54 protein-coding genes and 3 tRNA genes (2 of these 57 cut by a window edge) are annotated in these 56,345 nt (G+C 60.6%); 17 read left to right on the top strand and 40 right to left on the bottom strand.

Going from position 1 to position 56,345, the window contains the following annotated elements; translation table 11 throughout:
- Positions 1-267, top strand: the 3' portion of a protein-coding gene (locus tag JKG68_RS07105; protein ID WP_202057391.1) for an RES family NAD+ phosphorylase. Its footprint begins 156 nt before the window's first position; the window shows 267 of its 423 coding nt (coding positions 157-423); its start codon lies off the left edge, out of view; the stop codon is at positions 265-267.
- A gap of 679 nt (positions 268-946) precedes the next feature.
- On the opposite strand, the gene JKG68_RS33295 is transcribed toward JKG68_RS07105, so the two are convergent.
- Complete coding sequence (locus JKG68_RS33295) at positions 947-1,156, bottom strand: ParB N-terminal domain-containing protein (protein WP_312890742.1); 210 nt, start codon at positions 1,154-1,156, stop codon at positions 947-949.
- A 196-nt stretch (positions 1,157-1,352) separates the two neighbouring features.
- Here JKG68_RS33295 and JKG68_RS07095 point away from each other — a divergent pair, with 196 nt between their 5' ends.
- On the top strand, positions 1,353-1,568 hold the full coding sequence (locus JKG68_RS07095) for a hypothetical protein (protein ID WP_202057390.1): 216 nt from the start codon (positions 1,353-1,355) through the stop codon (positions 1,566-1,568).
- Positions 1,569-2,084: 516 nt separating this feature from the next.
- Here JKG68_RS07095 and JKG68_RS07090 read toward each other — a convergent pair.
- The 4 genes from JKG68_RS07090 to JKG68_RS07075 form a co-directional block, all read right to left on the bottom strand.
- Positions 2,085-2,330 (bottom strand): hypothetical protein, encoded by a 246-nt coding sequence (locus JKG68_RS07090; RefSeq protein WP_202057389.1) that lies wholly within the window; start codon positions 2,328-2,330, stop codon positions 2,085-2,087.
- A 430-nt stretch (positions 2,331-2,760) separates the two neighbouring features.
- Positions 2,761-2,976 (bottom strand): hypothetical protein, encoded by a 216-nt coding sequence (locus JKG68_RS07085; RefSeq protein WP_202057387.1) that lies wholly within the window; start codon positions 2,974-2,976, stop codon positions 2,761-2,763.
- A 531-nt stretch (positions 2,977-3,507) separates the two neighbouring features.
- The gene (locus tag JKG68_RS07080; RefSeq protein ID WP_202057385.1) at positions 3,508-4,035 is read right to left on the bottom strand and encodes a hypothetical protein; all 528 of its coding nucleotides are present in this window, start codon (positions 4,033-4,035) and stop codon (positions 3,508-3,510) included.
- Between the two features lie 41 nt (positions 4,036-4,076).
- Positions 4,077-4,355, bottom strand: coding sequence for a DUF6894 family protein (locus tag JKG68_RS07075; protein ID WP_202057384.1), 279 nt, complete (start codon positions 4,353-4,355; stop codon positions 4,077-4,079).
- Positions 4,356-5,643: 1,288 nt separating this feature from the next.
- Between JKG68_RS07075 and JKG68_RS07070 the strand changes: the two genes are divergently transcribed.
- The gene (locus JKG68_RS07070; protein ID WP_246515162.1) at positions 5,644-7,257 is read left to right on the top strand and encodes a peroxidase family protein; all 1,614 of its coding nucleotides are present in this window, start codon (positions 5,644-5,646) and stop codon (positions 7,255-7,257) included.
- A gap of 568 nt (positions 7,258-7,825) precedes the next feature.
- Positions 7,826-7,993, top strand: coding sequence for a hypothetical protein (locus JKG68_RS07065; RefSeq protein WP_202057383.1), 168 nt, complete (start codon positions 7,826-7,828; stop codon positions 7,991-7,993).
- A gap of 797 nt (positions 7,994-8,790) precedes the next feature.
- Here JKG68_RS07065 and JKG68_RS07060 read toward each other — a convergent pair.
- Positions 8,791-8,940 (bottom strand): hypothetical protein, encoded by a 150-nt coding sequence (locus JKG68_RS07060; RefSeq protein WP_202057382.1) that lies wholly within the window; start codon positions 8,938-8,940, stop codon positions 8,791-8,793.
- Positions 8,941-9,656: 716 nt separating this feature from the next.
- Between JKG68_RS07060 and JKG68_RS07055 the strand changes: the two genes are divergently transcribed.
- A complete protein-coding gene (locus JKG68_RS07055; protein WP_202057381.1) occupies positions 9,657-12,317 on the top strand; it encodes a cadherin-like domain-containing protein in 2,661 nt (886 codons plus the stop codon).
- A gap of 192 nt (positions 12,318-12,509) precedes the next feature.
- Here JKG68_RS07055 and JKG68_RS07050 read toward each other — a convergent pair whose 3' ends face one another.
- Both JKG68_RS07050 and JKG68_RS07045 read right to left on the bottom strand, forming a co-directional pair.
- The gene (locus JKG68_RS07050; protein ID WP_202057380.1) at positions 12,510-12,995 is read right to left on the bottom strand and encodes a hypothetical protein; all 486 of its coding nucleotides are present in this window, start codon (positions 12,993-12,995) and stop codon (positions 12,510-12,512) included.
- A gap of 325 nt (positions 12,996-13,320) precedes the next feature.
- Positions 13,321-13,572 carry a ParB N-terminal domain-containing protein gene (locus tag JKG68_RS07045; protein ID WP_202057378.1) on the bottom strand — a complete coding sequence of 84 codons (252 nt, stop codon included), beginning with the start codon at positions 13,570-13,572 and terminating at the stop codon, positions 13,321-13,323.
- Between the two features lie 151 nt (positions 13,573-13,723).
- On the opposite strand from JKG68_RS07045, the gene JKG68_RS07040 reads away from it, so the two are divergent.
- Entirely contained in the window at positions 13,724-13,939 is a 216-nt protein-coding gene (locus JKG68_RS07040) for a hypothetical protein (RefSeq protein ID WP_202057376.1), read from the top strand.
- 164 nt (positions 13,940-14,103) lie between these two features.
- Here the strand turns inward: JKG68_RS07040 and JKG68_RS07035 are convergent, their stop codons facing one another.
- From JKG68_RS07035 to JKG68_RS07025, 3 genes are all read right to left on the bottom strand, one after another.
- Positions 14,104-14,373, bottom strand: coding sequence for a DUF6894 family protein (locus JKG68_RS07035; protein WP_202057371.1), 270 nt, complete (start codon positions 14,371-14,373; stop codon positions 14,104-14,106).
- A gap of 90 nt (positions 14,374-14,463) precedes the next feature.
- Positions 14,464-15,201: a Crp/Fnr family transcriptional regulator gene (locus tag JKG68_RS07030; protein WP_202057370.1), complete on the bottom strand. Its 738-nt coding sequence runs from the start codon at positions 15,199-15,201 to the stop codon at positions 14,464-14,466.
- Positions 15,202-15,276: 75 nt separating this feature from the next.
- A complete protein-coding gene (locus JKG68_RS07025) occupies positions 15,277-15,495 on the bottom strand; it encodes a hypothetical protein (RefSeq protein ID WP_202057369.1) in 219 nt (72 codons plus the stop codon).
- 378 nt (positions 15,496-15,873) lie between these two features.
- Between JKG68_RS07025 and JKG68_RS07020 the strand changes: the two genes are divergently transcribed.
- Positions 15,874-17,211, top strand: coding sequence for a family 16 glycosylhydrolase (locus tag JKG68_RS07020; protein WP_202057367.1), 1,338 nt, complete (start codon positions 15,874-15,876; stop codon positions 17,209-17,211).
- 182 nt (positions 17,212-17,393) lie between these two features.
- Here the strand turns inward: JKG68_RS07020 and JKG68_RS07015 are convergent, their stop codons facing one another.
- The 3 genes from JKG68_RS07015 to JKG68_RS07005 all read right to left on the bottom strand — a co-directional run bounded on the left by JKG68_RS07015 (position 17,394) and on the right by JKG68_RS07005 (position 19,544).
- Entirely contained in the window at positions 17,394-18,050 is a 657-nt protein-coding gene (locus tag JKG68_RS07015; RefSeq protein WP_202057364.1) for an outer membrane protein, read from the bottom strand.
- 502 nt (positions 18,051-18,552) lie between these two features.
- Positions 18,553-19,224, bottom strand: coding sequence for a GTP cyclohydrolase I (gene folE, locus JKG68_RS07010; protein ID WP_202057363.1), 672 nt, complete (start codon positions 19,222-19,224; stop codon positions 18,553-18,555).
- 95 nt (positions 19,225-19,319) lie between these two features.
- Positions 19,320-19,544, bottom strand: coding sequence for a hypothetical protein (locus tag JKG68_RS07005; RefSeq protein WP_202057360.1), 225 nt, complete (start codon positions 19,542-19,544; stop codon positions 19,320-19,322).
- Between the two features lie 188 nt (positions 19,545-19,732).
- Between JKG68_RS07005 and JKG68_RS07000 the strand changes: the two genes are divergently transcribed.
- Complete coding sequence (locus JKG68_RS07000) at positions 19,733-20,071, top strand: hypothetical protein (protein ID WP_202057359.1); 339 nt, start codon at positions 19,733-19,735, stop codon at positions 20,069-20,071.
- Between the two features lie 244 nt (positions 20,072-20,315).
- Here JKG68_RS07000 and JKG68_RS06995 read toward each other — a convergent pair whose 3' ends face one another.
- The 3 genes from JKG68_RS06995 to JKG68_RS06985 all read right to left on the bottom strand — a co-directional run bounded on the left by JKG68_RS06995 (position 20,316) and on the right by JKG68_RS06985 (position 23,504).
- The gene (locus JKG68_RS06995) at positions 20,316-20,495 is read right to left on the bottom strand and encodes a hypothetical protein (protein ID WP_202057358.1); all 180 of its coding nucleotides are present in this window, start codon (positions 20,493-20,495) and stop codon (positions 20,316-20,318) included.
- Between the two features lie 1,623 nt (positions 20,496-22,118).
- Positions 22,119-22,790, bottom strand: a complete 672-nt coding sequence (locus JKG68_RS06990) for a transglutaminase-like cysteine peptidase (RefSeq protein ID WP_246515160.1) — start codon at positions 22,788-22,790, stop codon at positions 22,119-22,121.
- A 186-nt stretch (positions 22,791-22,976) separates the two neighbouring features.
- The gene (locus JKG68_RS06985) at positions 22,977-23,504 is read right to left on the bottom strand and encodes a Ros/MucR family transcriptional regulator (RefSeq protein WP_202057357.1); all 528 of its coding nucleotides are present in this window, start codon (positions 23,502-23,504) and stop codon (positions 22,977-22,979) included.
- A gap of 331 nt (positions 23,505-23,835) precedes the next feature.
- Between JKG68_RS06985 and JKG68_RS06980 the strand changes: the two genes are divergently transcribed.
- Positions 23,836-24,153: a hypothetical protein gene (locus tag JKG68_RS06980; protein WP_202057356.1), complete on the top strand. Its 318-nt coding sequence runs from the start codon at positions 23,836-23,838 to the stop codon at positions 24,151-24,153.
- A 634-nt stretch (positions 24,154-24,787) separates the two neighbouring features.
- Here the strand turns inward: JKG68_RS06980 and JKG68_RS06975 are convergent.
- A tRNA-Pro gene (locus JKG68_RS06975) sits at positions 24,788-24,865 on the bottom strand.
- A 375-nt stretch (positions 24,866-25,240) separates the two neighbouring features.
- Positions 25,241-25,750 carry a calcium-binding protein gene (locus JKG68_RS06970; protein WP_202057355.1) on the bottom strand — a complete coding sequence of 170 codons (510 nt, stop codon included), beginning with the start codon at positions 25,748-25,750 and terminating at the stop codon, positions 25,241-25,243.
- A gap of 276 nt (positions 25,751-26,026) precedes the next feature.
- Here JKG68_RS06970 and JKG68_RS06965 point away from each other — a divergent pair, with 276 nt between their 5' ends.
- Together JKG68_RS06965 and JKG68_RS06960 are read left to right on the top strand one after the other, a co-directional pair.
- The gene (locus JKG68_RS06965; RefSeq protein WP_202057354.1) at positions 26,027-26,644 is read left to right on the top strand and encodes a DUF4142 domain-containing protein; all 618 of its coding nucleotides are present in this window, start codon (positions 26,027-26,029) and stop codon (positions 26,642-26,644) included.
- Positions 26,645-26,864: 220 nt separating this feature from the next.
- Positions 26,865-27,446: a DUF1003 domain-containing protein gene (locus JKG68_RS06960; protein WP_312890741.1), complete on the top strand. Its 582-nt coding sequence runs from the start codon at positions 26,865-26,867 to the stop codon at positions 27,444-27,446.
- A 14-nt stretch (positions 27,447-27,460) separates the two neighbouring features.
- On the opposite strand, the gene JKG68_RS06955 is transcribed toward JKG68_RS06960, so the two are convergent.
- The 7 genes from JKG68_RS06955 to JKG68_RS06925 all read right to left on the bottom strand — a co-directional run bounded on the left by JKG68_RS06955 (position 27,461) and on the right by JKG68_RS06925 (position 34,520).
- A tRNA-Val gene (locus JKG68_RS06955) sits at positions 27,461-27,536 on the bottom strand.
- Positions 27,537-27,617: 81 nt separating this feature from the next.
- Entirely contained in the window at positions 27,618-27,896 is a 279-nt protein-coding gene (locus tag JKG68_RS06950) for an HU family DNA-binding protein (RefSeq protein WP_116529905.1), read from the bottom strand.
- 195 nt (positions 27,897-28,091) lie between these two features.
- Positions 28,092-30,518, bottom strand: a complete 2,427-nt coding sequence (lon, locus tag JKG68_RS06945) for an endopeptidase La (protein ID WP_202057349.1) — start codon at positions 30,516-30,518, stop codon at positions 28,092-28,094.
- Between the two features lie 230 nt (positions 30,519-30,748).
- Positions 30,749-32,017: an ATP-dependent Clp protease ATP-binding subunit ClpX gene (gene clpX, locus JKG68_RS06940; RefSeq protein WP_202057338.1), complete on the bottom strand. Its 1,269-nt coding sequence runs from the start codon at positions 32,015-32,017 to the stop codon at positions 30,749-30,751.
- A 223-nt stretch (positions 32,018-32,240) separates the two neighbouring features.
- Entirely contained in the window at positions 32,241-32,873 is a 633-nt protein-coding gene (locus tag JKG68_RS06935; RefSeq protein WP_202057336.1) for an ATP-dependent Clp protease proteolytic subunit, read from the bottom strand.
- A 77-nt stretch (positions 32,874-32,950) separates the two neighbouring features.
- Positions 32,951-34,321, bottom strand: coding sequence for a trigger factor (gene tig / locus JKG68_RS06930; RefSeq protein ID WP_202057464.1), 1,371 nt, complete (start codon positions 34,319-34,321; stop codon positions 32,951-32,953).
- A 114-nt stretch (positions 34,322-34,435) separates the two neighbouring features.
- Positions 34,436-34,520 (bottom strand) — tRNA-Leu (locus JKG68_RS06925).
- A 171-nt stretch (positions 34,521-34,691) separates the two neighbouring features.
- On the opposite strand from JKG68_RS06925, the gene JKG68_RS06920 reads away from it, so the two are divergent.
- Positions 34,692-36,059, top strand: a complete 1,368-nt coding sequence (locus JKG68_RS06920) for a multicopper oxidase family protein (protein ID WP_202057335.1) — start codon at positions 34,692-34,694, stop codon at positions 36,057-36,059.
- Here the strand turns inward: JKG68_RS06920 and JKG68_RS06915 are convergent.
- The gene (locus JKG68_RS06915; protein ID WP_202057331.1) at positions 36,052-37,539 is read right to left on the bottom strand and encodes an NAD(P)H-hydrate dehydratase; all 1,488 of its coding nucleotides are present in this window, start codon (positions 37,537-37,539) and stop codon (positions 36,052-36,054) included. The genes JKG68_RS06920 and JKG68_RS06915 overlap by 8 nt on opposite strands.
- A 179-nt stretch (positions 37,540-37,718) precedes the next feature.
- Between JKG68_RS06915 and JKG68_RS06910 the strand changes: the two genes are divergently transcribed.
- The gene (locus JKG68_RS06910; protein WP_036352735.1) at positions 37,719-38,057 is read left to right on the top strand and encodes a P-II family nitrogen regulator; all 339 of its coding nucleotides are present in this window, start codon (positions 37,719-37,721) and stop codon (positions 38,055-38,057) included.
- Between the two features lie 69 nt (positions 38,058-38,126).
- Positions 38,127-39,536: a type I glutamate--ammonia ligase gene (gene glnA / locus JKG68_RS06905; protein WP_202057323.1), complete on the top strand. Its 1,410-nt coding sequence runs from the start codon at positions 38,127-38,129 to the stop codon at positions 39,534-39,536.
- A gap of 229 nt (positions 39,537-39,765) precedes the next feature.
- On the opposite strand, the gene JKG68_RS06900 is transcribed toward glnA, so the two are convergent.
- The 3 genes from JKG68_RS06900 to JKG68_RS06890 all read right to left on the bottom strand — a co-directional run bounded on the left by JKG68_RS06900 (position 39,766) and on the right by JKG68_RS06890 (position 42,386).
- A complete protein-coding gene (locus JKG68_RS06900) occupies positions 39,766-40,503 on the bottom strand; it encodes an outer membrane protein (protein WP_202057321.1) in 738 nt (245 codons plus the stop codon).
- Between the two features lie 230 nt (positions 40,504-40,733).
- Complete coding sequence (locus JKG68_RS06895) at positions 40,734-41,378, bottom strand: outer membrane protein (RefSeq protein ID WP_202057319.1); 645 nt, start codon at positions 41,376-41,378, stop codon at positions 40,734-40,736.
- Positions 41,379-41,687: 309 nt separating this feature from the next.
- Positions 41,688-42,386, bottom strand: coding sequence for an alpha/beta fold hydrolase (locus JKG68_RS06890; RefSeq protein ID WP_202057317.1), 699 nt, complete (start codon positions 42,384-42,386; stop codon positions 41,688-41,690).
- Between the two features lie 174 nt (positions 42,387-42,560).
- Between JKG68_RS06890 and JKG68_RS06885 the strand changes: the two genes are divergently transcribed.
- Positions 42,561-44,078 (top strand): DEAD/DEAH box helicase, encoded by a 1,518-nt coding sequence (locus JKG68_RS06885; RefSeq protein ID WP_202057314.1) that lies wholly within the window; start codon positions 42,561-42,563, stop codon positions 44,076-44,078.
- Here the strand turns inward: JKG68_RS06885 and JKG68_RS06880 are convergent.
- Together JKG68_RS06880 and JKG68_RS06875 are read right to left on the bottom strand one after the other, a co-directional pair.
- Entirely contained in the window at positions 44,071-44,463 is a 393-nt protein-coding gene (locus tag JKG68_RS06880; RefSeq protein WP_202057311.1) for a TfoX/Sxy family protein, read from the bottom strand. The two genes, JKG68_RS06885 and JKG68_RS06880, sit on opposite strands and share 8 nt — an antisense overlap.
- 4 nt (positions 44,464-44,467) lie before the next feature.
- Positions 44,468-44,848, bottom strand: a complete 381-nt coding sequence (locus tag JKG68_RS06875; RefSeq protein ID WP_202057307.1) for a HesB/IscA family protein — start codon at positions 44,846-44,848, stop codon at positions 44,468-44,470.
- Between the two features lie 171 nt (positions 44,849-45,019).
- On the opposite strand from JKG68_RS06875, the gene ybaL reads away from it, so the two are divergent.
- Entirely contained in the window at positions 45,020-46,915 is a 1,896-nt protein-coding gene (gene ybaL, locus JKG68_RS06870; protein WP_202057306.1) for a YbaL family putative K(+) efflux transporter, read from the top strand.
- Here the strand turns inward: ybaL and JKG68_RS06865 are convergent.
- From JKG68_RS06865 to JKG68_RS06835, 7 genes are all read right to left on the bottom strand, one after another.
- Complete coding sequence (locus JKG68_RS06865) at positions 46,814-48,034, bottom strand: FAD-dependent oxidoreductase (RefSeq protein ID WP_202057305.1); 1,221 nt, start codon at positions 48,032-48,034, stop codon at positions 46,814-46,816. The two genes, ybaL and JKG68_RS06865, sit on opposite strands and share 102 nt — an antisense overlap.
- A gap of 179 nt (positions 48,035-48,213) precedes the next feature.
- Positions 48,214-48,585 (bottom strand): SUF system Fe-S cluster assembly protein, encoded by a 372-nt coding sequence (locus tag JKG68_RS06860; protein WP_202057463.1) that lies wholly within the window; start codon positions 48,583-48,585, stop codon positions 48,214-48,216.
- A gap of 20 nt (positions 48,586-48,605) precedes the next feature.
- Positions 48,606-49,841: a cysteine desulfurase gene (locus JKG68_RS06855; protein ID WP_202057304.1), complete on the bottom strand. Its 1,236-nt coding sequence runs from the start codon at positions 49,839-49,841 to the stop codon at positions 48,606-48,608.
- Positions 49,842-49,879: 38 nt separating this feature from the next.
- Complete coding sequence (gene sufD / locus JKG68_RS06850) at positions 49,880-51,193, bottom strand: Fe-S cluster assembly protein SufD (protein WP_202057303.1); 1,314 nt, start codon at positions 51,191-51,193, stop codon at positions 49,880-49,882.
- 1 nt (position 51,194) lies between these two features.
- Positions 51,195-51,947 carry a Fe-S cluster assembly ATPase SufC gene (gene sufC, locus JKG68_RS06845; protein WP_202057301.1) on the bottom strand — a complete coding sequence of 251 codons (753 nt, stop codon included), beginning with the start codon at positions 51,945-51,947 and terminating at the stop codon, positions 51,195-51,197.
- Between the two features lie 131 nt (positions 51,948-52,078).
- Complete coding sequence (gene sufB, locus JKG68_RS06840) at positions 52,079-53,551, bottom strand: Fe-S cluster assembly protein SufB (RefSeq protein WP_202057299.1); 1,473 nt, start codon at positions 53,549-53,551, stop codon at positions 52,079-52,081.
- A gap of 72 nt (positions 53,552-53,623) precedes the next feature.
- A complete protein-coding gene (locus JKG68_RS06835) occupies positions 53,624-54,796 on the bottom strand; it encodes a cysteine desulfurase family protein (RefSeq protein WP_202057297.1) in 1,173 nt (390 codons plus the stop codon).
- A 235-nt stretch (positions 54,797-55,031) separates the two neighbouring features.
- On the opposite strand from JKG68_RS06835, the gene JKG68_RS06830 reads away from it, so the two are divergent.
- On the top strand, positions 55,032-55,688 hold the full coding sequence (locus JKG68_RS06830) for an alpha/beta hydrolase (RefSeq protein WP_202057296.1): 657 nt from the start codon (positions 55,032-55,034) through the stop codon (positions 55,686-55,688).
- Between the two features lie 84 nt (positions 55,689-55,772).
- Here JKG68_RS06830 and JKG68_RS06825 read toward each other — a convergent pair whose 3' ends face one another.
- A protein-coding gene (locus tag JKG68_RS06825) for a M10 family metallopeptidase C-terminal domain-containing protein (RefSeq protein ID WP_202057295.1) crosses the window boundary here: on the bottom strand, positions 55,773-56,345 show its final stretch. The gene runs 2,157 nt beyond the window's last position; only the last 573 of its 2,730 coding nucleotides appear in the window; its start codon lies off the right edge, out of view; it ends in the stop codon at positions 55,773-55,775.

The following is a 56,345-nucleotide window of genomic DNA, read 5'->3' as shown; positions in this document are numbered from 1 at the left end:
GGTCTGCCAGCCGTCGCCACCGACAGCGCGGTCTCCGCTGGCCCCTGTGGGCCCTGCGGATTGTGGTCAGACGCTCTTTGGGATCACCCGGATCAACCTGATGGGGTCGCGTACCAGTCCCGGCACAACTCGAACGAAATCTGCCTCGCGCTCTTCGAGCGCCCTGACCTGACGTTCGACATCACGTCTACAAGGCCGCTGATGGTGATGCTGCACGAGGTCTCGGTACTTCTGGATGCATATGGCAAATCCCTCTCGCCGACATGAAATGCACCACCAGCTGGTTCGACCCTTTCCACCTGTTCGTCGTCTTAACCTCTTGTGCAGGTATCTGCCTTTTAACCCGGGCCGTCTGCATCCCAATATGGCAGAGCTTGGCGATGACAAGCTCCCACCTCAACCGATTTCTCGGTACATACTGTCTCTTGGCTGCGGGCTCGTCCTCTTCAGCAATCTGGTCCCGACCCACTCCACGGGCCGGACAGAGCCGCCCTAAAAATAGGCCACTGCGTCCTGCGGCCTAAAGCGCGCTCAATGCACCTGATCCGCTGAGGTGGGGAGCGACAGAGGCTCAGTGGTCGGCTGGGCAGCAAGGCAATGGTCGATACGTTCCCGGCCTCGGCTAGTTCCGTAGCCCGCTTGCGCGCCTCGTTCAGGGTGCCGTCAGTGAAATTGTTGAATGGCTGGTAAGCCGGATCAAGGCCCTTTCCGGTCACACCATACAGCCTCCCGATAACCGACTCACGAATGATTTCAATGAGAATGTGCTGCTCCGGATTTGTAGGCTTTTCGCCCTTCGCCAGGAGCATGAAGTCAAACTTGAATTTGTCCTTTCTCAACTCGGCAGACCAATTCTGCACCGCTTCCAGGGATCCTGGTAACCCCACCGTCGGATCAATGAGGGCTATCTCCTCAAGGCTTGCTCCAGCTACGCACCAAGCGGGGATCAATGCCTGCGGGCCTGGGCCAGATAGACGGGGACAGTGGCCTCGCCGAGTGCCTTGCACGCCTCCAGGCGGTGCAAGCCCTCCACCAGAACAAACCGCCTACCGTCAGGCCGCACGAGACTGGGTGCTTCCTGTCGCCTCGCCATGATGCTCTCCGGGAGCGCTTCCACCTTCTGCACATCCAGGATTTGACGCCGCTTTACCGGCACATAGACGTCGTGGATAGCAAGGACTTACCGCTTCATCATCATTCCGACCGCTCTGTGCCGTGTCGTTTCGGCTGAGCTTATGCGCAGGCAGGTGGCTTGCCTAGGAACATGCCGCACTAAGACGCGTTCCCGGAGGGCATCAGCTTAGCAATTGAGTAGAACGTATGCGCTGGTCTCCCCAACCGGAGGCACATGCATGAGCAAGCTCACGGCCCTGATGGGCGTTATTGTCCTATCTGTATCCTATGCCTGGGCACAGACCCCGGCGCCCGCCCCTGCCTGGGGGTACGGCTGGATTGCCACCGCCGGAGATGCCGCAGCAGGCGGCATCAGTGATCACTGGCGGATCATCCCGGTCATTATCGTCGTTGCAGCGGTCATCTACTTCATAAGGCGCGGTCGGCGGGCATAAGGGAATAGGATCTCCACGCATTGAGGATCCAGAACGCGGCTATGAGCTTCGAAGTTGAGCCACAGACGTGCTGATACCTATGCCCCTTTCTGGATGAGACCAGCCTGATGCCGGGTTCATTTTGGCCGTAGTGTTCTACAAGGAGCTCAAATATCCCGGCGTGGGATCCAAAGAAAAGGGCCGCGCCCAGTCCTGTGACCCTGTGCGCGACCCTCCCGGCCCGGAGTTGTCCCTACGGCGAAGCGCGGCTTCATGTAATCTTAAAAGCCGATCAAGACCTGATAGGATCTATGAATATATCAACAAGCGCCGCAATAACGTACATTGCTTATTGACATGCCTCATTGAGGACACAAGTGGACAAAATACTTGATGCTACTGACTTCGTTATTTTGCCCCTACGGGTCGGACCCTAGAGCGTCCCTTGAGAGGGCGCTTTCTTTTTGCCGGATGGCCTGCTCAGGAGAGCGTCCTCACCATTCCGATCGTGATCTGCTGTACCTAGCAATGACCTGCCTAGCAGGAGCCTCGTGCCGCGATCACTGCACGACCCTTCTGAGTGATGACAGCCACGTCCCTGTTGTCATTGCTCACTGTCGCATATCCGCTGCTGAACAGCTTGTGCAGCGTCTGGGTGAGCGCAATGCGGGAACCCTCATGCGTCCAGATGTAATCACCGGCGCGCTTCGAGCGGTGAACGCGGTGAGCGGCTTGCTTGTTGAGAAGCCTGAGCGTGCGCAGTTGCGCCTCACTGATGGTCATTCGGACTGCCCCTAGCTTAGTATTGTTGTTAAATGCTCTTCGAGCGATGCACGCAATACACTTAGGAGCAAAGAAAAAGCCGCGCTCAGGTTTATTCCCGAGTTCACGGCCTTGATCCCACATCCGCCCCCGCCGACTAGGTAGTTGAGCTTCAAATTGTTTTATTGTCTTGTGGCAATTACTTGATCAATGCTCGTTCTTGTAAGACGATTCGGACCTGATCGAAAGTAAGCCATTGTTCTTAGGCCATCTGGTCTAATCCAACAGTGTCCGAGCGCAGCTTTCCTATCGCAAAAAAGTTCGCTTTCGCTGGAACCACGGTGCCAGAAGGGCGTTGATACGCACCTCCGGCTCCATTCTGCCCCCACGGGCCGGCACCTTTGAAGCGCTCCCTTTGTGGGGCGCTTTTTCTTTGTCGGCTTCGTTCGGGCTAATGCTTTGCGTGCGCGCTCGCTTTGCCAGGCCTGAGCAGCCGCTCTGTGGCATCGGCAACGAACAGGTGCCAATAGGCATCCACTTCCTGCTCAATGGCCACTTGGCGCTGCTTCTGGCTCATTCTGATCCGAAACCAAGGCGTGGCCTCGATCCGCTCGCGCAACAGGGCGCGAGCTGTGGATTCAATGAGATTGTTGCTCGCACCCGTCATTGGCTTCCCTCGTGAATCACTAAGTCAAAGGAAGGATAACGGAGCTGTTCTCGATCAATTCTCGTTTCCTGTGGAGGGATCAACTTGTGCGGCTCGATCGACGCTCAGCACGCTGCAACGACCACAGGCCGTGCAAGTAGTGGCCCATCCGACAGCGATTGCGCCAGCCAATGGAATAAATCTTGGTTCCGATCTGTTATCCCTGCACGAAGGCCTCGTATCCCTTTCTACCCTTAAGCCTTCGCCTAACTTCAAGCTCCTTCATCCGATCACGCGTAAGGGGCTTTTTTTGGCCCAAGCTGAAACCTCCTCTAGCTTGATCGGCTGCTCCGATGAAGCTGGTCGACCGCACATCTTCAACCTTCAGGACTGGAAGGTCTCATGACCTAATGGCAAGGAGCAGGTGAGGAGGTCTTGCTTTGCCAGGCGCCGAGCCAAATACTACACAGTACTTGCGGCCATGCAGAGGCGTCGTTGAGGGTCGTCTATACTGAACAGGCGCGGCGTCGTTCCATAAGTCGTCACAAACAATTATGCGAAATCACGCCTTGTCTTAAGTTGGCTGCATATAGCTGAAGTGACCAAGGTCAGGATCGCGCCACAGGACGCAGCAGCCGCCAGTTCACCGAAGACGTGAACGGGAATGTTTTCCGGAATTTGGCTCGTGAGGGCATGCTGAACATGGTGCAGGGAGGCAACCCCAGCGCCAACAAACCCTCCGTAGTGGGCACTGCCGAGCATGTCACGATATGGCGCAGACGTGCCGTTCTTGATGTCCGTAGCTTTACCCAGCGTCCCATGGTTTGGGTGAAGGGCGTTATGGTCATGTCCTTCTGCGGTGACGACCAGGCTGTCTGTCGTTCTGCTCTCTGGTATTTGCCCCGTGCGGCGAAGCTCAGACCAGAACACCGCCTCCTGGAAAAAACGAAGGTCCTCCTGGATGTCAAAGGCTGCAAGCTTCACATCCTCATCCGCCTGATCGTCGGCTTGGATCCGAGTGAGCACGCCATCTAAGAGGCGGCAAAATTCCTGTGCTTGGTGCAGGATGGTCTCGTCCATCGCTCTCTCCTTAGGTGAGAGTTAGGCGAAGTTGCAGGGTCTCAGTTCAAAGGAGAACGACTGCACTCCAGGGCAGGAGTGCCAAGGGCCACGCTGAGGAGTGTCTGACCTGAGCCATCGGTGATCACCACGTACCAGCCCCGCCACTCTGCCGAGGCAAGCATGCCGTTCTGGTGAAAGTCCTCGAAAATGCGAGCGATCAGACCCAGCACGTCACCCTTAGGTGGCAGATCAACTCCTTGCTCATCAGGGATTGTCTCTGCATCAGAGACCAAGTTGAAGAACATCCTGTCTGAGGCGAGTTGTTCCGATACGGTCATGAGAGCCTGCCAGCAGAGGACGCATCAAAGTCGGATCATGGAGTTCACTCGTGCGAAGAATATGGCAGAGAAAGCAGATCAAAGCACTTTAACCGAGTACCTATATTCGCTAACTACTTAGCTAAAGTGGTAGGATTTGATCTTTTTAACCTATCTCGGGTGAGATATTCGCCATCTGATTGACGTCCGATCTCACTCCCAGCTCATCTGATGCTGCGCCCTATGTGGATTGCGAGCGCCCTTCCCTGCCGCAAATTTGTGCCCAAAGCCGGTGAGGCGTAAACTGGTTCAACCACGAAGACGCAACCCCTCTCACGGCCTTCAGGGCTCCCGGCGTGTAGGGCCCTGGACCCACTCGGCGGTCAGGGAGCGTAGGATGTCTCCGAAACAGATCTCACTCGTCGGCGGTCTACCGGTGATTTGGCCTGAGTCGATCCAGGCTCATGACATCTACCAGGACCTGCTCACCTGATCAGGCCCGCCCTGCTGTCATGATGGCGACTGCCGCCCTGTACCCTACCGTCTGGAACCAAAAGGGGTGCAGATGTTCGTTGAGGAGCAGTGGCTCGATATCCTGAGAGGCAGCATCCAGTATCGCACCCCGCGGGTGACCGTGGCGAGACCGGGGGAGCTCATTGGTGCGGGCTGCGAGACGCGATGCGGTCTTTCACCCGCTGTGCGATCTTGCCGCCCCAGTCCGCCGCCGCTCATTAGAACGCACTGTTCTATACCGCAGTCTATGCGGAATAACCTGGCTACTTTTATCGCCCGTTCTCAAGGTCGACTGACCGGCAAACTCCTCCGACAGGACACTGGGCGGCATCAGCCGTTCGTATCCAAGCAGGATGCACTGTTTCTCCAAGTGCGCAGAAGCTTGAGCCCTGAACGTAACGGTCGTAGGTCGTCGACCCTGTGCGCAGCACGACCGCGCCTTGAGAGGCCACGATCCGTCTCGCCTGGGCACAGGTCATGGCCAGGGTTGTGGGTCCCGGCTGTGCCATGGCGCCAGTCGCCGTTCCTGCAATCGCAAGGAACAGAAGGATGGGTCGCATGCTGGCCTCCCAATCTGCCTCAGATCCAGCAACAAGCCCAGCCTGTCTCTGTTCCATGAAGCAACCGATTGCGATTTCCGCTCTGTGCTCCAGTGCACACGTATCATCTTTTCCGAGATCTATAGTAATGTATAGCAGGAGTTGGCGCATAACACCTGAGTCGGCAGGTCAGAGGTAAGTAGAGAGTAGCATGCTGGGAACCATGCTCTGATCCAGAGCAAGAACAGGGGAATCCAATGCCAAACGATGTGATGACACCTGCTTCAAAGACACCTGCAGGCAGAGCGGCAGCTACCCCACCAAAAGAAACGCTCAAAACAACGTCTCTGCCGGCTGATGCCGTAAAGGTCATCCCCGGGCACGGGATCGCCGGTCGACATGCCAAGCGGGACCATCTTGATACTCTGTCCGGCAACAAAGACCCGGGCATGTTTGGCCGTATGTTCCCGAAGCTCCCACCTCTGGAGGTAAGTGACGCCAAGCTGCAGGCCCTTGCCGACGCGATGCTGGATCCAGATCCTGCCGATACCACGCGCGACAACCCGAACGTCCCTGCAGGCTTCACCTATCTGGGACAGTTCATTGACCACGACATCACGCTCGATCTGACGTCCCTTTCCGAGAAGGACAAGGATCCGCTCGGCATTGAGAACTTCCGAACCCCGAGCTTGGATCTTGATGCGGTTTACGGCCTCGGGCCAGATGGCAGTCCGCATCTGTATGCCCGCAACCCTGAGACCACGAGCAAGCACGGCCCCAAACTGCTCATTGGCAAGAACATCAACGTTGACTTTGGTGGTGTCACGGGGGCCTTCCGCAACGATCTTCCGCGCAGTCCTGAAGGCTTTGCTCTCATTGGTGATCATCGCAACGATGAGAACCTGCTGGTTGCCCAGACGCATCTCGCCTTCCTGAAGTTCCACAACAAGGTTTGTGATCTTCTCTCGGAATCCCCTACGCCCCCGGCCGACATCTTCGCTGAGGCTCGGAGAACAGTAACATGGCACTACCAGTGGATGGTGCTTCACGATTTTGTGGAACGTCTCACCGAGCCTGGTGTCGTAGCGAGGATCCTGCACGATGGGCGTAAGTTCTATCGCTTCAAGAAGACGCCCTACATGCCGGTTGAGTTTTCAGCTGCTGCCTACCGACTTGGCCACAGCATGGTCCGACAGACCTACAGCCACAACCGGGTCTTTCATAATCCTCCTGCCGATTTTCGTTTGATTTTCGGGTTCAGCGGCTTGTCGGGTCAGATCATTGGTGACCTTGCGCCGAACCCGCCCACCGGGCCCCTGCCGGTTCCTGTGCTGCCGAGCAACTGGATCATTGACTGGCGCCGCTTCTACGATCTCGGCACCCTAGACGGCACGCCTGGGTTCGCCTTCAACCATGCACGGAAGCTGGACCCGTTCCTTGTTCCGGAATTGCATACCCTGCCTGGCGGCGGTGGCAATCTGGCGTTCCGCAATCTGAAGCGCGGCGTCAACCTCGGACTACCCTCAGGCCAAGACGTTGCCAAGGCCATGCGGATCAAGAACCCCCTCACGCCCGAAGAGATCGCAAGTGGTCCAGACGGACAGGTCGCCAAGAAGCAGGGCCTGCATAAAGAAACTCCGCTCTGGTACTACATCCTGAAGGAGGCGCAGGTCCGCCATAACGGCGAGCGCTTGGGTCCCGTAGGCTCGATCCTCGTCTCTGAGGTTTTCGTGGGTTTGATCCATGGAGACACCAAATCTTTCCTGTGGCAGGCAAAGAACTGGAAGCCAACGCTGCCTTCAGCCAAACCTGGTACGTTTCTGATGACTGACCTGCTTCGTCTGGTGGATGACATCAATCCGATTGGCTAGACTCAGTAACCTAGGAAGGCAGGAGGTTCTCTTTCGCACCTGCCTTCCGGCTTGAGCTGATCGTCTTTTGCAAGGGCAAGTGGCAGCACTCGTCGGTACGGTCATCCGAGAGGGCCTTGCAAGGAGTCCCAAAGGGACACTCCGGAGGGATTCCATACTGGGCGTTATATGGATTACGCGACCGCTATGCTTGGGAGCGAAGTCGGAATTCGTGATCCTCATTAACGCCTACGTTGGCTTAGTCCCGCTATGAGTAGCTAATCGACTTTGCAGTCGCTCAGGGTCATCGCGAGAGGAGGTTTCAGCCTTTTATCCAACTTCGACCTCAGGTAAGTTGTCCTCCGTAATCGGTCTCATCATGAAGCCCTCGCGAGAGACTGCATCGCTGGCGCGACGCTCCATAGTTTGGCCTAAACACTTCCCGAATGCGCCGAAACGCGTTCCACACATACGCCTATGCAAAAGTGCGCGGTAGGTTTGAGGCGCTCGTGCACCAGCATAGACCATTTATCTAAGTTTCTTTTCCTACATAGGTCTGGTATGGCTGGGTTCACTTGAAGGAGAGCCCATGAAGCCCCAAGAGCGCGATGAACTCGCCAAGCACCGGAAGATGGAATCGATCAGCGCCGAACTGGCTCAAAACAAAAGAATGTCCTATGTGGCCTTGCTCCTGCTCGCAGTTGCGAATGTCGTGGTGCTCGCCGTGCTGGTTTACCATCTTTGGAGCCACGACTGAGTATTGGCTGCTCAACGGTTTATACTGAGCCTTATGTAAAATCGCGCTTCGGCTTTTACGTGGGCGCGAGATGGTAAACCTTCCTTGGGCACGAGCACCATGAAACTTAAAAATCGCGATTGGACCGAAGTGGAGCAGAGGTTTGGGGCGGGCGGCTCCCAGATATTGCAGGGTAACGGAATGGTCCGCGCGACCCTACTCGCGATCGTCACCCTTGGGGTTGCGGTTCTCGCTTGGATGGCCGTCTATCTCGTCTGCCTGTCTTCGCCGCTTCAAGATGATCCGGCGGCGAGTGCAATGCGCACATGGAGAAGCGTGTAGGGCCTGAGGGGCAAAGCAGCCAAACTTGGCCGAGCCGGAGCGCCCATGAAAAAGGGCGCGCCCGGTCTTTATGATCGTGTTCGCCGCCCTCGAACCAGCGTTTTTGTCCGTTGGGGAGCCTCCGAATGCTTGCATTGTTGGACGCGCTCAGCATCTACACAAACTCGTAATTGGCTAATATGCTTATTAGAACGGAGAACAAGCAGTGTATTTACTGTCCCTTCTGTCGCATACCCGACTGACAGAGGGGCGTTAGCTAAGTAAACGAACTTCACCGGCTTTGTTATCTTTGCCCCTATAGGCCGATCTTAAAGCGCCCCTCTTCTAAGGGGCGCTTTCTTTATACCAAAGAGAAAACCGCAAGAGGAACAATCTTCCTGCATCGTTGTGGGTACCGTTCCGGACGAATGAAAACAGGCTTTGCCGGCGACTCTGATAAGCTAGCCATGTACGCCGACCGATCGACGTTTGTCCCCTTAGCGCGGACCGGTTGGCAGTCCTCCTGGCCCTGATCCTCCCCCGTGCCCGTAGGCAATCATCACGAACAGCAGCCCGGCCAGGGCAAAAACCAGCCCCATAAAGATAACGATCATGGCGAGCTTGGTCGTGCGACTGTCCTGTTGCATGGGTTGTCTCCTGAACTGAGATGAACCGACAACGTTTGATGGCTGTCAGAAGTGGCGAGTTCCCGATACTCTCGGCTTTCCCACGCTGATTACCAGTATGCAGGAGCAGCCTCCGCCACATTCTCGAGAGAACACGAACTGTTTCCACCCCTCCGAAGCCACCGTCGCCAGTCTCCTCGAAGCGCCTCAGCTTACGCAGCCTCTTGCCTAATATGCAGGTTACGACGATCTCCAGAAGTTAGCGATGTAAGGATTATAATATAATAACATTAGAAAAATCTCATTATTTGCGTAACGAAGGTACAGATCCACAACAGCGAATAGAATAGGGCAGCACACCTTCAGCCGGGCTTAGCCGAGCAAGCTTGGCCTTTATGCGCGGCCAGCCTGTTCTAGTGCGGTCGGCGGATCAAAATGCTCAATTCGGCTCGCACCACAGGTCCTGCGGCCACGATGCTGACGCTCCCAATTTGGCAGAACAAACCCAATCCCTGCCCTGTATGCTCCCGTCTCACATGGCTGTTTGCGCGTTCACGCCAGGGCTAGACTTTTCGTCGGCACCACGATCCCGGCCCGTATGGGTAATAATCCTAATGCGCCAACCGTTTGCCACCGTGTTGCCTCGCTTGGCAGTTCAGTGTCGGCAGCTTTGTGCCAAAGCGCCACTCGCCTTGTTGCGCGCCCACCTGCTCTGACCCTGAACTGGAACCACACGGATGCCGACGATCTCTACTTTGGATTATGGTGCCACACCCAACAACACGACAAACGACTCTGCCGCTATCAACGCTGCTATCCGGGCGGCGAACGCGCAGTACCTGAGGAACCCGTCCGACGGGCCCGTGACTGTTACTCTTCCGGCCGGCACCTTCATCGTCTCAGGGACAGGCGACAAGAGCGACGGAGCGATCAAACTGCTCACCGGCACCATTCTTCAAGGCGCAGGCATGGGCCAGACCATCCTCAAGGTGGCCGACGGCTGGGCCGGCGACATCACCGGTGTCGTCCGCACCCCCTACAACGAGGTCACCACCAAAGCTGGCCTGGTCAACCTCACCATTGACGGCAATCGCGACCAGACAACCGGCAAGATCGACGGTTTCTACACCGGCGTGCGTCCCGGCAGCACCCAGAAGGATGCCGACATCTTCGTTTCCGCCGTGGAGATCCTGGACTGCTCCGGTTATGGCTTCGACCCGCACGAGCAAACCATCCGTCTGACCATCGAGAACAGCGTCGCGCACGGCAATGGCCTCGACGGCTTCGTGGCCGACTACATCATCGACGGCATTTATCGCAACAATATTGCTTATGATAATGACCGTCACGGCTTCAACATCACCACGACGGCCACCAACCTTCTTCTCTCGAACAACGAAGCTTACAGCAACGGCTCAGCGGGCGTCGTCGTGCAGCGCGGTTCCGAAAACATCCCTTGGCCGAGCGACATTCAGATTGTTGGCGGCAAGTACTACAACAATGCTCGCGAGGGCATCCTCACCAGGATGGCGGACGATGTCACCGTCGATGGAGCAACAGTTTACGGCAACCTGCGACAGGGGGTGCGGGTCGAGGGATCAACCGATACGACCATTCAGAACAGCACCATCTACAACAACTCGCAGGCAGGCCAGAACGCCTACGATGAGGTTCAGATCATTCAGCGTGCGGACAGCACGACTGGGCACACCTATTATTCAACCAACACGAAGATACTGAGCAACAATATCTATTCCGATGGCGCAATTGACGCCCGCTATGGCGTCCGTGAAGAACCGACGAACGACGACGCCGGTGCGACCGGCACTGTGGTGTCCGGCAACACAATCACCGGCATGGCCTCAGGCACAGTCTCCACTCCCAGCAGCGCCGACAATCCGGTGGTCGCGGCGGACGACACCTACAATGCCACGGAAGACGCGGTTCTCTCGGTTGGAGCGGCCCAAGGCGTGCTCGCCAACGACACCGCCACCGATGGCGGGAAAGCGGCAGTGGCAGGGCAGATCACCACAGCCCAGGGCGGCACCGTTGCGCTCAGCAACGACGGATCGTTCACCTATACGCCAAAATCCAACTTCTTCGGCTCAGACAGCTTCACCTACGCTGCTATGGACGTGGATGGGGATCGGGACACCGGCACCGTGACACTGAACGTGCGGGATGTAGCGGAAACGGATCCGCAACCCCCGACAAGTGGGCTTCCGGCGATTGGCATCGGCACAACCCAGCTCGAAGCGCTGGCCCTTAGCAGGTTCACCCTTGTCGGCCTCAGCTCGGCAGAGGGCGGCCAAGCGGTGGAGAACCGGAACAAGGATCTCGAGGCTACGGCCAAGGGGACTTTCACGGGAGAGAGTGGCACTTACAAGATCAAGGTGGCCTATTACGACGAGAGCGACGGCGCGTCTCCCATGGGCATTCGCGTCAACGGTGCTACGGCAGCCTCATGGATCGCTGACAAACAGCTCGGTTCCACGGGATCCGACACCCGAACGCTCACCTCCTATGAGGTGCAGCTTCAGCTGACAAAGGGAGCCACTGTCGAAATCTACGGCACCCGCAAGGACGCAGAGCTGGTCCGGATTGATGCCCTCACGGTCGAGCCCGTCGGCAACCCGACGCCTCCTGCCGACAACCCCGTCGTGGCAGCGAACGACACATACAGCGCGACCGAGGATAAGGTTCTGACCGTCAGCGCCGCACAGGGTGTTCTTGCCAACGACACGGCCCTGGACGGCAACAAGGCGGCAGTGGCAGGGCAGATCACCACGGCACAAGGCGGCACCGTAGCGCTCAGCAGCGATGGCTCGTTCACCTATACGCCGAAGGTCGATTTCTTTGGCTCCGACAGCTTCAGCTACACGGCATTCGACACAGATGGCGATCAGGCAACAGGCACTGTGACCCTGAACGTTCAGGATGTTCCAGAGAACACTCCCCCGCCCCCCACATCACAGTTTCCGGCGATCGGCGTCGGCACGACGGAGTTGGAATCGTTGGCGCTCAACAAATTCACCTTGATCAGCCTCAGCTCGGCTCAAGGTGGTCAGGCGGTGGAGAACCGGAACAAAGACGTCGAGGCTACTGCCAAGGGAACGTTTACGGGAAAGACAGGCACCTACAAGGTCAAGGTCGCCTACTATGACGAGAGCGATGGCGCATCGCCCATGGGTATTCGCGTCAATGGCGGGACGGCGGCCTCATGGATCGCCAACAAGCAGCTTGGCTCGACAGGATCTGATGCAAAGACGCTCACCTTCTACGAGGCTCAGATTAACCTGACCCAAGGATCCACCTTCGAGATCTATGGCACTCGCAAGGATGCCGAACTGGTGCGGATCGACAACATCTCGATCAGCGATTGGCAAATGATCGCTTAGAGCATCGACTGCACGCCTGAACCGTCAGGCGTGCAACTTCATCAACGTGCGTGGATCGCGCGCTCAGTCACAGGTCCAAGGCGGAGACCGAATTATACTGCCTCAGGAAAAGCCCAACGCGAACACTCCCGCCGCCTCTTCAAGCCAGAACCTGGGCGCTAACCTGCTCGGCTGAGTTACAGGCGGTTGAACCTACCCAGCCGCTTGGCCGGAATAGCGCGGTCGGCGTGGGGTTTCGCTGGGATGCAGCTCGAAGGTGCTTCTGAGAGGATGCGGGTTCCAGTCCTGGACAGGAGCCGATGCCTGAACAGCAGCTGATGGCGGCGCAGAAGCGGACATCACACGGCCCTGCCCCGACCAGCGGAGTTTGAAATGGGTGGCTGCCTTCAGCTCCGTAAAACCGACCAGCCCCCATCCGCCCGGCAGCTGATAAAAGTCGTACGAACCACCATTTTGTTCGAGCCAACGGATCACCTGAAGCCTGAGCGCTCGCTTGCTCTCGTTCCAGACGTCCCAGTCGTTCACCAGGAACACATAAGGCCAGCGCTTGGCATAGGCTTCCAACTCAGCGCAGGCGGATGATGCCATATCCTCGTCCCGCAAAGCTTTGACGATGAGATTTTTCATCTTGTCCAGATCTGTCATCGTCCGCATCTCACGTTGGGATGGATTGATCATGTTGCGGGCTCGCCGAGCTCCGACCGTTATGGTGCAAAAGGTGTACCTCACCTGAGGTAAACGGAAAACCCTTTCACTGCCTCTGCCGTGGCCGGCGTGGTGCATCGCCCGCCCTGCGTGCTGTTCCCGCCACACCCCTTTCGATGCTTCCCGCCGTTTGAGTATCCCAAGCGCCTGATAACAATCCTTGCGGAGCATACGGCCTCACCAGGATTTTCCCCGGACACCGACACGTGCGGATCGCCTGATCAGAGCTCACAGCCAAGCCGCTCTCGCCTGAGCCGTCAGGGAAACCTCCCCGCTGTCTCAAGCTCTCGGATTTTGTTCAGTGCTTACGCGCCTGGACCAGATAGGCAAAAATCTTAGCATCTCCTAGGGCTTTGCAGGCTTCAAGCCGGTGCAATCCTTCAACAAGAACAAAGCGTTTGCCGTCTGGCCTGACAAGGATGGGCGCTTCCTGGCCTTTTTCCATCATGCTCTCGGCTAGAATCTCAACCTTTCGAGGATCGAGCGTCTGGCGCCGCTGCACGGGCACATAGATATCCTGAATCGCGAGCGTCTGCCGCTTCAACACCATTTCAATGTCTCCATGCCGCCGGGGATTGAGCTTATGCGCAGGGGATTGGTTTGCATAGGAACATGCCTTCTCCCATGGCATACCCTGTCGCGGTCAGCCCGGCACGATGATACAATGAGCATGCTGCCCCCTCTCATCGGGAGACGCGATCATGCGCAAGCTCACAGCACTAAGCGGCTTTATCTTCCTGTTAATGACCTCCGCGAGGGCGCAGGCTCCGGCTCCCTCCCCTGCCCCTGGAGCACCGCCTCCTGGTGACGCCGGAGCAGCAGACGGCGGGATAGCGGACTACTGGTGGCTCATCGTGCTGGCCATCATCGTGATTGCGGCGATCGTGTATTTCTCCCGGCGTCGCCAGAGCATGTAAGCGAGATGATCTCGCAGGAACATATATATAGCATGTTGGCTTCGGCTGTTTCCTGTGAGTGGCTCGGGTCGGCGCATGATCGGGGAGCGCAACCCGTCAGACACCTGGGTCTCTGCTCCTTCAGCCAATGACGAGAGGCAGCGGCGGCGGGTGCCTCAGTCGGATCAGGCACTCCAGGGGTGAGGCCCTTGAGGCGGTGGATCGTGCCGCTCAATCTTCATCGATGCCGTCACGGTGAAGACCCGCTGATTATGCTCGTCCCGCACCTCAATGACTATATCGCTGGTGTCCCCCTTTGCCAGCAGGCTTCGACCGATCTCACCCGCCGAAATGACAGCCCCTTGCACGGCAGCGTCCAGGCTGTCGAACTCGGAGCCCTCATCATCGTGCACCGATTGCTCTCCGTCATGGATATCAAGGTAGTATCGGGCCACGTGCGTCCCCTCCGATGAGAAAGGACTCTGACGCAGCCGGAGCGTTTCGAAACTGCGACCGAGAGCCACTCTCTTGGTCTTGGGGATCTTCTAGCGAGATGGAGCTGGCGGGTAGGTGCCGGGCAACAGGCGTTGGTAGATCCGCCGGATGCGGCTATAGCATTCGCACGCCGTCTCTTCGAGACCGGATCGGTCGATTACCGTAATGCCCCCGCGGCTCTGCTGAATTAGCCCTGCCATCTGGAGCGTACGTGTGACGACACTCACCGAGGAGCGTTGGACCCCAAGCATTTCGCTCAGAAACTCGTGGGTAAGGGGCAGCGTATTCCCCTCTGCCCGGTCGTGCATGGCAAGGATCCAGCGGCAGCAACGCGCTTCGACAGGGTGAATGGCATTGCAAGTGACGTTCTGAAAGGTATGCGCCAGCAGCGCCTCTCCGTAGCGCATGATCAACTGTCGCAGATTCGGGCTGGCATCCCTGACGTCGTTCAAGCGCTCGTAGGCAATCCGCGAGGCCGCGCCTGAGAATTGAACAATGTAGCGCCCAAATGCCTCCCGGGTCACAAGCGCGCTGAGAAGGCCCAGGACTCCCTCACGCCCGAACACACAGACCTCAACAGTGCTGCCATCCTCCATGACATTGACGAGGGAGATGATGGCATCATGCGGGAAGTAGGCGTGGTGCACGATGTCACCCATCTCGTAGAGCACCTGACCGCGCTTGAGGTCGACAATGTCGAGATGAGGCTCAAGCAGCGCGAAATCGTCCGGCTCGAGAGCGGCAAGCAGCCGGTTCGTGCGGTGATCTGCTTTCGGAGCATGGGTCATGGCGATACCCTCACCCCCCTTCATACAACGCCGGTTTGGGCAGATCGTCCCAGCGGGCTCGCTCCGGAAAGGGCCTCATTGACCTTTAACGGAGTTTCCCGGCCGCCGCACGAGCCTGTTGCGGATCACCGCAACGCCGGCGAGCAGGGCAGCGCCAGCCACGACCCGGAAGATGATCGTCCAGAGAATATGCTCGATCACGTGATCGTCGGGATTCTGGCTCCAGAAGGCATGAACGTAGGCGTGTATGATGCCCAGGACGAAGCCGAGCACCGCGCCGTATTGCGCGAGCACTTTGGGATTCCATGGCTTTGTCGGTTTAGGCCTGCTGCTCATTAACGTATGTTAAAGCGCCAAAATCGACTTAACACCAGCTTAACGTGAACTGATCCCTGAGGAACTCCATCCTGAGGCTTACGCGATGTCATTCACCAACATGTGTGCAGGATCAGACACGACCGATCGTTATGCGGAAGCATGGCGTGCCTTTAAGCCGGTTGCAGATGAGACGCGCCCTGTAATTATTGCCGCATCGCAAATGGAAGGCGTTCCTCTGCACGAGGAATAGGGTCATGAAAACCAGATCGGGCCGCATTGGACCCCGATCGACCAGTTATCACTGTTTTAGTAGAGATTTACGCCCATCCTATCTTGGCCCAAAAGGAGGTTGTCATGGCTATCGATCCCAATAACCTCGCTGGCACCGCCTATTTGACGTTTGCAGACGAGTTCAACACTCTCAACTTCAATACGTGGAACACGACGCACGATTACGCGCCAGATGGGTACTCAGCCGACGCCACCTACTTTGTACCCTCTGGCCACAGTTCCGGCATAGCGCCCTGGACGGTAAGCAACGGCGCCCTCAAGATCACGGCGGCGCCAGCCGACGGCCTGCCGCGCCAAATCTCCTCCGGTCATCTCGACACCAAAGGCGCGTTCTCCCAGACCTACGGCTATTACGAAGCACGGATCAAGTTCGCCGCCGAGGGCACGGTGGCCGAGGGGTCACAGACCAACGCCGCGGGTGGCGGCGCCTTCTGGCTGCTGCAGTCTGACGGCGATTGGCCGCCTGAGATCGACATCGTTGAAGCCACAAACTGGGGCTGGACCGGCACCGTGCATACAGGCGCCGGCGGCCCGTCCGCCAAGGCAGGTTGGAAAAACCTCGAAACGCTGGATGAGACCTTCCACACCTATGGCATGAACTGGGCGCCGGACACGATCACGTTCTACATCAACGGCCGGAAGGTCTTTGAGACGGCGACCCCGTCCGACATGCACGATCCGATGTATATGCTGCTCAACCTCTATGCCAATCCGCAGGTGAACAGCACAGCTTTTGGCACCATGGAAGTCGACTACGTGCGAGCGTACAAGGCATACGTTATCGTTGAGGGGAACATCAGCAACGATATTCTTCGCGGACGCAAAAGCCATGACCTCCTGCGGGGCCATGGCGGAGATGATGCGCTCTGGGGCAATCTCGGCAATGACAGGCTTTTCGGTGGCTCCGGTCGCGACAAGCTTTATGGCGGCAGCGGACGAGACAGCATGTGGGGCGATGCTGGGGACGACCGTCTCTACGGCGGCCTTGGAGATGATGCCGTCCGAGGCGGTCTCGGAGCCGACGTGATCGAAGGCGGCCAAGGGCGGGATGTCCTGTCTGGCGGAAGCGGCAAGGACACCTTCGTCTTTCGCAGCGCCAACGATAGCGGACCCACATCTCCCAAGCGTGACACCATCACCGATTTCAGCAGGCAGGACATCATCGATCTGGCCAGGATCGATGCAAACACGAGCCGGGGCGGAAACCAGGATTTCCGGTTCATTGGCAATAACCCATTCACGGGAGCAGCCGGCCAACTGCATTATCACCAAGTGGAGTCAGACGGAAAGAAGTTCACCTTCCTGGAAGCGGATCGCAACGGCGATGCCATGGCCGACTTTCAGATCGCCATTACACGGCACATCCGCATCACCAGCGCCAACCTGTTTGGTGACCTCTGAGTCCCGGGCGGCATCCTGCTGGCACCTTCTAATAGTCAAGCAGGCTCTCGTTCTCACTGTTCCGGGATCGAGCCGACCGGTCAGAAAGGCAACAAGCGGAAGTTCGGACCTTCCTGTTGATCCTCGGAAAACAAAAAGGCCCGGATTTCTCCGGGCCTTTTCTGTCTCGGGAGAGACGCGTCTTAGTAGGTGCCGAAGCGGAAGTTCAGACCAGCGCGCACCACACCGAAATCAACGTCGTTGTCGAAGTCGAAGCCGTCGTCGTTGTCGGCGTCGAGGCTGACATACAGGCCTTCGATCTTGGCCGACAGGTTGTTGGTGAAGGCGTACTCAAGACCACCACCAACGGTCCAGCCGGTCGCGTCGTCAGCAAAGGCGAAACCACCCGTTGCGTAGATCAGAGCCTGGCCGAAGGCCACACCGGCGCGCGCGCGCACCGTGCCGAACCAGTCGCTGCTCTCCAGCTCACCCTCGAGGATGTTGCCATTCTCGTCCGTGAAGTTGAACACGCCTTCACGGCCGAAGTCGGCGTACTGGATGTCGCCTTCGAGACCGACCACGAAGGAGCCGATCTGGTAGTTGTAGCCAACCTGGGCGCCGCCGATGAAGCCGCCGTCGTTGTCGTCGTCAGCAAGGTCGATGGCGTCGTTGTCGTCCTCGCTCCAGCCGTAGCCGGCGTTCACACCGACGTAGAAGCCGGTCCAGGTGAAGATCGGAGCAGCCGCAATAATAGGAGCCGGGGGAGCCGAGCGCATCGGCAGGTCCGCAGCGGAAGCGGCCGAAATGGCAGCAGTCGAAATGGCAGTGGCGGCTAACAGGCCAAGAATACGAGTTTTCATGAGCAATCTATCCCTTGTGCGAGGAGACACGAGAACAGTTTATGGTGCTGGGGAAAAGAATGGCTATGATAAAGATGCAACACTCACCGGGATTGAGACCCAACCTATTTGGCTTACGCTCCGTTCGGCTCAGTTTAGGTTAACAGATGGTATCGATTGACAGCGTAAATGCCACATGCCCTACTATGCCTGTTTTCGGAAGAGCGTCCGAAGGCGAGGAGAACTCAACCCTGCCCTTTGGGCAGGGTTTTTTCATTACAGTCCCTGATGCAGCTTTTGCTGACAAGAGCAGGGCGAGATACGAAAATTTCAGCCGATCAAGTTGTAACTCTGATGCAGGGCGCCGGGCAGCGTGCTTTCAGGGTGGCTGGTGAAGGAGCGCCTCCCCAATCTCGAGGAAGTGGAGCTCAAGCGCGGCGAGAGCCCTGCAGGCAGCAGCTTGGCGCATCGGAGGCGGCAGATGGCGCAACAGAGTTTGCCCCATCTGCCGCAGGACTGTCTCTTAATCCGCCCTGCGGTCCAGGGTAGCGCACTCCTGCAGGAACTCGCTCTTAAGCGCCGTGTCGCTGGCCAACTCGCCCCAGCAGTAGGTGTTCACCATGCGGCTGCGGTGGCTGGCGCGCACCCCGCGTTGGGTCTTGCACATGTGCACGGCGCTGATCCGCACCGCCAGCCCGCGGGGCGAGGTCATGTCCATGATGTACTGGCCGATCTGCTTGACCAGCTCCTCCTGGATTTGCAGACGCGAGGCAAAGTACTCCACGATCCGGTCGTACTTGGACAGGCCGATGATCTTGCCGTCCGCCGCCGGCAAGATGCCGATATAGGCTTGGCCGTAGATCGGCATCAGGTGGTGGGCGCACATGGAGCGCAGCTCGATGGGTCCGGTGACGATCAGCTGATCATAAGCCTGGGCATTGTCGAACTCGGTGATGCGCGGCGGGGCCGTGTAGCGGCCCTCCATGATTTCCTCGACATACATCTTGGCCACCCGCTGAGGCGTGTCGCGGGTATTGTGGTCGTTGACATGATCGATGCGCAGGATGTCGAACAGCTCCTCGATCTTCCTGGCGGCGGCTGCGATCATCGCCTTGCGCTCAACCTCGGTCACCGGCTGGTCAAGCGCCTCGTTGCACAGGCGCGCGAGCCTGAGTTGATGCATATGAAAATTCATGGAAGGCCCCTGCAGTTAGCTTTTTTCAATTGGGTTTGCTTCTTGAGAAGGTAGGTGCTTGCCAAGGCCAGGGTCAACCTAGCCATGCCGCATCCTTAGAGGCTTCTCCAGGTGCGCAGTGCGTTCGCAGCCGGGTCGCTGTCTTGGAACGGCGCAGACAGGCAGACGAGATAGACGGCCACTCCAGCGAGAACCGCCACACCAAAGACGGCAAGGGCAAGCAAGGCGGCGCGTACCGACCTGCTGTCCCGAACGAGCCGGGAGTCGGTCGTTCCGAGCCTCCGCTCCAAGTCGTCCCAATCGTAGTTTTTGAGTTTCATGCTGCCCCCTGGCCGAATAAAGTCCTTATCAGCCCTGCAGGGGGGCCACCATCGACCAGATGGCCTAGTGCGCGCACCTGAAAACCCACGCGAGTTCACAGGAGACCCTGTATGGAACCCACAGGCGCGGCTTCCTCTTGATCCTATGAGGTTTGGTCAGAGGCTAACGTGTTGAGTGAGGGTGTCCCATGCCGCTCCGTCCGCCCCCTGTTGATTTACCCCCGGTGCTTACTCCCTTGCTGCAAGAGGCGCAGTTTGCCTTTGACAGCAACGGCAAACGTGTCTGCCGCATCGATGTCGATGTGGATGCTGGAACCCTGCTGGCTATCCATGAGTTCGAGGCGCATCTGCGTCGCCGCCCGGTCCAACTGAAATTACCAGCGAGCGCCGAATGCATGACAGGCGAGATGGCCTCAACCTTCAGCTTGGGCGCTCCATCCGACCGCAGCCGCTGCATCGCAAAGGTGCGCCTCAGCTTCTATAATCTTCAGGATGGCGAGTGTGTTGATGGCGCGGAGAGCGATTGACGCGTGAGCATGCGGGGGGCGCCCGGAAGGCTCCGTTCAGGACCTCGCGGATGAGCGACCGCTCTCCTTTGACCAGGACTGCACGGGCGGCGTGGAGGCGATAACGTTCTCAGCCATTCAAGACCGAAGGTCAGCACCATTTGGCCGACGATGTTCTTCGGCATACCGCTTGCAAACAGCGACCGGGTTTGTGGCCTGTGATTCCGGATGGCCGAAGGGTGCTCGCCCGAAGCACTCAGCGAGGTTAGGTCGATTGATTACGCTCACGCTCTTTCCGGCGCAGGGCGAGGAGAAGATCGAGCTGCTCCTCCGATATGGGGCTCATATCCGGCGGGAAATAAACGCTGCGCATGAGCTTTGCGATGCGATGCCTAGCATCGTAGCTGATGCTGGGCACTTCAGTCTTTTTCTTTCGGTGCAGCATGTATGCTTATCTTGATATGCAAACAGTGACCCTAAGGATTTAGATAAATATAGTTAATAACTGGTTAAATTAGCATTCATCATGCTGGTTTCGGAGACATCCCCCGTAAAACCTCAGGCGCACCCAAGCGCCGATGGCATGCCCCTACTCTCGGCTACGGCAATCCCGCCGCGGCATTTCGATCGTGCGGCGGCAGCCTAGGGGCGCCCTTTGTTGCGATAGAACTTCCGGTCGAGCACGACCGCCATCGCAAAGACAGTTAGAGCCCTACCACGCATCATTGCACTCCCGAACAGAATGCGCTCACGCTTGGAGGCACAATCGGCTCGCAGCCCCAACGTTCCCGTCAGAACGCATAATGCCAGGCACCTAAGGCGAAGATGATGACCTCGCCCACGAAGATGCTTGCAGCAAGGCGGGCTTCTGCGTCCAGTTCAAGGCTTTTCATGGCAAGACATCTCCTCTGAAGGGAGGCTGCTCTAGCCTTGCAGCCTTAACGACATCTTACCTGGGTGTGGCGAGGATTATTGTCTGTGGATTCCTGTTGTTCGTTTCCGGTCCAGAAGGCGCTCGTCTTTCAGTCACATACCTCCACCGACTTCGGCTCGACTGTTCGCCATAATGCTAACGCTGCGCTTCATGGTGCCCGAACTTGGCTGCCCGAGGGCGAGATGGGTGGGAGCGCACCTGTCTGCCAGTCGGGGCCGTCATTGCTCGTATTGCCCGGTTTTGCTGGAGACGTGCATTCACGACGATCGAGTTACCTCGGAAGGTGCACGGAATGCTCCTGATGGGGACGTGGGCGTTGGATCCGGAGGCTATAGATTTGCGCCCCAAATCTAAATCGAAGATCCAAGGGGCAGGAATTGATTTCCAATAAACCTCACAGCACGATGGCAAATACTCGAAGCAGAATCGGCTATCAGACCCGACAAGCCCTTATGAACCTATACCGAGTCGATCTTAGCTATGAGGTCGACTTACTGCGGATCGAGCGGAGCAATCTTTCCATTCAAGCGAAGGAAGCCAGAAAGGTGATGATTGTTCTAGAACATCGCGAAAAGCGGCGCCCGCACGTCATTCGGCTGACCGAGTCCTGGACGAAAGAATAGGTCAATTGCCTGCCGCTCGATGGGGTAGTTCAAGCATGAAGGATACGCGTGCTGGGGAGTGCCAGCACGTGATCACAGTTCGCCGGAACACAGTTCAGACAACTGCTCCTGACCACCTTGTCTGGCTAACCCTGCAGCAACGGCCCTCCACGCGCTCGGTCCGGAGCCTGTGAGGATCAACGCAGGTTCTCGCTATTTTGAGATGTGGATCTGCGCAAACGGAGCCCAAAAGATCACACCGCCCCAACCATCTTCGATACGACTTGGCAGGGGTTTCTCGCTAGACTGGGCGAACAGGCCGAATGGCTGGTTCACGACGAGGGGCAGTGCAAGACATGGTGGAGAATGCAACCGCACATCGCCTCGTATGGCGGCAACTTCCAATCATCCTTGTCGCTGGACTGCTGGTCGGTGCAGTCTTTGGACTGGCGATCACGGCATTTGTGCCTCAGCCTACTGTGATTGCAGCGAAATCTAAGGTGCGTCGCTAATACAAAGTCTCGGGTACCTTCTAACGATTTGCTGTCGAAAATGGTGGGGGCTGATCTCCAAGAGCAACCCAGGCCCTGCTGTTGGTTCCTTCGCGTTTGACAAAAACATAACCCGTTTGCCGCCAGGGCAGAATGGGATTTCGCTTGTTGTCGAGGATGATATCGCCACGGTCCGTCAAGACCATGAGCACAGCATGCCCCTGCCCCTGCTCGTCAATGACGGCTGCCATCCGCATGGCCCGGTGAGACAGGCCTGCCTCGACCAAGAGCTTCCGCTTCAAAAGTTGAATGTCCTCGCAATCCCCGAGCCCATCATTAGGAAAGTCCCACCGGTCGAGAACACCCCAATGGTCCTGGTCCGTGACGGCAAGGATCGATGCGTTTACACGCTCATTGACCCGCGTAAGGATAGCCCACACCTGAGAATTCAGGGAAATCCGGGCTGGCTGCGAGAGATCGACACGGCATTCGTCAGGGTGGCTCTCGCAGAACTTGATCCAGGCAAGCGTCGGGCCCGCCGGCCCTACCACTTGAATGGGGCCTGTCGTTCGCGCAGGGAGCACGCTCTCGGCAGAGGCGGAGCCTGCAAGTGCCGCAAGCGCCATCCCAATGAACGCTGCTTTCAGAGCACTTCGTTTCGTGCCGCCCTTCAAATCAAGACGGGTGTAGAGGGCCTGATCATCATGATCCATGGCAAGGCTCCAGTCGCGGAGCCCATACGATGGACAATCATGGTAAACACGATCTTAATGCCATCCGCTCAAGCGAAGCGACATAACTGACGCCACGCCTGATAGCGGCAGAGAGAACCCGGCGCGTTTCAGCACCGGGTTTAGCAGGCACCCCGAACGGCTATGGCGGCTCCGCCCTAGGAGCGGTTAGACAGCCTTCTTGGCACGACGGCCCTTGGCAGGCGCAGTCACTTCGTCCGGCGTGGCAGCAGCCCGATTCGGCTTAGCGGCCGCTACATCATCTGGCGCAGCGTCTACAGGTGCCTTGCTCTTCCTGCGCTGCTGGCCAAGTCCCATGGTCCTCGCGAGCTCGGAACGAGCCTTGGCATAGTTGGGAGCGACCATTGGGTAGTCGGCCGGCAGGTTCCACTTGGCCCGGTATTGCTCGGGCGTCATGTCATAGGTCGTGCGCAGGTGGCGCTTGAGTGACTTGAACGATTTTCCATCCTCCAGGCAGATGATTGCGTCTGGAGTAACGGACTTCCGAACGGACACCGCAGGCACCACCTCAGCCTTGGGCTCCTCCTTCTGCCCCTGCGTCTGTGTCAGGGCGGCATAGACGGAGTGCAGCAGAGACGGCAGGTCCGCGGCGGGAACAGAGTTGTTGCTGACATAGGCCGATACGATATCGGCGGAGAGTTCGATATAGTTCGGGGAGGTTACACTCTCACTCATACTTGTTGTCCTTGGCTACACAGTACTGATTCAAGAAAGCTAAATAGAACAATGTGCTGTTCTCCTAGGATCAGCAGGAACAGCCCGTGCAGCACAACAATGCCTGTGATCTCGGCCTCATCTATTATTTGTGCTTTGTCTTGGCAAGCTGTCTCCGCTGGCACAGTCAGGTCTGAGGCGACACCAGTGCTCTTGTCCCCGCCAATTTCGGACGTCGAGCGTTCTTGTTTCGCAACAGTTAGTCAAAAAAGCCAAGCTGAAACGGTTGCGGACCATACCCGTTAATTTGGCAACGGATCGCAAGTCGCGATCGGCTCATGGAGCAGCGGTCATGCGTGTAGAACTGAAGTGTGCTCTTGTCGTAGCCTCCCTCCTGTTCCCAGCCCTGGCAGTGGCAGAGACCGGAGGGGCCGCCGCCGGTGCCGCCGCAGGCGGCGCAGTTGGTGCGGTCGTTGGAGGGCCGGTTGGTGCAGCCGTTGGCGCCGGCGTGGGCGGCGCAGCCGGTGATGCGGCCTCAGGGCCAGACCGGAAGAACGTCGTGATTGAGAACCGCGATGTTGGAACAACCGGTAGCACCGGCTGCTCAACTACAACGAAGCAGACGACAGACGCGACAGGCACTACCACGAAACAGAAAACCGAGTGCTGATACCACTCTGCTCAGGCGGCGCCGCAACCGCGCCGCCTGCTCATCTGTGCTTGGAATGACTTCCTCGAGACGCGAAGGCTCCCGAACGGATGGGCTGCACCCAGGAGACTGTCATTTACTGGTAGTCTTTGTCAGACGATCGATAAGCCTCTGATTTCTAACTCTGTCGCGGAAACGAACGCGAAGGCCACGAGGAAGGTCACGAAGGTCGTGAGAGTCTCGTTCTAAACTGCGGGGCACATGAGACTGCATCAACAGCAAAGCTAGAGTGGGGCGGAAACCCCTTAAGCATCTGCATATTTAATCTTGGTCCAGCTTGAGTGCTGCTGCGCTTATGCTTCCATAATGAGGCGGAAGCTTTACGTGACACATGAAACATTGGAGGCTGAGAAGGGAAGCCTAGTGACAGCTTCAATCGATAATCAAATGCGTGGATTCTATCCGGCGCGGAGGGATTGATTGGGTCTATCGCAACGAGCTTTCAATCACCCGTCGCAGTAACCGGCAGCAGATCCTTAGGACAAGCACAGCAGTGACCGCGACGCCCGATGGGTCAATGGAAAAGGCTCGTGCCGCTGAAGGCCACTCGCCTCATTCTAGGATCGTCTCAATTGTAACCTTCGGCTAAGAATAATGGTCGGAGCGAGAGGATTTGAACCTCCGACCCCTAGTCCCCCAGACTAGTGCGCTAACCGGGCTGCGCTACGCTCCGACTGCCGAAAGGCCTGGTTGATCTAACTTTTTAGAAGCCATCGCGCAACCCTCAAATTTGCTTGGCGAGCAGATAAGGCACAGCATGACCAAAACCTATTCTCGTCGAAGCTTCTTCTGGCCGATGCCGTCTTCTTCTGAGAAAATCCAGTCTACAGGCGAGGGTACAGTTACCTATGCACTACGAAATAACGGCGGCGTATCCTGGAAGCCTGCAGCTGCGTTCGCCCTTAGGCCTCGACTCGTGCTCGTTTCGGCTTCTCTAAAGCGGTTCGGTGTGGCCTATGAAATCTCGACAGCTGACCTCCTCCAGTGAAGGCAGCAGGGAGGCCGATGATGTCTTCCCGCCCTGCTGTTTTTCCCAACCGCTTAACGATCAGAGGTCCTCGACCCAAAAGTCGGTGGAGGACATCTTCCGGCCCGCCCCGATCTTCGCGAATGGGATGGCTTCTTTTGAGCCTGTCCCATCGGCATCATAATAAACAGTACCGTTCTTGGGATTATAAATAATACGGTCGTTGCTGTCGTGAGCCTTGGTGCCTTGCCAGAAAGCGCTGGATTTTAGCCAATTGTTGGCTTTTCCAATGCCCGCGAAAGCATACTTCGAGAGCAGGATCGAGTCGTACTTCTTATTGAAGTCTGTGATGACGTCAGTTGACGTTCCCAACAGGGCTGAACTGCCGAAGAAGAAGCCATCATAGCCGTCCCCGCCCGTCAACCTATCTCGGCCTCTGCTGCCGGAAATGAAGTCGTCGCCGGCGCCACCGTAAATCCGGTCGTTACCCCCGTTGCCCCAAAGCTGGTTCGAAAGCTCGTCTCCATAGATAGTATCACGCCCGTCCGTGCCTGATGCGACCATGGTACCTTGAGCATAGATAACAGCCATCCCAAGTCCTCCCGTTGAAGTCGTTACAAAGCCCCACACATTTCGTCTCGCGTCAGGCTTCAGCCTGATTCTTCAAAATTACTATACGTAATTACACTATGAGAATACAGAAGCTGTGCGGTAGCGCACGTAACTGTGATTCCGGCCCTGCCGACGTCGAACCGCCCAGCTGAAACCTTCCTGGGGCTTTGACGTTCGCCCCGTAACGGCAGCCCAGAGTCGAGCGCTCCCTCAGCGTGTCGCGGCCGAGCCGGTTTTGATCAGCAGGAGACTAGAATGGATCGTCGTGCCCTCCTCGGTGGCCTTGCCGCCGCGCTTATTGTTGCCCCTGCCCTCGCCCAGACCGGTGGGTCCTCCTCGACCATGCCGTCCGGTAGCGCTGGGACCATGCCCATGAGCCGGACAGGCGGCCAAATGGGACAGGCTGAAATGCAGCACATGCAACAAACCATGCAGCTCGGCATGATGGCCATGGAAACGAGCCGCATCGCCATGGACAAGGTCCGGAACGAGGACCTGAAGCGCTTTGCCAACTTCGAGGTGCAGGAGCAGACGACCTTGTCCGAGGTTCTGCGCTCCATGATGGATCCGGGCGCTACGGCTGCCACAGGATCGACCGGAAACCAGCAGGGTCAGTCCGGCATGACCATGCAGATGGACGCTAGCGCCCGCGACATGGTTCAGAAGCTCCAGAACCAGCAGGCCGGCGCCGAGTTCGACAAGATGTACCTGGAGGGGCAGATTCAAGGTCATCGCAACCTGCTGCAGGTCCAGGAGCGCTATCTGCAATCAAATCCGCAGAACCGCGAGCATATGAATGTCGCGAAAATGGCCCGCGGCCATATCAGCGAGCATATCGCCATGCTGGAAGAGATGCAGAAGACCATGCGCTAGCCTTGAATGAAAATGCCCGCTCCAGCCTTGGCTGGAGCGGGCTAAGTCTCAGGGGCAATCCTTGGAGGGATTTTGCTTCAACCCGATGAAAAGCCGAATGTTTCGGAAATGAGGGTGCGGCGTTCCACCTCATCGCCAACCCGGCGAACGGCCCGTCTCGAACTCTTCAGCATACCATTCGTTCTCCTCCCGCCGCATGAGGCGGGATGGGGACGACGCCGTGACGAAGAGCAGCCTGAAACAAGAAACTGACGCACACAGGAGGAGTCCAAGCACTCCCCCGCCCCAGCCCAGTAACTTCACGTCCGTTCTCGAGCGCAACATCGACGCACTCAGGCGCAAGCGACAGGAAGAAGAGCGCAAAGCGACCCTTCAGGATCGCATTGCCGAAGTTATCACCCGCTTCACCGGCAGCATGGCCTTCGTCTATGTTCACTTGGCCCTGGTAGGAGGGTGGGTCGCTGCAAATCTGGGCTTGATACCAGGCGTTCCCGCCTTCGACCCGACCTTCGTGATCCTGGCGACCTTCGCCTCCGTCGAGGCGATCTTCCTCTCCACCTTCGTGCTCATCAGTCAAAACCGAGCTGCGGTGGAAGCCGAGCGGCGATCCGAACTGGACCTTCAAACCAATCTGCTCTCGGAGCACGAGATCACACGCCTTCTCTCCCTGACGAAAGCCATTGCCCAGCATCTGGGGATCAGGGAAGCGGATGATCCGTCGTTAAGAGAGCTTGAGCGGCACGTAGCGCCCGAGAAGGTGCTCGACAAGCTGGCAGAGGATAGGGAAAGCGGCTCTGCCTGACACGACAAGGGAAATGGTGGGCGGTGAGGGGCTCGAACCCCCGACCTGCGGTGTGTAAAACCGATGCTCTACCAACTGAGCTAACCGCCCGACAGGCCTGACATAAAAAGAGAAAGCCAACAACGCAAGCGCTGCCGGCCCTCTTTGCAAGCAAACGTCGCTTAAAAGCGATTACTTCGCGTTCACAGCATCCTTCAGGCCCGCGCCGGCGCGGAACTTCGGGGTCTTGGAGGCAGGAACCTTGACCTTCTCGCCGGTGCGCGGATTGCGGGCTTCACCGGCGGCGCGGTTGGTCACCACGAACGTGCCGAAACCGACGATCTTCACCTCGTCGCCCTGCTTCAGAGCGCCGGTGATCGCCTCGATGGCGGCGTCGATCGCCTCACCAGCCTGACCCCGCGAAAGGCCCACCTTGTCGGCGACGGCCGCAACGAGCTCGCCTTTATTCATCTTGATATCCTCCAGTGATCACGGCGGCTTACGAGAAATGTACCACCGTTTCAGGGAGATCCCGTTTGGCGCAAAGCTTGTCCGTAAGCAAGCCCCGAAGTGGCTGATTTCAGCCGTTTCTTAGAAGTTTTCATCAAAAAAGAGGCCTCCGGATTCGCATCCGGAGGCCTCTTTCGTAACGGAATGTGTCGGGCTTTAGTGAGCGACGACCCCTGTCGGGTCGTCCTCGACCGGGGGCTTGGGCCCCTTGAGCACCGAGGCTTCGTCCCATTCGATCCGCTCCGGCATGCGCACGAGGGCATGCTGGAGAACCTGATCCATCATGGAGACCGGAACGATCTCGAGGCCGTTCTTCACGCTTGCCGGGATGTCGGCCAAGTCCTTTGCGTTCTCCTCGGGGATCAAGACCTTCTTGATGCCGCCGCGAAGCGCCGCGAGGAGCTTCTCCTTCAAGCCGCCAATGGGAAGCACCCTGCCCCGAAGCGTCACCTCACCCGTCATGGCGATATCACGGCGAACCGGGATGCTCGTGATGACGGACACGATAGCGGTCGCCATCGCAATGCCGGCCGACGGACCGTCCTTGGGCGTCGCGCCTTCCGGCACGTGCACGTGGATGTCCCGGCGGTCGAACAAGGGCGGCTCGACGCCGAAATCGAGCGCCCGGGAGCGGACATAGGACGCCGCAGCCGAGATCGATTCCTTCATGACGTCACGCAGATTGCCCGTGACGGTCATCTTGCCCTTGCCCGGCATCATGATGCCTTCGATGGTGAGCAGCTCGCCGCCGACCTCGGTCCAGGCCAAGCCCGTGACCGCGCCGACCATGTCCTCGGTCTCGGCCTCGCCGTAGCGGTAGCGCGGCGGACCCAGGAACTCCGGCAGGTTGTCGGTCGTGACCTCCACTGAAGCCACCTTGGAGATCAGGATCTCCTTGACGGCCTTGCGGATGAGGTTGGCGATCTCACGCTCAAGGTTACGCACGCCCGCCTCGCGGGTGTAGCGGCGAATGAGCATAAGCAGGGCCTCGTCACCGATCTTCCACTCCTTCTCCTGAAGGCCATGCTTCTTCATGGACGACGGGATCAGGTGGGTGCGGGCGATTTCGGCCTTCTCCTCCTCGGTGTAACCCGCGATGCGGATCACTTCCATACGGTCGAGAAGCGGCCCCGGGATGTTCAGGGTGTTGGCTGTCGTGACGAACATCACGTTGGAGAGATCGTAGTCGACCTCCAGGTAATGGTCGTTGAAGGTCGAGTTCTGCTCAGGGTCGAGAACCTCGAGCAGGGCAGCAGACGGGTCTCCCCGGAAGTCCATGCCCATCTTGTCGATCTCGTCGAGAAGGATGAGCGGATTGGACGTCTTGGCCTTGCGCATCGACTGAACGATCTTGCCGGGCATCGAGCCGATATAGGTCCGGCGGTGACCGCGGATCTCCGACTCGTCGCGAACGCCGCCGAGCGACATGCGCACGAACTCACGTCCGGTCGCCTTGGCGATCGACTTGCCGAGCGAGGTCTTGCCCACGCCGGGAGGACCGACGAGGCAAAGGATCGGACCCGTGAGCTTGTTGGCGCGCTGCTGCACGGCCAGGTACTCGACGATGCGCTCCTTGACCTTGTCGAGGCCGTAGTGATCGGCATCGAGCAGATCCTGGGCGGCCTTGAGGTCCTTCTTCATCTTCGAGCGGCGGTTCCACGGAATCCCGAGGAGCCAGTCGAGATAGTTGCGCACGACGGTGGCTTCCGCCGACATGGGCGACATCTGGCGGAGCTTCTTCAGCTCGCCAAGCGCCTTGTCGCGGGCCTCCTTCGAGAACTTGGTCTTCTCGATCTTCTCCTCGAGCTCGGCCAGCTCGTCGCGACCTTCGTCGTCGCCGAGCTCCTTCTGGATCGCCTTCATCTGCTCGTTGAGGTAGTACTCGCGCTGCGTCTTCTCCATCTGGCGCTTCACGCGGGTGCGGATGCGCTTCTCGACCTGGAGAACGGAGATCTCGCTCTCCATCATGCCGAGCACCTTCTCGAGGCGCTGAGCGACGGTCGCGGTTTCAAGGATAGCCTGCTTGTCGGCGATCTTGATGGCCAGGTGCGAAGCGATGGTGTCGGCGAGCTTTGCCGGCTCGTCGATCTGGGTCACGGCGGTCACGACCTCCGGCGACACCTTCTTGTTCAGCTTCACATAATTCTCGAACTCGGACACGACGGAGCGGGCAAGCGCCTCGGCCTCGACTTGGTCACCAAGCGAGTCGGGAAGAGCTTCAGCCTCGGCTTCGTAATACTCGTCCGTGCGGGTATAGGCCTTCACCTGGGCGCGGCTCGCGCCTTCGACCAGCACCTTCACAGTGCCGTCGGGCAGCTTCAGGAGCTGCAGCACGTTGGCCAGGGTTCCAACCTTGTAGATCGCATCCGTTGCCGGATCGTCATCCGTCGCATCGATCTGGGTTGCCAGGAGAATATGATGGTCCCCCTTGACCACCTCCTCAAGCGCGCGGATCGACTTTTCGCGGCCGACGAAGAGCGGCACGATCATGTGCGGAAAGACAACAATGTCGCGCAAGGGCAGAACCGCATAGGTTCCGGTCGAGCCTGGAACGACAGGCTGACGAGGCTTCGATTGTGTCATGAGACGACATCCTTTTGACTGCGTCCGACGCTCCCCTCGAATAAGCTGGATGTCGGACGGATAACCGGAATGCTCAGGCTGTTATTATGGGCTGCATCCGGTACGGGGTGCCCTCCCTCGGACAATGAGCGGACAGCACCGGCGCAAGAGATAATGTGGCGTTGCGGGCTTCCTGTTTCAAGAAGATTGCCCGCAACGGATTGGTTCATAAGAGGGGTCCCTCGACGGCCTTAAGCGCTCGCGCTCGCGGCCTGATCGCTGCGATCCCCGTGGATGAAGAGCGGCTTGGCCTTGCCCTCCACCACCTCGGGCCCGATCACCACCTGCTCGACGGAGTCGAGACCCGGCAGGTCGTACATGGTCTCCAGCAGGATGCCTTCCATGATGGAGCGCAGGCCGCGGGCACCCGTCTTCCGCTCGATCGCCTTCTTGGCGATGAGGGTCAGGGCCTCGTCCTGGAACGTCAGCTGGACGTTCTCCATCTCGAAGAGGCGCTGGTACTGCTTGACCAGGGCGTTCTTCGGCTCCTGAAGGATGGTCTTCAGGGCGTCGACATCAAGATCCTCGAGGGTCGCCAGAACCGGCAGGCGGCCGACGAACTCGGGGATGAGGCCGAACTTCAGGAGATCCTCGGGCTCCACCTCGCGGAAGATCTCGCCCGTGCGGCGGTCGTCCGGAGAGCTCACGGAAGCCGCGAAGCCGATGGACGTGCCCTTGCCGCGGCCGGCGATGATTCGCTCCAGGCCGGCGAAAGCGCCGCCGCAGATGAACAGGATGTTGGTCGTGTCCACCTGCAGGAACTCCTGCTGCGGGTGCTTGCGGCCGCCCTGGGGAGGCACGGAGGCGACGGTGCCTTCCATGATCTTCAGGAGCGCCTGCTGCACGCCCTCGCCCGACACGTCGCGGGTGATCGAGGGATTGTCCGACTTGCGGGAGATCTTGTCGATCTCGTCGATGTAGACGATGCCGCGCTGCGCCCGCTCGACATTGTAGTCGGAGGCCTGGAGCAGCTTGAGAATGATGTTCTCCACGTCCTCGCCGACATAACCGGCCTCGGTCAGGGTCGTGGCATCCGCCATGGTGAAGGGCACGTCCAGGATCCGGGCGAGGGTCTGCGCGAGCAGGGTCTTGCCCGAGCCGGTGGGCCCGATCAGCAGGATGTTCGACTTGGCCAGCTCGACGTCGTTGTGCTTCGTCGCGTGGGCCAGGCGCTTGTAATGGTTGTGGACCGCCACCGAGAGCACCTTCTTGGCGTGCTCCTGGCCGATCACGTAGTCATCGAGAACGCGACTGATTTCCTTCGGGGTCGGCACCCCGTCGCGGGACTTCACGAGAGACGATTTCGACTCCTCGCGGATGATGTCCATGCAGAGCTCGACGCATTCATCGCAGATGAAAACCGTCGGGCCAGCGATCAGCTTGCGAACCTCGTGCTGGCTTTTGCCGCAAAAGGAGCAGTACAGCGTGCTCTTGGAGTCGTTGCCGCCAGCCTTGGTCATTATCACATCTCCAATCCGTGTTGGGACGACCCCTGCCGGCCCAACACTTCTAAGTTATGAGCGACGGAGCTAATAAAATGTTCCGTCGCTAAGAATTGAACGATCAAAATCGCCACATCTCCCGAATCCCTATGCAATCACGCGACGGGCGCGTGATCAATAGGAACGGGGTTACCCGCCAAAAAGACGCACCCGGGAGGAATTTGTCCCCAGGTTTTAAGGGTTAGGCCGGAGTGGCGGCCGGCTCGGGACGCTTCGAGATCACCTGGTCGATCAGGCCGAACTCGTGGGCGGCCTCGGCGGTCATGAAGTTGTCGCGCTCCAGGGCCCGCTCGATCGCCTCGTAGGGCTGGCCGGTGTGCTGGACGTAGATCTCGTTCAGCCGGCGCTTGAGGGCCTCGCTCTCGCGGGCATGGATCATGATGTCCGTGACCTGACCCTGATAGCCGCCGGAGGGCTGGTGCACCATGATGCGGGCGTTCGGGAGGGCAAAGCGCATGCCCTTCTCGCCGGCCGTCAGCAGGAGGGAGCCCATGGAGGCCGCCTGGCCGACGCAGAGGGTCGAGACGGGGCAGCGGATGAATTGCATGGTGTCGTAGATCGACAGGCCCGAGGTCACGACGCCGCCGGGCGAGTTGATGTAGAAGGAGATTTCCTTCTTGGGATTCTCGGCTTCGAGGAACAGAAGCTGCGCCACGATCAGCGAAGCCGAGTAATCTTCGACAGGGCCCGTGAGGAAGATAATCCGTTCGCGCAGAAGGCGCGAATAGATGTCGAACGCGCGTTCGCCGCGGTTCGACTGCTCAACCACCATCGGGACGAGCGTATTGTTAAAGAGCGCTACCGGATCTCTCATTGTCTCACTGCTCCAATTCGGCCGCGCGAATCCGTGGCCGTGCATTTCATGCAAGCAACGAGACGCTTAAGGGAGCGTTACTCGCCCTTGCCGGCTTTCTCTCCGTCCTCGGCGTCCTCATCGCTGAAGAGGGCCTCCTTGGAAACGGTCTCTTCGTTGACCTTGACCTGGGACAGGATCTGGTCGACGACCTTTTCCTCGAACAGAGGAGCCCGGATTTCAGCTAGGGCCTGCGGGTTCTTTTGGTAGAACTCCCAAACCTGGCGCTCCTGGCCGGGGTACTGACGGACCCGCTCGATGAGGGCCTGAGTCACCTCGTCGTCGGAGATCTTGATATCGGACTTCTCACCGATCTGCGCAAGGACCAAACCAAGACGCACGCGACGCTCGGCGATCTTCCGGTACTCGGCCTTGGCCTCGTCCTCGGTGGTGCCCTCATCCTCGAAGGTGCGGCCATTGGACTTCATGTCGCCCATGACCTGCGACCACACGGCAGCGAATTCCTGCTCCACGAGGGTCGGCGGCAGCTCGAAGCTGTACTTGGCGTCCAGCGCGTCCAGGAGGTCCTTCTTGACCTTGCGGCGGGACTGGCCATCGAAGTCGCGCTTGATGGCGTCGCGGATCGCGTCCTTGAGCTTGTCCAGGGACTCCATGCCGAAGCCCTTGGCCATCTCGTCGTCGATCACCAGAGCGCCCGGAGCCTCGACCTCCTTCACGGTTACGTCGAACTCGGCGTCCTTGCCGGCCAGATGAGCGGCCATGTAGTTCACCGGGAAGGCGACCTTCACGAGCTTGGTGTCGCCGGCCTTGAGGCCGATGAGCTGGTCCTCGAAGCCGGGGATGAAGGTGTTCGAGCCGAGCTCGACCCGGATGTCCTGGCCGTTGCCGCCTTCGAACTCCGTGCCGTCGATGCGGCCAACGAAATCGACGACCACCCGGTCGCCGTCAGCCGCCTCGCCGTCCTTCGTCTCGAAGGAGCGGTTCTGCTTGGCCATGCGCTCGAGCGATTCGGTGATCTCGGCATCGGTGACCTCGGCCACCGGCTTCGTGACCGCCACGTCGGTCAGATCGGCAAGCTCGAACACCGGCAGAACCTCGAGGGCAACGGTGAAGGCCAGGTCGCCCTTGGCGTCCATGGCCTTCTCGACCTCTTCCTGGTTCTCGGGGAACTGGACCTGCGGCTCATGGGCGAGCTTGAGGTCGTTGTCCTCGACGATCTTGCGGTTGGCCTCGTTGACCGCGTTCTGGAGAACGTCGGCCATCACGGAGCGGCCATAGACCCGGCGCAGATGCCCGACCGGCACCTTGCCCGGACGGAAGCCGTTGATCCGCACGCGATCCTTGAGGGTCGACAGTTCGCTGTTCAGGCGCTCTTCCAACTCGGTGGCCGGGAGCACGACCTTGAACTCTCGCTTCAAGCCTTGGGACAGTGTTTCCGTCACCTGCATGGTTCTATTCGCCTTCATTCACTCGAAAAAATCTCAAATCCAGGCTCCGGCCGAGGCGGCGTCGCGCCGTCAACCAGGCCACTCGGAGCCTCCGGATGCCAACCCTGACGGGATTGGTGCGGGCGGAGGGACTCGAACCCCCACAACTTTCGTCGCTGGAACCTAAATCCAGTGCGTCTACCAATTCCGCCACGCCCGCACGGGAGCGGCGCGCGAAACGCGCCCCTCTTCCGGGACGCGGCTCTATAGCATGGTTGACGAAGTGTGCATCAAAAAAGTTCGTGTGCGCTCAAATAGCAACCAAACTTGGCCGTTCACGTTCAAGGGTGTAGCTCTAAAGCCCATTCCCCCAGTCCGGACGAACCTTCCGATGATCACCCGCCGCGCCGCCACCGCCGGTCTCGCCACGGCCCTGATCGGCCTCCCTCAGCGGGGATGGGCCCAAGCCCCCCAAGCCGCCACCCCTGCGGGTGCCGGAGACGGCGCCGCCTCCGTTCTGACGGCCAAGCCGACACCTCTGCGGCTTCGACCGTATGCTGCGGCGGAGACCGAGACCTGGACCTTCAATGGCACGTTGAGCCCCGCCTTGAGGGTCAAGCAAGGCGCGGAGCTGCGGCTGACCCTCCGGAACGAGACCGCCCTGCCCTTGTCCCTGCACTTTCACGGCGTTCGTGGACCCAATGCGATGGATGGCGTCGCCGGCCTGGTCCAGCCCCCCGTGGCCACGGGGCAGAGTCATGAATACCGCTTCACCCCTCCCGATGCGGGCACCTTCCTGATCCGCCCCTGCGTGCCGGGCGGGAGCGCCGAACCTCTGGAGCGCGGCCTGTCAGGGCTGCTGATCGTGGAAGAGCCCGATCCCCCACAGGTTGATCAGGACATCCCCCTGCTGGTGGACGACTGGCGCCTTGACGACAGCGGCTCCCTGGCGCCTTTCGAGAAAGCGACGGAGCCTGCCCCGGCCGGGCGGCTGGGGAGCTGGCTCAGCATCAACGGGCAAGCGACGCCGCAACGGATCGAGGCTCCGCCCGGCGGACGCCTGCGCCTTCGGCTTGCGAATGCCTGCAACGCACGGATCATGCGCCTGCGTTTCAATGGGCTGAAAGCCTATGTGATTGCCATCGACGGGCAGCCGACCAGCACATTCGAGCCGTTGAGAGCCTCCCTGCCCTTCGCACCCGGCACCCGCTACGACCTTCTGGTCGACCTTGCCCCTGAAGCGGGCGCCCAAGGCGCCGTGACGGCTCTGATCGGCGATGGGATGCCCCTGGCCGAAATCGTCACGGTTGGCGACAAGCGCCCGGCGCTGCACCCCATCGCTCCGCTGCCGCGGAACATGAAGCTTCCTGAGACCATCAAGCTGCAGAATGCCGCCCGCAAGGACGTGATCATCAAGGGAGACCCGAAGGCTCCCAAAGCCGCCTGGACGATCAACGGGGCAGCGGGCAGCCCCTCCGGCGCTCCCCTGATCAAGGTGAAGCGGGGCAGCCCCGTCGTGCTGACGCTCACGAACCAGACCGCCTTCGTTCAGCCGCTGCACCTGCACGGCCATGTCTTCCGGCTGCTGCATGGCCTCGACGACGGCTGGGAGCCCTACTTCCTGGACACCGTGCAGGTGCCTGAAAACAAGACGATCCGCATTGCTTTCATCGCCGACAATCCCGGCAAGTGGCTCCTGGCCTCGATGGTGATGGAGCGCTTCGATGCGGGCCTGTGGACCTGGATCGAGGTTACTTGAGCAGGTTGCGCAGGACGCCGGGCACCAGCTCCGCCAAGTCCTCAGCGATGAGGCCGGGTCCGAAGCTTGCTCCTGCCTCGGCATGGATCCAGACGCCGGCACAGGCGGCCTCGAAAGCGGGCACACCCTGCGCCATCAGCCCCGCGATGAGGCCACAGAGGGTGTCGCCGGAGCCCGCCGTCGCCAGATAGGGCGTACCGTTCTCGTTGATCGCGGTCCGGCCGTCGGGCGCAGCGATCACGGTGTCCGCTCCCTTCAGCAGCACCACAGCCCCGGTATAGGCGGCGGCACGTCGGGTTTTCTCGATTTTCGATGCAGGGTCAAGGATATCCGGATGGTCCTTGAACAAGCGGCTGAACTCGCCGTCATGGGGTGTGAGCACCGCCGGCGCACCCCGGAAGGCTCCACGAAACTCCGAGGCCATGCCCTCGAAGGAGGTCAGCGCATCGGCGTCGAGAACGAGGCTGCGCCGTGCCTGGACTGCAACGGCCACCATCGCCCGTGTACCCGAATGGATGCCGAGCGCCGGCCCCAAAACCAGGGAATTGAAGCGCGTGTCCTGGAGAATGGCGTGAAGTCCCTCAGGGCCGTCGCAGCCACGCAGCATGATGGCCGTGAGATGAGCGGCATTGACCCCGAGGGCCTCAGGCGGCGAGGCCACCGTGACGAGGCCGGAGCCGACACGAAGAGCGGCCCTGGCCGCCAGCCGGGCGGCTCCCGTGCGGGTGGCGCCGCCGGAGGCCACAAGAGTATGGCCACGCTCATATTTGTGAGACATCAACCCAGGCTTGGGAAGCGCATGCAGCCACAGCGGTGGATGGTTGGCAAAAAGGCTCCCGCCCTTCGCGGCGAGGATCTCCCGGCTGATCCCGATATCCGCAACCTCGACCGTGCCGCTGAAGGCTCGTCCGGGCATCAGGAGATGGCAGGGCTTCCGGGCGGCGAACGTCACGGTATGGGTGGCTTTCACGGCAAGGCCCCTTACCTCACCGGTGCTGCCGTCGATTCCCGAGGGCAGATCGACGGCCAGGATCGGCTTGCCGGACGCGTTCATGCGCTCGACCACGAGCCGGGCTGCCCCTTCAAGGTCACGGGCAAGGCCGGTGCCGAACAAGGCATCGACGATCAGATCCGCGTCATGAAACGAGATCTCTTCGGCTGGAGGGGTCTCGCCTCTCCAGTCCCTTGCCGCCTCGAGGGTATCCCCTGTCAGGTGATCAAGGCTTCCCAGCAAGCCGAGGCTCACCCGATAACCCCGCTCGGCCAGAAGGGCGGCCGCGATGAAGCCATCGCCTCCATTCAGCCCCGGCCCCGCGGCAACAACGATCCTTCCGCCCGAAGAGGCTATTTTTTCGGCAGCATCCGCCACGGCCCGTCCTGCACGACGCATGAGTTCGATGCCGGGAATGCCGCTTGCGATGGCTTCTCGGTCGGCCTGCTTCATTTCAGAGGGGGTCAGAACGAGTTCAGGGGCTGTCATGGCAGAGAAACCGGCTTGCTTTCGGGGATTTGGTGACGTTTTCCGCATCTGCACAAACTTTGATCACGATCTGCCCATCAAGTCGGCAAAATGGCCTGCTTCGAGACGATGAAGCCATGGAAGGCCCCCCATGCTGGTGCTAAAAGCAGCAAAACCCCGAACCGAAACGGTTGATCCGGATGAAGAAGATCGAAGCCATCATCAAGCCCTTCAAGCTCGATGAAGTCAAAGAAGCCCTCCAGGAAGTCGGCCTCCAAGGCATTACGGTCATCGAGGCCAAAGGTTTCGGGCGCCAGAAGGGCCACACCGAGCTTTATCGCGGCGCGGAATACGTGGTGGACTTTCTGCCGAAGGTGAAGCTCGAGATCGTTCTCAACGACGACATGGCGGACGCCGCCATCGAGGCCATCCGCAAGGCCGCCCAGACGGGCCGCATCGGCGACGGCAAGATTTTCGTTTCGACGGTCGAAGAGGCCGTTCGCATCCGCACGGGCGAGACCGGATCCGACGCGATCTGATCCCGCTTTCCCAAGCCAAGGCCTTCGAGCCGAGGACTACTCTCAAGGGCAGAAGAGGACGAGACCACCATGCAGACCGCCAAGGATGTGCTCAAGGCGATCAAAGATAACGACGTTCAATACGTCGACTTCCGGTTCACGGATCCGCGCGGCAAGTGGCAGCACGTGACCTTCGACGTCTCGATGGTCGACGAAGAGATGTTCGCCGACGGCATCATGTTCGACGGCTCGTCCATCGCCGGCTGGAAGGCGATCAACGAATCCGACATGACCCTCATGCCCGACCCGACGACGGCCCAGATGGACCCGTTCTTCTCGGCGTCCACCATGTCGATCAACTGCGACATCCTCGAGCCGGCAACGGGCGAGCCCTACAACCGGGACCCGCGCGGCATCGCCAAGAAGGCCGAGGCCTACCTGAAATCCACGGGCATCGCCGACACGGTCTTCGTCGGCCCCGAGGCCGAGTTCTTCATCTTCGATGACGTGAAGTTCATGGCCGACCCCTACAACACCGGGTTCAAGCTCGACTCCTCCGAGCTGCCGATCAACGGCGACACCCCCTACGAAGGCGGCAATCTCGGCCACCGCATCCAGACCAAGGGCGGCTACTTCCCGGTTCCGCCGCTCGACTCCGCACAGGACATGCGCGGCGAGATGCTGGCTGCCATGAAGGCCATGGGCGTCACGGTCGAAAAGCACCATCACGAGGTGGCTTCCGCCCAGCACGAGCTCGGCACGAAGTTCAACACCCTGGTGAAGACGGCCGACGAGATGCAGATCTACAAGTACTGCATCCACAACGTCGCCCAGTCCTACGGCAAGACGGCCACCTTCATGCCCAAGCCCGTCTATGGCGACAACGGCTCGGGCATGCACGTGCACCAGTCCCTCTGGAAGGGCGGCAAGCCGCTCTTTGCCGGCAACAAGTATGCCGATCTGTCCCAGGAATGCCTGTGGTACATCGGCGGCATCATCAAGCATGCCAAGGCGCTGAACGCCTTCACCAACCCGTCGACGAACTCCTACAAGCGTCTCGTTCCGGGCTACGAGGCTCCGGTGCTGCTGGCCTACTCGGCCCGCAACCGCTCGGCCTCCTGCCGCATTCCGTGGACGACCTCGCCGAAGGCCAAGCGCGTCGAGATCCGCTTCCCCGATCCGACCGCCAATCCGTACCTCGCCTTCGCGGCGATCATGATGGCCGGTCTTGACGGCATTCTGAACAAGATCGATCCCGGCCCGGCCATGGACAAGGATCTCTACGATCTGCCTCCGCGCGAGCTGAAGAAGATCCCGACCGTCTGTGGCTCGCTCCGCGAAGCTCTCGCCAGCGTCGACAAGGACCGCGCGTTCCTGAAGGCCGGCGGCGTGTTTAGCGACGACTTCATCGACAGCTACATCGAGCTGAAGATGACCGAGGTCGCTCGCTTCGAGATGACCCCGCACCCGGTCGAGTTCCAGATGTACTACTCCGTCTGAACGGACAAGCTTTCCTCCCGGCCGCGGATCCGCGGCCTTCCTTCGCCGGGGCTCCTTGGAGCTCCGGCTTTTTTTGTTGGACGGAGGCTCGCCTGCTGGTCAGAGCTATCGCGAAGGCCCCACGGCGAGGGTGCCTGAGACGATAGGTGCACAAGGCACACGTTGGAGCGAGCGAATGACAAAAGGCCCGGGCGAACCCGGGCCTTTTCCGTATCAGGAGAGATGGATCTTAGTAGGATCCGAACTTGTAGCTCACGCCGACACGAACCGTGTGGAAGTCCGGGTCGAAGTCGTAGGTGGCGCCGTCGAAGAAGGCGCGATCATCGCTATTGTCGTTCCGGTAGCCCTCAAACCGCGTATAGCGGTACTCGACCCGAGCCGTCAGGTTGTTGGTGAAGGCATATTCGACACCTGCACCAAGGGTCCAGCCCCACTCGGAATTCTCAAAGCTCCGCCTGGTCACGAGATCGGTTATGCCATCCGTGAACGTGTAGTCGGTCTCGAAGTTGGCAAACGCCAAGCCACCGGTGGCATAGATCAAGGCACGATCGAACGCCACGCCGACGCGGGTACGCAAGGAGCCTTGAAGAGCGACATCGGACTCAGTTCTCAGAGTGGAGCCATCCGAGAATCTCAGGCCGACAAAGTCATCACCATAGCCTACCCCTTCGAAATCGGCCTCGATACCAACCACAAATGATCCGAATTGATGATTGTAGCCGACATGAGCGCCTCCAACGAAGCCTTCGCCTTCAAGCTCTCCAGCGGTAATACCGCCAAGGCCTGTATAGGCTGCCCAGATTGAGCTCCAGCCATAGCCGACCTGCAAACCTGCATAGAAACCGGTCCAGGTGAACACCGGTACGGCAGCAACAGGAGCCGGAACCGCACGGGACGGAAGGTCTGCCGCAACAGCGCCAACCGTGAGGCCAAGGAGCGCAACTGACGAGAGAAGAAGATTTTTCATTGTCAGATCCACCTGTGAGAGCCGCTGCCAATATTCCTACAACAGATTCGCCCAGTGATCTGTGACTTGCAAAACACAATTACGTTGCGTTAGCTTTTGATGGCACCGGATTTGGACCTCTGACGAAACACCTTGGAAGACTGCTTGGGGCTCCCCATTCCTCAGCAAGGCAGACAAACGAAAAAGGCCCGGGTTTCCCCGGGCCTTTTCTGTCTCGGGAGAGACGCGTCTTAGTAGGTGCCGAAGCGGAAGTTCAGACCAGCGCGCACCACACCGAAATCAACGTCGTTGTCGAAGTCGAAGCCGTCGTCGTTGTCGGCGTCGAGGCTGACATACAGGCCTTCGATCTTGGCCGACAGGTTGTTGGTGAAGGCGTACTCGAGACCACCACCAACGGTCCAGCCGGTCGCGTCGTCAGCAAAGGCGAAGCCGCCCGTTGCGTAGATCAGAGCCTGGCCGAAGGCCACACCGGCGCGCGCGCGCACCGTGCCGAACCAGTCGCTGCTCTCCAGCTCACCCTCGAGGATGTTGCCATTCTCGTCCGTGAAGTTGAACACGCCTTCACGGCCGAAGTCGGCGTACTGGATGTCGCCTTCGAGACCGACCACGAAGGAGCCGATCTGGTGGTTGTAGCCGACTTGGGCGCCACCGATGAAGCCGCCGTCGTTGTCGTCGTCAGCAAGGTCGATGGCGTCGTTGTCGTCCTCGCTCCAGCCGTAGCCGGCGTTCACACCAACGTAGAAGCCGGTCCAGGTGAAGATCGGAGCCGCGGCAATGATCGGAGCCGGAGCAGCGCGGCGCGAGGGAAGGTCAGCAGCCATAGCGCCGGTGGCGAGGCCGAGAAGAGCAACCGAAGAGAGGAGAATCTTTTTCATTTGGTTTGGTCCATCTGTTGGAAGGATGTGGTCGAGCTTGTAGCCCAGACTTGACCAAGCGTCTGTCACTTTCCTGCCACAGTTAAGCCCTGAAGCACGGCCGTCCGCATAGACTGCGGAATATCGGGCCGCCTAAAGCTGAAACAGCCTCCCCTTTCGGGCATTCACAAACCCGCAAAGACGAATAATTTCGATTACAATCAATGCCTTATCGTTCTCTCGGCAACAGCATCCGGGACAACCGAAAACCAGTAACCATTCATTGACCATGCTTGCAGGGCGTCTCGCAACAGGCGACTGATGAGGTGGTTAACGCTGCTCCAGCCACAGGCGTAGAGCCTGGTTGACCCGTTCGGGCTGCTCGAGCGTCGACAGGTGACCCGACTCGGGAATGACGACCAGGGATGCCCACTCGACCATCTCGGCCATTTCGCGGGCGACGTCGGGCGGCGTGATCGCATCGCCCTCCCCGACCAGCACCAGGGTCGGGATTTCGATGCCAGGTAAAAGTGGGCGGGAATCGGCACGGGTGATGATCGCGCGCTGCTGCCGTATATAAGCGTCGGCACCGGTTTCCTGCATCATGCCTATCACCAGCTCCTGCAGGACCTCATCCGCCTGATGGGCCGGATGAACAAGGCGGGGCCAGAGCTTGGAATGGATATCCTCGAATCGGCCTGCCTCCGCGAGGGCGATGAGCCGCTCACGATCCCGGCTTGCCTCAGGGCTGTCCGGCCGGGCGCTCGTGTCGAGAAGCGCCAGCCGCTCGACCCGTTGCGGAGCCTGGCGCATCACCTCCAGGGCGACGTATCCGCCCATGGAGAGCCCGGCCAGGGAGAAACGCTCCGGCGCGTCCTGCAGCAGGCGGGCGGCGATGCCCCGAATCGAATCATCCCGGGTATGATCCGCGACGATGATGGTTCGTCCGGGAGACAAAGCGGCCATTTGCGGCTCATAGAGGCGGGATGTGCAGGCCAGTCCGGGAATCAACACGAGCGTTTCGGCCATTGAGCCTTTCCTTGAAGTTCTCTTGGATTGACAAGCGCATAAGCTGTCTTATGGTCCCGCCACACCTTAACTTGAGCCGGAACCTCAAGTGAAACCAGTCTCGCGCCTGTTTGTTGCCGTAGAGCGCGGCCGGCACTTTGGAGCGCGCCTTAGCCCTCAACGGTATTGATATTCATGTCGTTCGCCGAACTCGGACTTAGCGATAAAGTTCAACAGGCTGTCACAAGCGCAGGCTACACGGAGCCGACGCCGATCCAGGCGCAGGCCATTCCGCACGTGCTCGCGCGCCGCGACGTGCTGGGCATTGCCCAAACAGGCACGGGCAAGACGGCAGCCTTCACCCTGCCCATGCTGACCCTTTTGGAAACCGGCCGGGCCCGGGCGCGGATGCCGCGCACGTTGATTCTCGAGCCGACACGCGAGCTTGCCGCGCAGGTCGAGGACAACTTCGACAAGTACGGCATCAACCACCGGCTCTCCGTGGCCCTACTCATCGGCGGCATGTCCTTCGGCGATCAGGATGCCAAAATCACCCGGGGCGTCGACGTGCTGATCGCGACGCCAGGGCGCCTGCTCGATCATTTCGAGCGGGGCAAGCTCCTGCTCACCGGTGTCGAGCTTCTCGTGATCGACGAGGCCGACCGGATGCTCGACATGGGGTTCATCCCCGACATCGAGCGCATCGTGAAGCTTGTGCCCTTCACCCGTCAGACCCTGTTCTTCTCCGCGACCATGCCGCCGGAGATCCAGCGACTGGCCGACGCCTTCCTTCACAATCCCGTGAAGGTGGAGGTCGCCCGGGCCGCCTCGACCGCATCGACGATTACCCAGCGCCTGATTGCGACCGGCCGCGAGGATTTCGAGAAGCGCGAGACCCTGCGGGAGCTGATCCGGAACGCCACGGACCTGCAGAACGCCATCGTGTTCTGCAACCGCAAGCGGGATGTGGCGGTTCTCCACCGCTCCCTGCAGAAGCATGGCTTTGCGGCGGTCGCCCTCCATGGCGACATGGACCAGCACGCCCGCATGGCGGCGCTCGACAGCTTCCGCAGCGGCGAGATGCCCCTGCTCGTGGCTAGCGACGTGGCCGCGCGAGGCCTGGACATCCCGGCTGTCAGCCATGTCTTCAACTACGACATTCCTCACCACGCCGAAGACTACGTTCACCGGATCGGCCGCACGGGCCGCGCCGGGCGCGCCGGACAATCCTTCACGCTGGTGGGTCCGGGGGACGAAAAGTCTCTCACGGCCATCGAGAAGCTGATCGGCCAGCCGGTCGAGTGGGAAGGACCGACCCTTGCCGAGCGCCCGGCCTCCGAGGGCTCCTCGTCCCGCCGCCGGAGCAGTGGAGGACGCAGCGAGCGCGGCAGCCGTGGCGATCGCGGGGAGGAGCGCTCGTCCCGGGCCCGCAAGGTCAAGACGCGCTCATCGTCCGAGAGGGCTCGCCCGGCTCCGAAGGAGACGAGGGAAGAGGCTCCGGCCCCGCGTCCAGCACCGGCTCCCCGCCCGGCACCCGCGCCCCGTGAGGAGCCTGCAGCCCAGAGACCGCGTCCCGAGCGGGACAGGTCGTCGGATCGGGGCTACCAGGGCCGCTCCCGCCGGGACGACGACAATGACGAGCGCGTCATCGGCCTCGGCGATCACGTACCGGCCTTCCTGATGCGGCCGACCACGGTCAAGAAATCTAAGTAAGGGGTTCGGACGGAAGATTCCGAGCCTTCCGGCGCGGGGCGGCCTTGCCGCCCTTTTGCGCCTTGGCGGCTTTGACCCGTCCGGCAGCGGCCACGGCCATCCGTGAGAACCGTGCCGCCTCGTCCAGATCGTCGAAGGCCGCCTCGGGCATGAGCCAGTAGCTCGTCATGGTTGCCTGGCCGTTTCGCATCTCAACCGAGAAGGGACGTGAGCCGAGATCGCGGAAATACGCGACCGTTACGTGGTCCACCTTCAGATACAGCTCGCCGCCGGCTTCCAAGGCGAACATCAGCTCGCCCTGATAGATCCCCTTCCCGCCGAACATCCTGCGAATATGAATCGGACCGAGGCCGTGGAAGATTTCCCGGATGGCCTCGGCGTCCATGGCTTCAGCCTGCCGTTTGCAACGAGGTTGGGGTCGCGGGCGTGATCGCAACCGACTCGCCGCAGCCGCAGGCCGAGGTCTGGTTGGGGTTGTTGAACACGAACTGGGACGACATCTTGGTCGTCTGGAAATCCATCTCGGTGCCGAGCAGGAACAGCACGGCCTTGGGATCGATGAGAACGGTCACGCCTTTGTCTTCCACCACCTCGTCGAGGGGCGAGACGCTCTCGGCGTATTCCATGGTGTAGGACATGCCGGCGCAGCCGCCATTCTTGACGCCGACGCGAACGCCGACGATGGGGCGATCCGCCTTGCCGATGATGTCCTTGACGCGGTTTGCCGCCGCGTCGGTCAAGGTAACGACCTTGAAGCTGGGTAGAGCCATAAGCCTTCTCTCCTGACAGCCGGGTTCAAGGCCCGGGCAGAACGAGTACGATATCCCATAGATAAGAGATGATCGGGCAAACGTCGAGACCATACGGGTTGCCCCTACGGCCCAGGTCGCCCATATCGGGCTTATCCTAAAGCCCAAACACCAGACTCAAAAGGAGAGCAGATGCCGCATCACACGCCGCTGATATCAACCATCGTTGTCGGCCTGGTTCTGGCATTTGCCTTCGGCGCCCTGGCGCACCGCTTCCGCCTGTCCCCCCTTATCGGCTATCTCTTGGCCGGCGTTCTCGTCGGCCCCTTCACGCCAGGCTATGTGGCGGATCAGGGGCTTGCCAACCAGCTTGCCGAGATCGGCGTGATCCTGCTGATGTTCGGCGTCGGCCTTCATTTCTCGCTCAAGGACCTCCTTTCCGTCCGCGCCATCGCCATTCCGGGGGCCGTGGTCCAGATGGCCAGCGCCACGGTTCTCGGCATCGGCCTCGTCTGGCTGATGGGATGGTCGATCGCCAGCGGCATCGTCTTCGGCCTGGCGCTTTCGGTCGCCAGTACGGTCGTGCTGCTGCGGGCCCTGCAGGAGCGCCGCCTCGTCGAAACCGAACGGGGCCATATCGCTGTGGGATGGCTGATCGTGGAAGACCTGGCCATGGTGCTGGCCCTGGTGCTGCTTCCAGCGTTCGCCGATGCCATGGCGAGCGCCTCCGCCGATCTCGGATCCATTATGCTCTCCCTCGGCCTGACCCTCGGCAAGGTGATTGCCTTCGTGGCGATCATGCTGATCGTCGGTCGCCGGGTCATTCCGTGGATCCTCCATTATGTGGCCCATACCGGCTCCCGGGAACTGTTCCGCCTGGCTGTGCTCGCCATCGCCCTTGGCGCCGCGTTCGGGGCGGCGGAGCTGTTCGGCGTGTCCTTTGCCCTCGGGGCGTTCTTTGCCGGCATGGTGCTGAGCGAATCGGAGCTCAGCCATCAGGCGGCATCGGAGACCCTGCCCCTGCGCGATGCCTTCGCGGTGCTCTTCTTCGTCTCGGTGGGCATGCTGTTCGATCCGATGATCCTCATCACTGAGTTCGGACCGGTCGTTGCAACCTTCCTGATCATCGTCGTCGGCAAGTCGCTTGCGGCCTTTGCCATCGTCCGTCTCTTCGGCCACCCGAACGCAACGGCACTGACGATTGCGGCGAGCCTCGCCCAGATCGGCGAATTCTCCTTCATTCTCGCCGGCCTCGGCGTCGAGCTTCAGCTGCTGCCGGAGCGGGGGCGCGACCTGATCCTTGCGGGCGCCATCCTGTCGATCCTGATCAACCCGTTCCTGTTCACCCTGCTCGATCGCTGGTTTGCGAAGCGGGATACCGCAAGGGCCGAGGCGAAGGCCGAGGCTGTTGCTGCGGAGAAGGAAGCAGTCGCAGCGGAGGAAGCCGCCGCTGCGGCAGCCCGAGTGCCTCTCCCGGTCACCGCCCTGACGGATCATGTGGTTCTTGTGGGCCATGGGCGGGTTGGAAAGTTCATCAGCCGGAAAATGGCAGCCTCAGGAACACCGATCCTGGTCATCGAGACCGAGAAGCATCAGGTTGCGGAGCTGCAGAGGGAGGGCCTGCCGGTTATCGTCGGCAATGCGGCCGATCCTGAAGTGGCCGCCGCGGCGAACATCAAGGGGGCCCGGTGCCTTCTGGTAGCGATTCCTGATGCCTTCGAGAGCGGCCAGGTTGTCGAGCAGGCCCGCCGGATCAATCCCGACCTGCCGATCATCGTGCGAGCCCATTCCTCCGCGCAGGAGGATCACGTCATGAAATACGGTGCGACCAGGATCGTCATGGGAGAGCAGGAGATCGCCCGTGCGATGTTCGCCGCGGTGCCCGATGCTCCCCGCGCGCCTATCCTATCGTCTGTCGAGGAGGCGGACGACGTTGTGGCCGACGATCAGGATGAGGTCGAGCCTGACGGGAGCGCCGCAGCGCCCCTATCGCACGTGCTCCGGCCGGAAGCCGATGCCGACGAGGCGGGCAGGAATGCGCCGGAACAGGGGCCACTGGGCCAGCCTGCGGACGATCCAGGGCGCTGAGACGGGTCCCTTGCTGTTGAGGACAGGGTCGATCATTCGCTTCTGCAGCAGAACCTGCATGCCCTGGGTGAGGCGGGTCGGCAGCTCGCGCCGCTTCTGCACGAGGGCAAGCTGCTCCGGCCCCACAGGTCCCTTCCGCAGGTGCGGACCGAGAATGTTAGCTGTTGCCACCGCATCCTGAATGGCGAGGTTGATGCCCACCCCGCCTATGGGCGACATGGCATGGGCCGCATCGCCGATGCACAGGAGGCCAGGGCGGTACCATTGCCTCAGCCGGTCGACCGCGACGGTGAGGAGCTTGATGTCGTCCCAGGACCGGAGCTCCTCGACCCGTTCGCCCAGGAACGGAGCAAGACCTGCGAGCTTCGCCCGGAACGCCGGCAAGCCCTCCTCTTGAAGCGTCTGGAACGTTCCTTTCGGAATGAGATAGGCGCACTGCCAGTACGCGCCCCTGTCGATCATGACGAGCATCTGCCCGGCCTCGATGCGCCCGAGCAGCTGGCTCGGATCGCTCGCGAGCTTAGGTACCCGCATCCAGAGCACGTCCATCGGCGCACCGATATCCATGACCTGAAGGCCTGCCTTCTCACGCACCACGGAGCGCCTGCCGTCGGCGGCCACAACGAGGTCGGCGTGCACATCGAGCGCGCCTTCGCGCGTCGAGACCCGGACGCCGGCCACCCTGCCCTCATGCTCGATCAGATCGGTCACCTGCGCTTGCATGCGCAGCCCGAACCCCGGGTACTCGCGGGCGTGATCCGTCAGGAAATCGAGAAAATCCCACTGCGGCATGAAGGCGATGAACTTGCAGTGCGTGGGCAGATGCGAGAAGTCGCCGAGCTTGAGCAGGCTATCCCCGATCATCAGGCTGACCGTCTGCACTTTCTGGTGCGGCCTGGACAGGAAATCATCGAGCCATCCCAGCTCATGCACCACCTCGAGAGTCGAGGGATGGATGGTGTCGCCTCGAAAATCCCTCAGGAAATCGCCATGCTTTTCGAGAACCAGCACCTCGACGCCCTGCCGCGCCAGCAGAAGACCCAGCATCATCCCGGCAGGTCCGCCTCCGACGATGCAGCAGCGGACGTGGAGGGTTGTGGGGTGCTGAGGCGTGTTCATTCTCGGCCTCCTCGGGACATCCAGCGAATGTCGGTCAGGCAGGAAGAGCTTAGCACAGGTTCGGCAACGATCCTCCCTGTCCTTCAGGGTGGCCCCCGAGCCGGAAGGAAACCCTTTGAAACACGAAAATGGCCGGGACTTGCCCGGCCATGACATTCAAGGAGCAGAAACCAGCCGCCTCACCACATATCGAGCGCAACCCGCGCCTCGTCCGACATGCGGCTTTGATCCCACGGGGGGTCGAAGACCATCTTCACCGTGACGTTCTGGACGCCCTGAACCGTGGAGACGGCGTTTTCCACCCAGCCCGGCATCTCGCCGGCGACGGGGCAGCCGGGGGCCGTCAGGGTCATGTCGATGGCAACATTCCGGTCGTCGTCGATGTCCACGCGATAGATCAGGCCGAGCTCGTAGATGTCGGACGGGATCTCGGGGTCGTAGACGGTCTTGAGAGCCGCGATGATGTCGTCCGTCATGCGGTCGAGCTCTTCCGGCGGGATTGCAGAGCCCGGGGAAACCTGCGGGGCGTTGGGCCCGTCCTGGGGGGTCATGTCGTTCACAGCTTCATCCTTCAGGCAAACAGGGCTTCCGCCCTCTGCAAGGCGTCCGCCAGCTTATCGACTTCCTGCATGGTGTTGTACAGGCCAAACGAAGCGCGGCAGGTGGAGTTCGCCCCAAACCGGTTGAGCAGCGGCATGGCGCAGTGGGTGCCGGCCCGAACCGCCACGCCCTGCCGGTCGATGACCGTCGCCACGTCATGGGCATGGGCGCCCTTCATCTCGAAGGCGATGATGGCGCCCTTGCCCCTGGCCTGCCCGATGATGCGCACCGAGTTCATGGCCCGCAGCCGCTCATGGGCATATTGCGAGAGGGCCTCCTCGTGGGCGCGGATGTTCTCTCGCCCGAGGCTCATCATGAACCGCAGGGCCGCATCGAGCCCGATGGCCTCGATGATGGCGGGCGTGCCCGCCTCGAACCGGTGTGGCGGGTCGTTATAGGTGATGCCCTCGCACAGCACCTCGCGGATCATCTCGCCGCCGCCCTGGTAGGGCGGCATCTTCTCGAGCCATTCGCGCTTGCCGTAGAGAACGCCGATGCCGGTTGGCCCATAGACCTTGTGGCCCGTGAACACGTAGAAATCGGCGTCGAGATCGCGCACGTCCACATCGAGATGAACGGCGCCCTGGGCCCCGTCCACCAGCACCGGCACCCCGTGGGCGTGGGCGATGCGGATGATGTCCTTGATCGGCGTTACCGTGCCGAGCACGTTCGACATGTGGGTGATGGCGACGATCTTGGTGCGCGGCGAGATGAGCTTCTCGAACTCCTCGATGAGGAAGTTGCCCTCGTCGTCCACCGGCGCCCACTTGATCACCGCCCCCTTGCGCTCGCGCAGGAAGTGCCAGGGCACGATGTTCGAATGGTGCTCCATGATGGAGAGGATGATCTCGTCCCCCTCCCCGATGCCCATGCGGCCGAAGGAATCCGCCACGAGGTTGTAGGCTTCCGTGGCCGACTTGGTGAAGACGATCTCGTCGATGGACTCCGCGTTCAGGAACTCCCGCGCGGTTTCGCGGGCGCGCTCGAAGCCTTCCGTGGCCACGTTCGCCATGTAATGCAGGCCGCGATGAACGTTCGCGTAGCCCGTCTGCATGGTGTTCACCATGGCATCGATCACCGCCCGCGGCTTCTGGGCCGAGGCGGCATTGTCGAGATAGACGAGCGGCTTGCCATAGACCTGCTGGCCCAGGATCGGAAACTCCGCCCGGACGGCCTCGATGTCATATGGCTTCACAGGAGCGTTCATGATTACCTCTTTCCCCTCCCCGCAGGGGGAGGAGGGTACTACGCGCGGGCCTTCAGCCAGCCCTCGACCGTGCCGATCAGCGCCTCGCGGGCGCCCTCGTTCTCCACGAACTCGACCGCCTCGCCAAGGAAGGCCTGGACCAGGAGGCTTTCGGCCTCCTTCTTCGGCAGCCCGCGAGCCATGAGGTAGAACAGGAGATCCTCGTCGAGCTGGCCGCAGGTGGCGCCGTGGGCGCACTGCACGTCGTCGGCGAAGATTTCGAGCTCGGGCTTGTTGTTCATGGAGCCGCCCTCCTCCAGGAGGAGCGCCGCCGACATCATGCGCCCGTCGGTCTTCTGGGCATGATGCGGGACGATGATTTTGCCCTGGAAGACGCCGGTCGCCTCGTTGTCGATGACGGTCTTGAACAGCTCGCGGCTCTCGCAGTAAGGGGCCGCATGCTCGACCACCAGGGTCGAGTCGCCGTGCTGCGAGCCCTTCAGCATGGTCGCGCCATTGACCCGCAGGTTCGTGTTCTCGCCCGCGAGAACCGCGAAGACCTGATGCCGGGAGGTGGCCGAGCCCGCCACCACGTTGATGCTGTTGAACAGTGCCTCCCCGCCCACCTTCAGGGCCAGGGTGGACAGGGCCAGCGCCTTGTCGCCTTCCGCATTGACGCGCACGTGCTGCACGTTCGTCCGGTCGCCGGCGATGATCTCCACCACGTCGTTCGGCTGGTGGTTCGCCCCGTCGGTGCTCTCATGGGTTTCGAGCAGGGTCACGGAAGCGCCCTCCTCGACCAGAACGAGGATGCGCGTGGCGGTGGCAACAGCCGATGCGGCAGCGGTCACGAAGCGCAGGTGAATCGGGGTGTCGACGGTGCCTGCAATCCGGATCATCACCCCATCGGCCATGAAGGACGTGTTGAGCTGATAGACCGGGTTTTCGCTCGCCCACTTCACCGGGCTCAGCCGCGCCAGCCAGTCATGGCCGGAGGCCAGGGCCTCGGCCAGCGGCACGATCTCGACGCCTTCGGGCAGGGCGCCCAAGTCGACGGCATTGCGCACGAAATGGCCGTTCACGAAAGGCACCTGAAGCGCCTCGACGCCGGCGAGCGCCTGTGCGGCCTGCAAGGCGGCCTTGGCCTCGTCCGCCGAGGGAGCCGAGGCAAAAGGCGCGATGTCCCGCAGGACGGCGCGCAGATCGGTGTACTTGAACTCCTCCACCCGGCGATGCGGCAGGCCGCGCTGGGTGAACAGCTCGAAGGCTTGGGAGCGCGATTCCACGTTGCCCGGCAACAGGGTCTTGGCGCTTTCGAAAGCCTGCGCCAGCGCGGTTTCCGCCGGCGTCTTCATGAGGGTGACGTCAGCCATGTCAAGCAGCCTCGGTTTCCCGGTAATCGGCGTAGCCGGTTGCCTCGAGCTCCAGAGCCAGTTCCTTGCCGCCCGTCTTCACGATCCGTCCGGCCGACATGACGTGCACGGTGTCGGGCACGATGTGGTTCAGGAGGCGCTGATAGTGGGTGATGACCAGGAAGGCGCGATCAGGCGAGCGCAGGGCATTCACGCCCTCGGACACGATGCGCAGGGCATCGATATCGAGGCCGGAATCCGTCTCGTCCAGGATGCAGAAGTTCGGCTGGAGCAGCGCCATCTGCAGGATTTCCATGCGCTTCTTCTCGCCGCCGGAGAAGCCGACATTGAGGGCGCGCTTGAGCATGTCCTTCGGAATTTCGAGCTGCTGGGCGGCGGCGTTCACGCGCTTGATGAAGTCCGGCGTGGTCAGCTCGGCCTCGCCGCGGGCTTTGCGCTGGGCGTTGAGCGTGGCCTTCAGGAACGTCATCGAGGCGACGCCGGGGATCTCCAGCGGATACTGGAAGGCCAGGAACACGCCGGCGGCGGCGCGCTGGTCGGCCTCCATCTCCAGCAGGTTCTGACCGTCGAGCAGGATCTCGCCGTCGAGGACCTCATAGTCCTCCTTGCCGGCGATCACGTAGGACAGGGTGGACTTGCCCGATCCGTTCGGGCCCATGATGGCCGCCATCTCACCCTTGTTCACGGTAAGATTGAGGCCGTTGAGAATGCGCTTGTCCTCGATCTGGACAACGAGGTTCTTGATTTCGAGCATGGTAGTGTTCCTAAAACCCTCATCCTGAGGAGCGCGCCCTGCGCGCGTCTCGAAGGATGACTTCAGCGAGAGCCCCTCGTCCTTTGAGATGCCGCCTTGGCGGCTCCTCAGGATGAGGGGCTATATTGCGATTAGCCGACCGAGCCTTCGAGCGAGATCGAGATCAGCTTCTGCGCTTCCACGGCGAACTCCATGGGCAGCTGCTGCAGCACGTCCTTGACGAAGCCGTTCACGATCAGCGCCGTCGCCTCCTCTTCCGAGAGGCCGCGCTGCTGGCAGTAGAACATCTGATCTTCGGAGATCTTCGATGTGGTCGCCTCGTGCTCGAACACGGCGGTGGCGTTCTTCGACTCGATGTACGGCACCGTGTGCGCGCCGCACTGGTTGCCGATCAGCAGCGAGTCGCAGTTGGTGAAGTTGCGCGCGCCGGTCGCCTTGCGGTGCGCCGAGACGAGACCGCGATAGGTGTTTTCGGACTTGCCCGCCGCGATGCCCTTGGAGATGATCCGGCTCGTGGTGTTCTTGCCCAGATGGATCATCTTGGTGCCGGAATCGACCTGCTGCATGCCGTTCGACACGGCAATCGAGTAGAACTCGCCGCGGGAGCCATCGCCGCGCAGGATGCAGGACGGGTACTTCCAGGTAATCGCCGAGCCCGTCTCGACCTGGGTCCAGGTGATGACGGAGTTCTTGCCCCGGCAATCGCCGCGCTTGGTCACGAAGTTGTAGATGCCGCCGCGGCCTTCCGCGTCGCCCGGATACCAGTTCTGGACCGTCGAATACTTGATTTCGGCATCGTCCAGGGCCACGAGCTCGACCACGGCCGCGTGGAGCTGGTTCTCGTCGCGCTTGGGGGCCGTGCAGCCCTCCAGATACGAGACGTAGGAGCCCTTGTCGGCGATGATGAGGGTGCGCTCGAACTGGCCCGTGTTCTTCTCGTTGATGCGGAAGTAGGTGGACAGCTCCATCGGGCAGCGCACGCCCGGCGGGATGTAGACGAACGAGCCGTCCGTGAACACGGCCGAGTTCAGGGTGGCGAAGAAGTTGTCCGTCACCGGCACCACCGAGCCCATATACTGGCGCACGAGGTCGGGATATTCCCGGATCGCCTCGGAGATCGGCATGAAGATCACGCCGGCCTTCGACAGCTCTTCCTTGAAGGTCGTGGCCACCGAGACCGAGTCGAACACAGCGTCCACGGCCACCCGGCGCTCCGGCTCGACGCCGGCCAGGATCTCCTGCTCGCGCAGGGGAATGCCGAGCTTCTCGTAGGTTTTGAGAATCTCAGGGTCCACCTCGTCGAGGGATTTCGGCGCCTGGTTCTTTTTCGGCGCGGCATAGTAATAGATGTCGTTGTAGTCGACCTTGTCGTACGACACGCGCGCCCAGGCCGGCTCCTTCATGGTGAGCCAGCGCTTATAGGCGTCGAGGCGCCACTGGAGCATCCACTCGGGCTCGCCCTTCTTGGCCGAGATGAAGCGGATCACATCCTCGGAGAGACCCCTCGGGGACTTCTCCATTTCGACTTCGGTCTCAAAGCCGTACTTGTACTGGTCGACGTCGATCGACCTGACCTGATCGATCGTTTCCTGCACTGCAGGCATCGTGTCTCTCCCACCGCTCACGGCTTCAAGGGCCGCGGGTTGATGACATGGAATTCGAAGCATGACCTGGATTCAGGCCGCGCTCGCCTTCCGCTTATATAAGGTGCCAACCACCCTTTCGCACGCCTCCGCAAAGCGGATTACGTCCTCTTTCGTGGTCGTCCACCCCAAACTCACACGCAAAACGCCCTCGGAGAGGGCCGGCTCCACGCCCATGGCGTCGAGCACATGCGATCGCCTGACCTTTCCGGACGAGCAGGCCGAACCGGAGGACAGGGCCACCCCTGCCAGATCGAAGGCGATCAATGCCGTCTCGGCCTTGAGGCCGGGTATGGCAAAGGCGAAGGTATTAGGCAACCGCTCAGCTTGCGCACCCACAACAACCGCATCGGGCGCGATCCGGCGCACATGCGCCTCGGCCTCGTCCCGCAGCCCCTGGAGCCGCTCGGCTTCCGAAGCCAATTGCGCCAAGGCGATTTCGGCAGCCGCGCCGAAGCCCGCAATCGCCGCCACGTTCTCGGTGCCGGCCCGAAACCCCTTCTCCTGTCCGCCGCCCCGGATCAGCCGGTCGGCGATCTCGAACTGGTCGGAGGCCAGAACCACTGCGCCGATTCCCTTCGGGCCGCCGATCTTGTGACCCGAGAGCGTCAGCACGTCGACGCCGAGCTCCGCCAGATCGACCGGGATCTTGCCGGCCGCCTGAACCGCGTCGGTATGGATGAGGCCGCCATGCGCGCGAACCAGGCGGGCCGCCTCGGCCACGGGCTGGACCACCCCGGTCTCATTGTTCGCCAACTGAACTGAAACAAGAACGCGCGCGTCGCCGATTCCGTTCAAGTGGGCCTCAAGCCAAGACAGATCAAGGATTCCGCTGCCGTCGACGGGGATGATTTCCACCGCATCGGCAGAAAACCGGTGGCCGTTGAGCACGCAAGGGTGCTCGGCAGCACCGAGAAGAAGCCGGGTCGGGCCGGCCTGTCCGAGCCGGCGGAAGCCTGGCGTCAAAACCAGATTGGCGGCCTCCGTGCCGCCGCTCGTGAACACCACGTTCTTGGCCCTGGCGCCGACGAGCCTTGCCACCTTGTCCCGGGCCGCCTCGATCTCGGCTCGCGCCGCGCGGCCCTCGGCATGAACGGAGGAGGCGTTTCCCGGAAGCTGGAGCGCGCGCAGGACCACCTCGGCAACCTCCGGCCGCAGGGGCGAAGTTGCGTTATGGTCGAGATATGTGCGCTGGCCCACTGCCATTGCTGCCTAAAAGCCTCACGAAAACCTTGCAATCGACCCTGGTTGCCGTGCTAAAGCACCGCAACCACATCTGTCCGATGTTTCCTCCGCTGGCCGAAGCCGCCCGGAGATAATGAAACAAAGGAACATTTTAGAATAGTTCTAAGGGTTCTTTTATGAGGATCCGCGACCTGAAGTCAAGGTCGTCCGGGGTTTTCCCTCTCTCAATGGAGAGGCGATCAAGAGGTTCGCGTACATGCCTGAAGTCATCTTCACGGGTCCTGCCGGTCGCATCGAGGGGCGCTACCAGCCCGCCAAGGAAAAGGGCGCTCCCATCGCCATCATCCTGCATCCGCACCCGCAGTTCGGCGGGACGATGAACAACCAGATCGTCTACAACCTGTACTACGACTTCGCGAAGCGCGGCTTCTCGGTCCTGCGGTTCAACTTCCGCGGCGTCGGCCGCAGCCAGGGCGCCTTCGACCATGGCCAGGGCGAGCTGTCCGATGCGGCGGCGGCCCTCGACTGGGCGCAGTCCATGAACCCGGATGCGCGCGCCTGCTGGATCGCCGGCGTGTCCTTCGGGGCCTGGATCGGCATGCAGCTTCTCATGCGCCGCCCGGAGATCGAAGGCTTCATCTCCATCGCCGCCATGGCCAACCGCTACGACTTCTCGTTCCTTGCCCCCTGCCCGTCCTCCGGCCTCTTCGTGCACGGCTCGGAAGACCGGGTGGCCCCGGTCAAGGACGTGGTCAGCGTGATCGAGAAGGTGAAGACCCAGAAGGGCGTGAAGCTCGAACACGCGGTGATCGACGGCGCCAACCACTTCTTCGACGGCAAGGTCGAAGAGCTCATGGTGTCCGTGGACGAGTACCTGGACAAGCGCCTGGGCAGCACCGAGGAAGCGGCCTGAGCCTGCTCGGATCTTCGACCCTCCAATGTGCAACAAAGCCGGCGTGTGAACGCCGGCTTTGTTGTTAAGGTTCGAGGCTGGAGCTCAGGCCCAGACGAGGGCGAAGCTTGCGGCCGACAGTGCCAAGCCTTTGCCGATGGTGGCGAACTGCACCTGGGCGGCGCCGCCCACCCCGTCCGCATCGTACGACACCGCACCCGTGCTGCTGTTGTAGATCAGCCGGTGCGACGCCGCGCTCGCCGCAGCCCCGAAGGCGAGTTGCGAAGCATGAACGGAGCCCTGGCCGGCAAAGGCCGTGAACGTGTTGCGCGTCAGCTGCAACACGTCCGCGCCCACGGTGAAGTCGTTCACCGTGTCCACGTTGCCGGCGCCCAGCGCCCCGTCGAAGCGGAAGATGTCCGAGCCCGTGCCGCCGGTGAGCCAATCGGATCCTTCCCCGCCGACCAGCAGGTCATGGCCGTCGCCGCCGACCAGCCAGTCACCGCTGCCCAGGCCGAATAACTGGTCGTGGCCGCCTTGGCCGAACAGTTCATTGTAGACCGCGTTGCCGGTCAGCGAATCCGCATGAGCCGAGCCGCCGATCGCTTCGATCGACGCATACGTATCGCCATAAGCCTCACCCGAGTTGAGCCAGCTCGCGGAAAGGTTGGCCGTCAC

Source organism: Microvirga aerilata, assembly GCF_016743775.1.
Taxonomy (GTDB): domain Bacteria; phylum Pseudomonadota; class Alphaproteobacteria; order Rhizobiales; family Beijerinckiaceae; genus Microvirga; species Microvirga aerilata.
This window is presented reverse-complemented; position numbering and strand designations above follow the sequence as displayed.

Coding starts and splice junctions, on each gene's coding strand:
- JKG68_RS06910 (WP_036352735.1), top strand. CDS start 37,719: ATGAAGAAGATCGAAGCCATCATCAAGCCCTTCAAGCTCGATGAAGTC.
- JKG68_RS07050 (WP_202057380.1), bottom strand. CDS start 12,995: ATGATCAATCCATCCCAACGTGAGATGCGGACGATGACAGATCTGGAC.
- lon (WP_202057349.1), bottom strand. CDS start 30,518: ATGACACAATCGAAGCCTCGTCAGCCTGTCGTTCCAGGCTCGACCGGA.
- sufD (WP_202057303.1), bottom strand. CDS start 51,193: ATGGCTGACGTCACCCTCATGAAGACGCCGGCGGAAACCGCGCTGGCG.
- JKG68_RS06835 (WP_202057297.1), bottom strand. CDS start 54,796: ATGGCAGTGGGCCAGCGCACATATCTCGACCATAACGCAACTTCGCCC.
- JKG68_RS07030 (WP_202057370.1), bottom strand. CDS start 15,201: ATGACCCATGCTCCGAAAGCAGATCACCGCACGAACCGGCTGCTTGCC.
- JKG68_RS07090 (WP_202057389.1), bottom strand. CDS start 2,330: ATGACCATCAGTGAGGCGCAACTGCGCACGCTCAGGCTTCTCAACAAG.
- folE (WP_202057363.1), bottom strand. CDS start 19,224: ATGAATTTTCATATGCATCAACTCAGGCTCGCGCGCCTGTGCAACGAG.
- clpX (WP_202057338.1), bottom strand. CDS start 32,017: ATGACCAAGGCTGGCGGCAACGACTCCAAGAGCACGCTGTACTGCTCC.
- JKG68_RS07075 (WP_202057384.1), bottom strand. CDS start 4,355: ATGACCGTATCGGAACAACTCGCCTCAGACAGGATGTTCTTCAACTTG.
- JKG68_RS06900 (WP_202057321.1), bottom strand. CDS start 40,503: ATGAAAAATCTTCTTCTCTCGTCAGTTGCGCTCCTTGGCCTCACGGTT.
- JKG68_RS07095 (WP_202057390.1), top strand. CDS start 1,353: ATGAGCAAGCTCACGGCCCTGATGGGCGTTATTGTCCTATCTGTATCC.
- JKG68_RS06920 (WP_202057335.1), top strand. CDS start 34,692: ATGATCACCCGCCGCGCCGCCACCGCCGGTCTCGCCACGGCCCTGATC.
- ybaL (WP_202057306.1), top strand. CDS start 45,020: ATGCCGCATCACACGCCGCTGATATCAACCATCGTTGTCGGCCTGGTT.
- JKG68_RS07045 (WP_202057378.1), bottom strand. CDS start 13,572: ATGGTGTTGAAGCGGCAGACGCTCGCGATTCAGGATATCTATGTGCCC.
- JKG68_RS07060 (WP_202057382.1), bottom strand. CDS start 8,940: ATGCAACAGGACAGTCGCACGACCAAGCTCGCCATGATCGTTATCTTT.
- JKG68_RS07065 (WP_202057383.1), top strand. CDS start 7,826: ATGAAGCCCCAAGAGCGCGATGAACTCGCCAAGCACCGGAAGATGGAA.
- JKG68_RS06915 (WP_202057331.1), bottom strand. CDS start 37,539: ATGACAGCCCCTGAACTCGTTCTGACCCCCTCTGAAATGAAGCAGGCC.
- JKG68_RS07020 (WP_202057367.1), top strand. CDS start 15,874: ATGGCTATCGATCCCAATAACCTCGCTGGCACCGCCTATTTGACGTTT.
- JKG68_RS06855 (WP_202057304.1), bottom strand. CDS start 49,841: ATGAACGCTCCTGTGAAGCCATATGACATCGAGGCCGTCCGGGCGGAG.
- sufC (WP_202057301.1), bottom strand. CDS start 51,947: ATGCTCGAAATCAAGAACCTCGTTGTCCAGATCGAGGACAAGCGCATT.
- JKG68_RS07040 (WP_202057376.1), top strand. CDS start 13,724: ATGCGCAAGCTCACAGCACTAAGCGGCTTTATCTTCCTGTTAATGACC.
- tig (WP_202057464.1), bottom strand. CDS start 34,321: ATGCAGGTGACGGAAACACTGTCCCAAGGCTTGAAGCGAGAGTTCAAG.
- JKG68_RS07055 (WP_202057381.1), top strand. CDS start 9,657: ATGCCGACGATCTCTACTTTGGATTATGGTGCCACACCCAACAACACG.
- sufB (WP_202057299.1), bottom strand. CDS start 53,551: ATGCCTGCAGTGCAGGAAACGATCGATCAGGTCAGGTCGATCGACGTC.
- JKG68_RS07015 (WP_202057364.1), bottom strand. CDS start 18,050: ATGAAAACTCGTATTCTTGGCCTGTTAGCCGCCACTGCCATTTCGACT.
- JKG68_RS07005 (WP_202057360.1), bottom strand. CDS start 19,544: ATGAAACTCAAAAACTACGATTGGGACGACTTGGAGCGGAGGCTCGGA.
- glnA (WP_202057323.1), top strand. CDS start 38,127: ATGCAGACCGCCAAGGATGTGCTCAAGGCGATCAAAGATAACGACGTT.
- JKG68_RS06990 (WP_246515160.1), bottom strand. CDS start 22,790: ATGGATCATGATGATCAGGCCCTCTACACCCGTCTTGATTTGAAGGGC.
- JKG68_RS06830 (WP_202057296.1), top strand. CDS start 55,032: ATGCCTGAAGTCATCTTCACGGGTCCTGCCGGTCGCATCGAGGGGCGC.
- JKG68_RS06950 (WP_116529905.1), bottom strand. CDS start 27,896: ATGAATAAAGGCGAGCTCGTTGCGGCCGTCGCCGACAAGGTGGGCCTT.
- JKG68_RS06965 (WP_202057354.1), top strand. CDS start 26,027: ATGGATCGTCGTGCCCTCCTCGGTGGCCTTGCCGCCGCGCTTATTGTT.
- JKG68_RS07070 (WP_246515162.1), top strand. CDS start 5,644: ATGCCAAACGATGTGATGACACCTGCTTCAAAGACACCTGCAGGCAGA.
- JKG68_RS06895 (WP_202057319.1), bottom strand. CDS start 41,378: ATGAAAAAGATTCTCCTCTCTTCGGTTGCTCTTCTCGGCCTCGCCACC.
- JKG68_RS06880 (WP_202057311.1), bottom strand. CDS start 44,463: ATGGACGCCGAGGCCATCCGGGAAATCTTCCACGGCCTCGGTCCGATT.
- JKG68_RS07085 (WP_202057387.1), bottom strand. CDS start 2,976: ATGACGGGTGCGAGCAACAATCTCATTGAATCCACAGCTCGCGCCCTG.
- JKG68_RS07080 (WP_202057385.1), bottom strand. CDS start 4,035: ATGGACGAGACCATCCTGCACCAAGCACAGGAATTTTGCCGCCTCTTA.
- JKG68_RS06875 (WP_202057307.1), bottom strand. CDS start 44,848: ATGGCTCTACCCAGCTTCAAGGTCGTTACCTTGACCGACGCGGCGGCA.
- JKG68_RS06890 (WP_202057317.1), bottom strand. CDS start 42,386: ATGGCCGAAACGCTCGTGTTGATTCCCGGACTGGCCTGCACATCCCGC.
- JKG68_RS07000 (WP_202057359.1), top strand. CDS start 19,733: ATGCCGCTCCGTCCGCCCCCTGTTGATTTACCCCCGGTGCTTACTCCC.
- JKG68_RS06885 (WP_202057314.1), top strand. CDS start 42,561: ATGTCGTTCGCCGAACTCGGACTTAGCGATAAAGTTCAACAGGCTGTC.
- JKG68_RS06995 (WP_202057358.1), bottom strand. CDS start 20,495: ATGCTGCACCGAAAGAAAAAGACTGAAGTGCCCAGCATCAGCTACGAT.
- JKG68_RS06860 (WP_202057463.1), bottom strand. CDS start 48,585: ATGACCCCCCAGGACGGGCCCAACGCCCCGCAGGTTTCCCCGGGCTCT.
- JKG68_RS06985 (WP_202057357.1), bottom strand. CDS start 23,504: ATGAGTGAGAGTGTAACCTCCCCGAACTATATCGAACTCTCCGCCGAT.
- JKG68_RS06865 (WP_202057305.1), bottom strand. CDS start 48,034: ATGAACACGCCTCAGCACCCCACAACCCTCCACGTCCGCTGCTGCATC.
- JKG68_RS06935 (WP_202057336.1), bottom strand. CDS start 32,873: ATGAGAGATCCGGTAGCGCTCTTTAACAATACGCTCGTCCCGATGGTG.
- JKG68_RS06980 (WP_202057356.1), top strand. CDS start 23,836: ATGCGTGTAGAACTGAAGTGTGCTCTTGTCGTAGCCTCCCTCCTGTTC.
- JKG68_RS06970 (WP_202057355.1), bottom strand. CDS start 25,750: ATGGCTGTTATCTATGCTCAAGGTACCATGGTCGCATCAGGCACGGAC.